The 54,941-nt window shown below is 61.6% G+C and carries 57 protein-coding genes and 2 pseudogenes (2 of these 59 only partly in view); 23 read left to right on the plus strand and 36 right to left on the minus strand.

What is annotated here, in order from left to right; translation table 11 throughout:
- A protein-coding gene (locus HBN98_RS21875) for a monovalent cation/H+ antiporter subunit A (protein ID WP_083368788.1) crosses the window boundary here: on the minus strand, positions 1–1,892 show its 5' portion. Its footprint begins 1,027 nt before the window's first position; the window shows 1,892 of its 2,919 coding nt (coding positions 1–1,892); its start codon is at positions 1,890–1,892; the stop codon falls past the left edge of the window.
- A 213-nt stretch (positions 1,893–2,105) separates the two neighbouring features.
- Complete coding sequence (locus HBN98_RS21880) at positions 2,106–3,044, minus strand: DMT family transporter (RefSeq protein WP_083368789.1); 939 nt, start codon at positions 3,042–3,044, stop codon at positions 2,106–2,108.
- Positions 3,045–3,129: 85 nt separating this feature from the next.
- Here HBN98_RS21880 and HBN98_RS21885 point away from each other — a divergent pair, with 85 nt between their 5' ends.
- Together HBN98_RS21885 and HBN98_RS21890 are read left to right on the plus strand one after the other, a co-directional pair.
- A complete protein-coding gene (locus tag HBN98_RS21885; RefSeq protein ID WP_083368790.1) occupies positions 3,130–3,693 on the plus strand; it encodes a helix-turn-helix domain-containing protein in 564 nt (187 codons plus the stop codon).
- Complete coding sequence (locus HBN98_RS21890) at positions 3,694–5,088, plus strand: FAD/NAD(P)-binding protein (protein WP_083368791.1); 1,395 nt, start codon at positions 3,694–3,696, stop codon at positions 5,086–5,088.
- Positions 5,089–5,221: 133 nt separating this feature from the next.
- Here HBN98_RS21890 and HBN98_RS21895 read toward each other — a convergent pair whose 3' ends face one another.
- Together HBN98_RS21895 and ppnN are read right to left on the minus strand one after the other, a co-directional pair.
- Complete coding sequence (locus HBN98_RS21895; protein ID WP_083368792.1) at positions 5,222–5,956, minus strand: substrate-binding periplasmic protein; 735 nt, start codon at positions 5,954–5,956, stop codon at positions 5,222–5,224.
- Positions 5,957–6,132: 176 nt separating this feature from the next.
- Positions 6,133–7,506: a nucleotide 5'-monophosphate nucleosidase PpnN gene (gene ppnN / locus HBN98_RS21900; protein ID WP_083368793.1), complete on the minus strand. Its 1,374-nt coding sequence runs from the start codon at positions 7,504–7,506 to the stop codon at positions 6,133–6,135.
- A gap of 222 nt (positions 7,507–7,728) precedes the next feature.
- Between ppnN and HBN98_RS21905 the strand changes: the two genes are divergently transcribed.
- Complete coding sequence (locus HBN98_RS21905; RefSeq protein WP_083368794.1) at positions 7,729–8,256, plus strand: DUF3087 domain-containing protein; 528 nt, start codon at positions 7,729–7,731, stop codon at positions 8,254–8,256.
- Here HBN98_RS21905 and HBN98_RS21910 read toward each other — a convergent pair.
- The gene (locus HBN98_RS21910) at positions 8,253–8,639 is read right to left on the minus strand and encodes a DUF2784 domain-containing protein (RefSeq protein ID WP_083368795.1); all 387 of its coding nucleotides are present in this window, start codon (positions 8,637–8,639) and stop codon (positions 8,253–8,255) included. The two genes, HBN98_RS21905 and HBN98_RS21910, sit on opposite strands and share 4 nt — an antisense overlap.
- A gap of 72 nt (positions 8,640–8,711) precedes the next feature.
- Between HBN98_RS21910 and HBN98_RS21915 the strand changes: the two are divergent.
- Together HBN98_RS21915 and HBN98_RS21920 are read left to right on the plus strand one after the other, a co-directional pair.
- A pseudogene (locus HBN98_RS21915) lies at positions 8,712–8,887 on the plus strand (AzlD domain-containing protein); the annotation flags it as partial.
- Positions 8,888–8,953: 66 nt separating this feature from the next.
- Positions 8,954–9,097 (plus strand): hypothetical protein, encoded by a 144-nt coding sequence (locus HBN98_RS21920; protein ID WP_169841381.1) that lies wholly within the window; start codon positions 8,954–8,956, stop codon positions 9,095–9,097.
- 224 nt (positions 9,098–9,321) lie between these two features.
- On the opposite strand, the gene HBN98_RS21925 is transcribed toward HBN98_RS21920, so the two are convergent.
- From HBN98_RS21925 to HBN98_RS21940, 4 genes are all read right to left on the minus strand, one after another.
- A complete protein-coding gene (locus HBN98_RS21925) occupies positions 9,322–9,594 on the minus strand; it encodes a hypothetical protein (protein ID WP_083368796.1) in 273 nt (90 codons plus the stop codon).
- A gap of 253 nt (positions 9,595–9,847) precedes the next feature.
- Positions 9,848–10,528 (minus strand): SOS response-associated peptidase, encoded by a 681-nt coding sequence (locus tag HBN98_RS21930; RefSeq protein WP_083368797.1) that lies wholly within the window; start codon positions 10,526–10,528, stop codon positions 9,848–9,850.
- Between the two features lie 48 nt (positions 10,529–10,576).
- Positions 10,577–11,419 (minus strand): ABC transporter permease, encoded by an 843-nt coding sequence (locus HBN98_RS21935; RefSeq protein WP_083368798.1) that lies wholly within the window; start codon positions 11,417–11,419, stop codon positions 10,577–10,579.
- Between the two features lie 60 nt (positions 11,420–11,479).
- A complete protein-coding gene (locus tag HBN98_RS21940; RefSeq protein ID WP_083368799.1) occupies positions 11,480–12,466 on the minus strand; it encodes an aliphatic sulfonate ABC transporter substrate-binding protein in 987 nt (328 codons plus the stop codon).
- A gap of 289 nt (positions 12,467–12,755) precedes the next feature.
- Here HBN98_RS21940 and HBN98_RS21945 point away from each other — a divergent pair, with 289 nt between their 5' ends.
- From HBN98_RS21945 to HBN98_RS21955, 3 genes are all read left to right on the plus strand, one after another.
- Positions 12,756–13,703 carry an ABC transporter substrate-binding protein gene (locus tag HBN98_RS21945; RefSeq protein WP_083368800.1) on the plus strand — a complete coding sequence of 316 codons (948 nt, stop codon included), beginning with the start codon at positions 12,756–12,758 and terminating at the stop codon, positions 13,701–13,703.
- A 131-nt stretch (positions 13,704–13,834) separates the two neighbouring features.
- Entirely contained in the window at positions 13,835–14,734 is a 900-nt protein-coding gene (locus tag HBN98_RS21950; protein WP_083368801.1) for a polysaccharide deacetylase family protein, read from the plus strand.
- 110 nt (positions 14,735–14,844) lie between these two features.
- Positions 14,845–15,084 carry a DUF1652 domain-containing protein gene (locus tag HBN98_RS21955; protein WP_064587954.1) on the plus strand — a complete coding sequence of 80 codons (240 nt, stop codon included), beginning with the start codon at positions 14,845–14,847 and terminating at the stop codon, positions 15,082–15,084.
- A 4-nt stretch (positions 15,085–15,088) separates the two neighbouring features.
- Here the strand turns inward: HBN98_RS21955 and HBN98_RS21960 are convergent, their stop codons facing one another.
- Positions 15,089–15,451 (minus strand): NUDIX hydrolase, encoded by a 363-nt coding sequence (locus tag HBN98_RS21960; RefSeq protein WP_083368802.1) that lies wholly within the window; start codon positions 15,449–15,451, stop codon positions 15,089–15,091.
- Positions 15,452–15,674: 223 nt separating this feature from the next.
- Here HBN98_RS21960 and HBN98_RS21965 point away from each other — a divergent pair, with 223 nt between their 5' ends.
- Positions 15,675–15,872 (plus strand): hypothetical protein, encoded by a 198-nt coding sequence (locus HBN98_RS21965; RefSeq protein WP_064587952.1) that lies wholly within the window; start codon positions 15,675–15,677, stop codon positions 15,870–15,872.
- A gap of 59 nt (positions 15,873–15,931) precedes the next feature.
- On the opposite strand, the gene HBN98_RS21970 is transcribed toward HBN98_RS21965, so the two are convergent.
- The gene (locus tag HBN98_RS21970) at positions 15,932–16,171 is read right to left on the minus strand and encodes a hypothetical protein (RefSeq protein ID WP_083368803.1); all 240 of its coding nucleotides are present in this window, start codon (positions 16,169–16,171) and stop codon (positions 15,932–15,934) included.
- Between the two features lie 186 nt (positions 16,172–16,357).
- On the opposite strand from HBN98_RS21970, the gene HBN98_RS21975 reads away from it, so the two are divergent.
- Entirely contained in the window at positions 16,358–16,693 is a 336-nt protein-coding gene (locus HBN98_RS21975; RefSeq protein WP_064587950.1) for a hypothetical protein, read from the plus strand.
- Positions 16,694–17,015: 322 nt separating this feature from the next.
- The gene (locus tag HBN98_RS21980; protein WP_083368804.1) at positions 17,016–17,621 is read left to right on the plus strand and encodes a DUF6338 family protein; all 606 of its coding nucleotides are present in this window, start codon (positions 17,016–17,018) and stop codon (positions 17,619–17,621) included.
- 191 nt (positions 17,622–17,812) lie between these two features.
- On the opposite strand, the gene HBN98_RS21985 is transcribed toward HBN98_RS21980, so the two are convergent.
- Complete coding sequence (locus tag HBN98_RS21985) at positions 17,813–18,697, minus strand: LysR substrate-binding domain-containing protein (protein WP_064587948.1); 885 nt, start codon at positions 18,695–18,697, stop codon at positions 17,813–17,815.
- 159 nt (positions 18,698–18,856) lie between these two features.
- Here HBN98_RS21985 and ydiJ point away from each other — a divergent pair, with 159 nt between their 5' ends.
- Positions 18,857–21,883 (plus strand): D-2-hydroxyglutarate dehydrogenase YdiJ, encoded by a 3,027-nt coding sequence (gene ydiJ / locus HBN98_RS21990; RefSeq protein ID WP_083368805.1) that lies wholly within the window; start codon positions 18,857–18,859, stop codon positions 21,881–21,883.
- Here ydiJ and HBN98_RS21995 read toward each other — a convergent pair.
- Together HBN98_RS21995 and HBN98_RS22000 are read right to left on the minus strand one after the other, a co-directional pair.
- Positions 21,816–22,505 (minus strand): paraquat-inducible protein A, encoded by a 690-nt coding sequence (locus HBN98_RS21995; RefSeq protein ID WP_083368806.1) that lies wholly within the window; start codon positions 22,503–22,505, stop codon positions 21,816–21,818. The two genes, ydiJ and HBN98_RS21995, sit on opposite strands and share 68 nt — an antisense overlap.
- Positions 22,502–23,098, minus strand: coding sequence for a paraquat-inducible protein A (locus HBN98_RS22000; RefSeq protein ID WP_083368807.1), 597 nt, complete (start codon positions 23,096–23,098; stop codon positions 22,502–22,504). Before HBN98_RS22000 ends, HBN98_RS21995 begins: the two co-directional genes overlap by 4 nt.
- 181 nt (positions 23,099–23,279) lie before the next feature.
- Between HBN98_RS22000 and HBN98_RS22005 the strand changes: the two genes are divergently transcribed.
- Entirely contained in the window at positions 23,280–24,449 is a 1,170-nt protein-coding gene (locus tag HBN98_RS22005) for an acetyltransferase domain-containing protein (protein WP_083368808.1), read from the plus strand.
- Positions 24,450–24,452: 3 nt separating this feature from the next.
- Here the strand turns inward: HBN98_RS22005 and HBN98_RS22010 are convergent.
- Together HBN98_RS22010 and HBN98_RS22015 are read right to left on the minus strand one after the other, a co-directional pair.
- Positions 24,453–24,587, minus strand: a pseudogene (locus HBN98_RS22010) (LysR family transcriptional regulator); the annotation flags it as partial.
- Positions 24,588–24,894: 307 nt separating this feature from the next.
- Positions 24,895–26,286: an aldehyde dehydrogenase family protein gene (locus HBN98_RS22015; RefSeq protein WP_083368809.1), complete on the minus strand. Its 1,392-nt coding sequence runs from the start codon at positions 26,284–26,286 to the stop codon at positions 24,895–24,897.
- Positions 26,287–26,389: 103 nt separating this feature from the next.
- Between HBN98_RS22015 and ptrR the strand changes: the two genes are divergently transcribed.
- Positions 26,390–27,268 (plus strand): putrescine utilization regulator PtrR, encoded by an 879-nt coding sequence (ptrR, locus tag HBN98_RS22020; protein WP_064590014.1) that lies wholly within the window; start codon positions 26,390–26,392, stop codon positions 27,266–27,268.
- A gap of 41 nt (positions 27,269–27,309) precedes the next feature.
- Here ptrR and HBN98_RS22025 read toward each other — a convergent pair whose 3' ends face one another.
- Together HBN98_RS22025 and HBN98_RS22030 are read right to left on the minus strand one after the other, a co-directional pair.
- A complete protein-coding gene (locus HBN98_RS22025) occupies positions 27,310–27,933 on the minus strand; it encodes a glutathione S-transferase family protein (RefSeq protein WP_083368810.1) in 624 nt (207 codons plus the stop codon).
- A gap of 102 nt (positions 27,934–28,035) precedes the next feature.
- The gene (locus HBN98_RS22030) at positions 28,036–29,451 is read right to left on the minus strand and encodes a purine-cytosine permease family protein (RefSeq protein WP_083368811.1); all 1,416 of its coding nucleotides are present in this window, start codon (positions 29,449–29,451) and stop codon (positions 28,036–28,038) included.
- A gap of 344 nt (positions 29,452–29,795) precedes the next feature.
- Between HBN98_RS22030 and HBN98_RS22035 the strand changes: the two genes are divergently transcribed.
- On the plus strand, positions 29,796–30,707 hold the full coding sequence (locus HBN98_RS22035; protein WP_083368812.1) for a LysR family transcriptional regulator: 912 nt from the start codon (positions 29,796–29,798) through the stop codon (positions 30,705–30,707).
- A gap of 24 nt (positions 30,708–30,731) precedes the next feature.
- Here the strand turns inward: HBN98_RS22035 and argE are convergent, their stop codons facing one another.
- The 14 genes from argE to HBN98_RS22105 all read right to left on the minus strand — a co-directional run bounded on the left by argE (position 30,732) and on the right by HBN98_RS22105 (position 44,815).
- On the minus strand, positions 30,732–31,880 hold the full coding sequence (gene argE, locus HBN98_RS22040) for an acetylornithine deacetylase (RefSeq protein ID WP_083368813.1): 1,149 nt from the start codon (positions 31,878–31,880) through the stop codon (positions 30,732–30,734).
- On the minus strand, positions 31,877–32,554 hold the full coding sequence (locus HBN98_RS22045; protein WP_083368814.1) for a DUF1028 domain-containing protein: 678 nt from the start codon (positions 32,552–32,554) through the stop codon (positions 31,877–31,879). The genes argE and HBN98_RS22045 overlap by 4 nt, the downstream gene beginning before the upstream one ends.
- Positions 32,555–32,618: 64 nt before the next feature.
- Positions 32,619–33,035, minus strand: coding sequence for a RidA family protein (locus HBN98_RS22050; protein WP_003225869.1), 417 nt, complete (start codon positions 33,033–33,035; stop codon positions 32,619–32,621).
- A 58-nt stretch (positions 33,036–33,093) separates the two neighbouring features.
- Positions 33,094–34,413 (minus strand): flavin-containing monooxygenase, encoded by a 1,320-nt coding sequence (locus HBN98_RS22055; RefSeq protein WP_083368815.1) that lies wholly within the window; start codon positions 34,411–34,413, stop codon positions 33,094–33,096.
- 258 nt (positions 34,414–34,671) lie between these two features.
- Positions 34,672–36,135: a GDL motif peptide-associated radical SAM/SPASM maturase gene (locus tag HBN98_RS22060; RefSeq protein ID WP_083368816.1), complete on the minus strand. Its 1,464-nt coding sequence runs from the start codon at positions 36,133–36,135 to the stop codon at positions 34,672–34,674.
- 101 nt (positions 36,136–36,236) lie between these two features.
- Entirely contained in the window at positions 36,237–36,815 is a 579-nt protein-coding gene (locus tag HBN98_RS22065) for a DUF1842 domain-containing protein (RefSeq protein ID WP_064587936.1), read from the minus strand.
- Positions 36,816–36,857: 42 nt separating this feature from the next.
- Entirely contained in the window at positions 36,858–37,475 is a 618-nt protein-coding gene (locus HBN98_RS22070; protein ID WP_083368817.1) for a DUF1842 domain-containing protein, read from the minus strand.
- Between the two features lie 34 nt (positions 37,476–37,509).
- Entirely contained in the window at positions 37,510–37,695 is a 186-nt protein-coding gene (locus tag HBN98_RS22075; protein WP_083368818.1) for a DUF1843 domain-containing protein, read from the minus strand.
- A 663-nt stretch (positions 37,696–38,358) separates the two neighbouring features.
- Positions 38,359–38,589, minus strand: coding sequence for a hypothetical protein (locus tag HBN98_RS22080; RefSeq protein ID WP_083368819.1), 231 nt, complete (start codon positions 38,587–38,589; stop codon positions 38,359–38,361).
- Positions 38,590–38,709: 120 nt separating this feature from the next.
- Positions 38,710–40,839, minus strand: coding sequence for a TonB-dependent receptor family protein (locus HBN98_RS22085; RefSeq protein ID WP_083368820.1), 2,130 nt, complete (start codon positions 40,837–40,839; stop codon positions 38,710–38,712).
- A 192-nt stretch (positions 40,840–41,031) separates the two neighbouring features.
- Positions 41,032–42,576, minus strand: a complete 1,545-nt coding sequence (locus HBN98_RS22090; protein ID WP_083368821.1) for a methyltransferase regulatory domain-containing protein — start codon at positions 42,574–42,576, stop codon at positions 41,032–41,034.
- Between the two features lie 227 nt (positions 42,577–42,803).
- Positions 42,804–43,298: a PaaI family thioesterase gene (locus HBN98_RS22095; RefSeq protein ID WP_083368822.1), complete on the minus strand. Its 495-nt coding sequence runs from the start codon at positions 43,296–43,298 to the stop codon at positions 42,804–42,806.
- Positions 43,299–43,306: 8 nt separating this feature from the next.
- Positions 43,307–44,464 carry a GGDEF domain-containing protein gene (locus tag HBN98_RS22100; protein WP_083368823.1) on the minus strand — a complete coding sequence of 386 codons (1,158 nt, stop codon included), beginning with the start codon at positions 44,462–44,464 and terminating at the stop codon, positions 43,307–43,309.
- A 102-nt stretch (positions 44,465–44,566) separates the two neighbouring features.
- Positions 44,567–44,815 carry a hypothetical protein gene (locus tag HBN98_RS22105; RefSeq protein WP_083368824.1) on the minus strand — a complete coding sequence of 83 codons (249 nt, stop codon included), beginning with the start codon at positions 44,813–44,815 and terminating at the stop codon, positions 44,567–44,569.
- 169 nt (positions 44,816–44,984) lie between these two features.
- Between HBN98_RS22105 and HBN98_RS22110 the strand changes: the two genes are divergently transcribed.
- Together HBN98_RS22110 and HBN98_RS22115 are read left to right on the plus strand one after the other, a co-directional pair.
- Positions 44,985–45,629: a class II glutamine amidotransferase domain-containing protein gene (locus tag HBN98_RS22110; protein ID WP_083368825.1), complete on the plus strand. Its 645-nt coding sequence runs from the start codon at positions 44,985–44,987 to the stop codon at positions 45,627–45,629.
- Between the two features lie 86 nt (positions 45,630–45,715).
- Entirely contained in the window at positions 45,716–46,057 is a 342-nt protein-coding gene (locus HBN98_RS22115; protein ID WP_083368826.1) for a hypothetical protein, read from the plus strand.
- A 113-nt stretch (positions 46,058–46,170) separates the two neighbouring features.
- Here the strand turns inward: HBN98_RS22115 and HBN98_RS22120 are convergent, their stop codons facing one another.
- Positions 46,171–47,169 (minus strand): zinc-dependent alcohol dehydrogenase family protein, encoded by a 999-nt coding sequence (locus tag HBN98_RS22120; protein ID WP_083368827.1) that lies wholly within the window; start codon positions 47,167–47,169, stop codon positions 46,171–46,173.
- 161 nt (positions 47,170–47,330) lie between these two features.
- Here HBN98_RS22120 and HBN98_RS22125 point away from each other — a divergent pair, with 161 nt between their 5' ends.
- Positions 47,331–48,290: a bifunctional helix-turn-helix transcriptional regulator/GNAT family N-acetyltransferase gene (locus tag HBN98_RS22125; protein ID WP_083368828.1), complete on the plus strand. Its 960-nt coding sequence runs from the start codon at positions 47,331–47,333 to the stop codon at positions 48,288–48,290.
- A gap of 151 nt (positions 48,291–48,441) precedes the next feature.
- Entirely contained in the window at positions 48,442–48,897 is a 456-nt protein-coding gene (locus HBN98_RS22130) for a VOC family protein (protein ID WP_083368829.1), read from the plus strand.
- Positions 48,898–49,037: 140 nt separating this feature from the next.
- Here the strand turns inward: HBN98_RS22130 and HBN98_RS22135 are convergent, their stop codons facing one another.
- Positions 49,038–49,400, minus strand: coding sequence for a hypothetical protein (locus tag HBN98_RS22135; protein ID WP_083368830.1), 363 nt, complete (start codon positions 49,398–49,400; stop codon positions 49,038–49,040).
- A gap of 224 nt (positions 49,401–49,624) precedes the next feature.
- Between HBN98_RS22135 and HBN98_RS22140 the strand changes: the two genes are divergently transcribed.
- A complete protein-coding gene (locus HBN98_RS22140; protein ID WP_064587918.1) occupies positions 49,625–50,266 on the plus strand; it encodes a LysE family translocator in 642 nt (213 codons plus the stop codon).
- Between the two features lie 9 nt (positions 50,267–50,275).
- Here HBN98_RS22140 and yghU read toward each other — a convergent pair whose 3' ends face one another.
- Together yghU and HBN98_RS22150 are read right to left on the minus strand one after the other, a co-directional pair.
- Entirely contained in the window at positions 50,276–51,115 is an 840-nt protein-coding gene (gene yghU / locus HBN98_RS22145; protein ID WP_083368831.1) for a glutathione-dependent disulfide-bond oxidoreductase, read from the minus strand.
- A gap of 144 nt (positions 51,116–51,259) precedes the next feature.
- The gene (locus HBN98_RS22150) at positions 51,260–52,207 is read right to left on the minus strand and encodes a LysR family transcriptional regulator (protein ID WP_083368832.1); all 948 of its coding nucleotides are present in this window, start codon (positions 52,205–52,207) and stop codon (positions 51,260–51,262) included.
- Positions 52,208–52,334: 127 nt separating this feature from the next.
- Here HBN98_RS22150 and HBN98_RS22155 point away from each other — a divergent pair, with 127 nt between their 5' ends.
- From HBN98_RS22155 to HBN98_RS22165, 3 genes are all read left to right on the plus strand, one after another.
- Entirely contained in the window at positions 52,335–52,610 is a 276-nt protein-coding gene (locus tag HBN98_RS22155) for a DUF2798 domain-containing protein (RefSeq protein WP_083368833.1), read from the plus strand.
- Positions 52,611–52,791: 181 nt separating this feature from the next.
- Positions 52,792–54,579, plus strand: coding sequence for a thiamine pyrophosphate-requiring protein (locus tag HBN98_RS22160; RefSeq protein WP_083368834.1), 1,788 nt, complete (start codon positions 52,792–52,794; stop codon positions 54,577–54,579).
- 146 nt (positions 54,580–54,725) lie between these two features.
- A protein-coding gene (locus tag HBN98_RS22165; RefSeq protein WP_083368835.1) for an HhH-GDP family DNA glycosylase crosses the window boundary here: on the plus strand, positions 54,726–54,941 show its beginning. Its footprint extends 216 nt past the window's final position; 216 of the gene's 432 nt are visible here — the first part of the coding sequence; it begins with the start codon at positions 54,726–54,728; its stop codon lies off the right edge, out of view.

Raw genomic sequence — 54,941 nt, forward strand, 5'->3', positions numbered from 1 at the left:
AGACGGTGATACTTGGCCTGCCACGCGGCGCCGAGGGCGCAGGCAATCGCCAGCAGCCACAGGGTGACGAACACGATGGAACCCGGAATCTTCGGCCGGTCGCCCCAGCTCAGGCTGCTGTGCAGCATCGGGATCAGCCCGGCGAGCACCGCCGCCAGCACCATCAGGAACAATTGCATCTGCAGGCGCCGGGTGCCGAGTCGGCGTTCTACCCGGCGGGCCAGACGCATCATTACCACCAGACTGCGCTCGAACAGGCGCTTGCCGTTGAAGCGGCCCACCAGCGGCGGGTATTTGAAGCGTCCACGTTTGAGCTGGTTGCGCAGCAGCAGATAGACCACGATGCCGCCGGACATGGCGATCAGGCTCATGATCATCGGTGCGTTGAGACCGTGCCAGATCGCCAGGCTGTACTCCGGCAGCGTGCCACCCACCACCGGCAGCGCGGCGGCTGCGAGCAGCGGGCCGACCACTTGTGCCGGGAAGATCCCGACGACCAGACAGGTGAACACCAGCAGCTCCACCGGCGCACGCATCCAGCGCGGTGGCTCGTGCGGGGTGTGCGGCAGGTCGGTGGCTGTCGGGCCGAAAAACACATCAACCGTGAAGCGCAGCGAGTAAGCCACGCTGAACGTACCGGCGATGGTCGCAACAATCGGCAGCGCCGCTTCGACCCACGCGGTGGCGTTGATGAACACGGTTTCGGCGAAGAACATTTCTTTCGACAGGAAACCGTTGAGCAGCGGCACGCCGGCCATCGAGGCACTGGCCACCATCGCCAGCGTCGCGGTGAACGGTATCAGTTTGATCAGGCCACTGAGCTTGCGGATATCGCGGGTGCCGCTTTCGTGGTCGATGATGCCTGCGGCCATGAACAGCGAGGCTTTGAAGGTTGCGTGGTTGAGGATGTGGAACACTGCTGCGACCGCCGCCAGCGGGCTGTTCAGGCCTAGCAGCAGGGTGATCAGGCCCAGATGGCTGATGGTCGAGTAGGCCAGCAAACCCTTGAGGTCGTTCTGGAACATCGCGCAATACGCGCCGAGCAACAGCGTGCACGCGCCGGCGCCGCTGACGATGTAGAACCATTCTTCACTGCCCGACAGCGACGGCCACAGACGTGCCAAGAGAAAGACCCCGGCCTTGACCATGGTCGCCGAGTGCAGATAAGCCGAAACCGGAGTGGGCGCCGCCATGGCGTGCGGGAGCCAGAAATGGAAAGGGAACTGGGCGCTTTTACTGAGGGCGCCGATGAGAATGAGGGGAAGCAGGATGGGGTAGAGGGCATGTGCACGAATCAGATCGCCGGCGGCCAGGACCTTGTCCAGGTCATAGCTGCCGACGACATGGCCGAGGATCATGACCCCCGCCAGCAGGCACAATCCCCCGGCCCCGGTGACCATCAGCGCCATGTACGCGCCACGCCGGGCATCGGCGCGATGGTGCCAGTAGCCGATCAGCAGGAACGAGAAGAGGCTGGTCAGCTCCCAGAAGAACACGATCTGGATCAGATTGCCGGAGATCACCAGGCCGAGCATCGCGCCCATGAACGCCAGGAAGAAGGCGAAGAAACGCGGCACCGGGTCGTCCGGCGACATGTAGTAACGGGCGTATAAAGAAACCAGGGTGCCGATGCCGAGGACCAGCAACGAGAACAGCCAGGCGAAGCCGTCCATGCGCAGGACGAAGTTCAACCCCAGGCTGGGCAGCCACATGAATTCTTCGCGGATCACGCCGCCATGGGCGATTTGCGGGTACAACAGCGCGACCTGCACGGTGCCGATCAGAGCGACCAGACCTGCCAACAGGGATTCGGTATTACGCGCGTTGTGTGGCAGCACCGCTGCCAGACAGCTGCCAATGAATGGCAGAAGCAGTAGAACTATCAGGGACATAGGCTTCTAATCTGCGGAAGTTTGTGAAGCATCATACGTGCCAGCTCCCTGATTACCAAACCCGAGGATGTCTCAGAATCCTACAAAGTAGTCTGGAATTTTCTGTTTGGCTCTGTTTCCAAAGCGAAAAGATCGCAGCCTTCGGCAGCTCCTACATTGGAATGCATGTCCCTGTAGGAGCTGCCGAAGGCTGCGATCTTTTGATCTTCGCTTTCAATTGCCGCTGTCGTTTTCCAAGGCACCTTCAACTTCGACGTCAACCTTACCCTTGGTCTTCAGCTCGCTGACAATCACCGCCGCCACGATCAACCCGGCGCCAACCAGCGCAATCGCCGGCAGGCGCTCCCCGGCGATCCGCCCGACGATGCCGGCCCACACCGGCTCACCGGCGTAGATCAAGGTCGCACGGGTCGGCGAAACGCTTTTTTGCGCCCAGTTCATCGCCACCTGAATCGCCGCACTCGCCGCGCCCAGGCCCAGCGCCGTCACCAGCAGCGTCCAGGAAAAATCCGGAATCGCCTCGCCGGTCGGCACCACCAGCAGGAACGACAGCACCGACGTCGCCGCCAGTTGCACCACGGTCACCCGGCGTACATCGACCTGGCCGGCGTAGGTGCTGATCAGAATGATTTCGGCGGCAATCGCGATGGCGCTGATCAGCGTGGCAATCTCGCCGGGGCTGAAATTCAGCGACGCGCCGGACGGCCCGGACAGCAGCATCAAACCGGTAAACGCGAGCATGATGCCGATGCTCGGCATCAGCCCCGGTCGACGCCCCAGTACCAGCCATTGCAGCAACGGCACAAAGGGCACGTACAACGCGGTGATGAAGGCCGACTGGCTGCTCGGGATCGTCTGCAGGCCCACCGTCTGCAAGCCGTAACCCAGCATGATCGCCACACCGATGAACGCGCCGGCCTTAAGTTCGAACAGGGTCAGTGCGCGCAAGTGCCGCCAGGAGAACAGCGCGACGATGGCGGCCGCTGCGGCAAAGCGCAAACCGACGAAGAACATCGGGCCGCTGACGGTCATGGCGTGTTGCACCAGCAGGAACGTACCGCCCCAGACCATGGTGATCAGCACCAGCACGCACTCGGCCTTGCTGAAGCGGGAGAAGCGAATAGGGGAGGAGGAGCCGTTTGCTGACGTCATGACCTTGCGCACTATAAAAGGCAGGACGCACAATGCGTCCAACGTTGCGCAGTATACTGCCCAACCCCACCGAGTGAGCAATATAGTGCACAAAGATTCCAGCCAACGGGCGTCCGTCCTGCAACACGTCAGCCTGAACGTTCGGCGCCTGCGCCACGCGGCCGACATGAGCCAGACCGCGCTGGCCGAAAAGTCCGGCGTCAGTCGGCGCATGCTGGTGGCGATCGAGGCCGGGGAAAAGAATGTCAGCCTGACCACCCTCGACCGCGTCGCCGAAGCCCTCGATGTGGCGTTCAGCGACCTGATCCAGGCCCCCGACGCCCGTGACCCGAGCCGCATCAATGAAGTCGCGTGGGCCGGCGCGATCCCCGGCAGCAAAGCGGTGCTGCTGTCCAAGGCCACCGCCACCCGCGAGGTCGAGCAGTGGGAGTGGTGTCTGCAACCGGGCGAGGTTTACCCCTCGCAACCGGACGCCGATGGCTGGAGCGAGCAGATCTACGTATTCGAAGGCTGCCTGACCCTGATGCTCGGTGAGCAACGGCAGCAGATCGCCACCGGCGAGTTTTTCATGTTTGCCAGCAATCAGCCGCACAGCTATCGCAACGACGGCGATGTGGCGACGCGGTTTGTGCGTAACGTGGTGATTTGAATGAGTGAGCGTGCAGACATCCTGATCATCGGCGGTGGCCTCAGCGGCACGATGCTGGCCGTGCAATTGTTGCGGCGCCCCGGCCAGCGCCGGATCCTGATCATCGAACCGCGCGCCGAACTCGGCCGCGGCGAAGCCTACAGCGCGGTCGAACTGGGCCATACGCTGAACGGCAATGCGGCGCGGATGAGTGTCGACCCGGACAACCCCGATGACCTGACCCAATGGCTGACCACGCACATTGCCGACGGTGGCTGGCCCGAGTCTGCCGAGCAGAAGGTGCCGGTCAGTGAGCTGTTTCCGCCGCGCGGCCTGTTTGGCGTGTACGTGCAACAGCGTCTGGCGCAGGCGCGGCTCGTGGGTGCGCAGCAGGGTTCGACGCTCGAGCATGTCTGTGCCGAAGTGGTCGATCTGCAAACCGCTGTCGATTCGGTACAGCTGACCTTGAACGATGGCCGGCGCTTGAGCGCTGCGTACGCGGTGCTCGCCACCGGCATGTTCCCGGCCGCTCGCACGCCGCAGAAAAACTCCAGTGGCCTGAATGCCGCCGCGCTCGATCCGTGGGATGTCGCGGCCATGCGCCAGCTCGATGCGCAATCGACGGTGCTGATCATCGGTTCGGGGCTGACCATGGTCGATGCGGTGGTTTCGCTGGAACAGGCCGGCCATCGCGGGCCGATCGAAGTGTTTTCCCGTCATGGTCTGTTGCCCCACGTGCGCCGGCAACCGCCGACGTGGGTGGATTTTCTCGCCGAAGACCCGAGCATCCGCACGCCCCGGCAATTGCTGGGTGAATTGCGCAGGCAATGCCGGGATGCCATCGCCCAGGGCATTGACTGGCAGGCGCCGCTGGACACCGTGCGCGCACATATCGGACGGCTGTGGAGCCAGGCCACTGACGTGCAGCGGCGACAATTCGTACGGCATGTGCGGCCGTGGTGGGAGAGCCATCATCACCGTTCGCCGCCGCTGAGTGCCGCGTTGGTCGAGCGTCTGCAGCGAGACGGGCGATTGCGCATTCAGGCGGCGTCGTTCAAGGGGCTTGAGCCTGCGTCGGGCGCTGGTGTGAGTATTCGCCTTCGACGCCGTGGTGAAGCCGACACCTGTGTGGTGCACGGGGCGGCGCTGATCAATTCCAGCGGCATCGAGTACGACTGGCGCCGCGTTGCGCGGCCGCTGCCGCAGCAGTTGCTGGCGCGCGGACTGGTGCAGCCGGGGCCGTTGGCGTTGGGGATTGCGGCGGCGGTGGACGGTGCCGTGCTGGATGCCGAAGGGCAGGCCGGCAGCCGATTGTTCGCCATGGGGCCACCGCTGCGCGGGATGTGGTGGGAGAGTACGGCGGTGACGGATGTGGCGTTGCAGGCGAAAGCTTTGGCGGCGCGGCTGGTGGATTGAAAGCAGACCGACTTGCACAGATCCCTGTAGGAGTGAGCCTGCTCGCGATAGCGGTGGGTCAGTCACCTCATTGCTGAAGGGGCTGACGCTATCGCGAGCAGGCTCACTCCTACAGTTGAACGGGGCAGCTCAGTCATCTCGGCAGCGCATTCATCAGCCAGCGCTGGCGGATCTGCTCCAGGCTGCCATCGGCGCGCAAGGTTTCCAGAGCCTTTTGCCAGCGCGCGACCTGCTGCGGATCGGTCTGCAGCGAGAAGGCAATGTAAGTGTCCTGATGCCGCAGCGGGATCTGATACTGCAAGCGCCCCGGTTCCATGCCCTGGGTTCGGGCCAGTGCGGCGGTGGACAGGGTGTCGGAGACCACGAAGTCGGTCCTGCCGAGGCTGAACAGGCGCATCATCTGCTCAGGCGTTTCGACGCCTTCGAGGTTCTTCAGGTTTTGCTCTTGCAGGTAGCTGTAGATCAGCCATTTGCGCGGCACGCTGATGCGACCCGCCTGATCAGCCTCCTGCAGGGAGCGTACGCGTGGTTGGTTATAGGCATGACCGTAGAGGGCCGTTTCGACTTCGATCAGCGGCCCGACCCATTGGAAGCGTTCATCGCGCTCATCGCTCCGCAGGACGGTGAACACGCCGGTATTCGGGGTTTCGCTGGCGGTGCGCAGGGCACGCAGCAACGGCACTTGTTGCAGGCTGATGCGGTCGCCGGCCTGTGCGGCCAGGGCGCGCACCACATCCACGCCGTAACCCACCAGTTGATCGCCTTGCTGAAAATGCAGGGGCGGGTGGTTGTCGGTGAGCAGTTGCAGATCCGCCGCATTGGCCGCCAGGGCCAGGAGTGACAGCAGGCACGCGGCAATCCGTTTCATGAATCGTCCCTGAACAATTGATCGCGAAGCTTAGTACGGGCCGAGGGTGGCTGTCGTGAGGAATGTACGGGGCTTTTGTGTCAGAAACAAAGGCTGTTTGGCAGCGCCGGGATCAGCCAAAACAATTGTGGGAGCCAGCAGGCTGGCTCCCACAGGAGGTGCGTCAGCGGTGCGGGTTACGCCACCACGCGATAGCACGGCACGTACGCCGCGCCGCCCGGGAGTTTCATCCGGTGCTGAGCGACGAAGGCTTTGAGCAGCGCATCGAGCGGTTGCATGATCGCCGCGTCACCGCGGATCTGGTACGGCCCGTGTTCTTCGATCAGGCGGATGCCCTTGTCCTTGACGTTGCCGGCCACGATCCCGGAGAACGCGCGACGCAGGTTGGCCGCCAGTTCGTGGGGCGGCTGGCCGCGGTGCAGCTTGAGATTGGCCATGTTTTCGTGGGTCGGATCGAACGGACGCTGGAAGCTTTCGTCGATCTTCAGCAGCCAGTTGAAGTGGAACGCGTCGTTGCGCTCGCGGCGGAACTGCTTCACCGCTTTGAGGCCGGCGGTCATCTGCCGGGCGACTTCGGCCGGGTCGTCGATGATGATCTTATAATGCTGCTTGGCCGCGTCGCCGAGGGTGGCGATGACGAACGCGTCGAGTTGTTCCAGATACGGCGCGGCATGTTTCGGCCCGGTCAGGATCACCGGGAACGGCAGGCCTTCGTTGTCCGGGTGCATCAGGATGCCCAGCAGGTACAGGAACTCTTCGGCGGTGCCGGCGCCGCCCGGGAAGATAATGATGCCGTGGCCGACACGGACGAACGCTTCCAGACGCTTCTCGATGTCCGGCAGGATCACCAGCTCATTGACGATCGGGTTCGGCGCTTCGGCCGCGATGATGCCCGGCTCGGTCAGGCCGAGGTAGCGCCCACCGTGGATGCGTTGTTTGGCGTGGGCGATGGTCGCGCCTTTCATCGGGCCTTTCATCACGCCGGGGCCGCAACCGGTGCAGATGTCGAGGCTGCGCAAGCCCAGTTCGTGGCCGACTTTCTTGGTGTATTTGTATTCTTCGGTATTGATCGAGTGACCGCCCCAGCACACGACGATTTTCGGCTCGACGCCCGGGCGCAGGGTGCGCGCGTTGCGCAGCAGGTGGAAGACGTAGTCGCTGATGCCTTGCGACGTGCTGAGGTCGATGCGTTGGCTGTCGAGTTCATTTTCGGTGTAGACGATGTCGCGCAGGGCGCTGAACAGCATCTCGCGGGTGCTGGCGATCATTTCACCGTCGACGAAAGCATCGGCCGGAGCGTTCAGCAGTTCCAGGCGCACGCCGCGATCCTGCTGGTGAATGCGGATTTCGAAGTCCTTGTAGGCTTCCAGAATGGTTTTCGCGTTGTCGACATGGGCGCCGGTGTTGAGGATGGCCAGGGCGCACTGGCGGAAGAGGGTGTAGGTGCTGCCGGATCCGGCTTCGCTCAGTTGCTGAACTTCACGTTGAGAAAGGGTTTCCAGGCTGCCTTTCGGGCTGACCGAGGCATTGATTACGTGTCGTTGGGTCATGCAATGATCCTTAAAACGATGTCATCCCCAAACCGGCGGATGGCATCCGAATAGTGTGTATCCATGAATGAAGATGGCACGATCTGCGCTGTACCGCCATGTCCCCGTTGGACGCTGAAAAGATGAAAAGGGCCCCCAGCATAGCTAAATCGCGCACAGAGGCGATAATGCCCAGCGAGTTTTTTCCGTTGCCCTTTTTATCGCTCAAGGAAGTCATGCCCGATGTTCGAGATCCAGCCGATGGACGCAGCAACGTTTCGCCAGCAGACCCGCCGCAGCACGCTGATCATTGCCGTGCTGTTCCTGGTGCTGGCGATGGGTTTTTCCACGGCGGCGGTGGCGCTGTTCGGCGAACCCGGCGGGGATAATCTGCGCTTCAACGTCGGCGGGGTGTTCGTCGCGTTGCTGCTGACGGCGGCGCTGATGCGCGGGCAGTTCTGGCATCAGGCGTGGATGGCGCCGGCGGTCTACAGCTGGCGGCTCAAGCGCAGTCTGATGAGCGTGACCAATGTGATGCATCAGGTGACAGCGGCGGTCGAGCAAAACGATCCGACGGCGATGAAGGTGCTGCGTTTCTACCATCTGGGGCTGACCCAGATGCACGAACTCGACGGCAACTCCAGCGATCATGCGCAGTTGCACCGGGAAGTCGAGGCGCATAAAGAGCGGATGCAGGCGCTGGGTCTGGAGATCGACCAGAAACGCCTGGATCCGGCCTGGCTGACGGCGTTGAAACCGGCTGCGGGTTAAAACGGGATACGGCTGGCGCGGCGCAGTTTCCACGCGCGGATCAGGCGACCATAGACCAGCAGGTTGATCACCAGCACCACGCTGCCCAATGCCAGCTGGATCTGCGGCGTCAGCCCGGCGGGGTAGATGATCGGCCAGATGTAGTGCTCGATGAAGCCGCCGGCGTATTCGGTCTGCCCGGCGGCGTGGCGCATCAGGTTTTCCCAGTAGGTCAGCGGACAGGTCAAGTGCAACACCTCGACCGCCACGCCCCATACCGCCGCCGGCAAATGCAGCCACATCACACGCGGCCACTTGAGCACCAGCAGCCCGCCGAACAGCACGAACAAAATGAAGCACAGATGAAACAGCACCAGCCCGTCGGCTGCGATTCGGTACAGCATGTCGTCTCCCTGACGCGATTGTGAAGGGCTCCATGGTACGCCGACAGCGACCCCGGGGCGCTGCGATTTAATGCCGTACCGGGAATGTTGGCGGCAATCTGTGGGCGCATCGTGTTCAATTTGCAGTGGGACAAACTATATTTGCTTAGTTCGCGGGCGGCGATCGGACGGTGTTGTACACCCGTAATACTTTGCTCAGCCTGCTGTTGAGCAGTGCGTTTTGCTTTTTACTGCGCGGGTGGTTGTAAGTTGCAACGGTAAAATTGTTCTACGCTTAAAGGATTCAGGTGGCTTTTATCCAGAGCGAGGTGGACATGACGACTGAGCAAGAGCGTGTGGATGAAGACGAAGATGTCGATGAACCGACCGAAGAAGAGATCGAGCGTGAAAAGCGCAAGGAGCAGACCTGGAAGCACGATGATGACAAGGAACTCACAGGGCCCGATGTGAAGTTCTAAAGCCGTTTTGCAAAAAAAAGCCCCGCGATTGCGATAATGCTGTTCATTTAAGCCCGACACTGTGACTGTGGCGAGGGAGCTTGCTCCCGCTGGGCTGCGTAGCAGTCCCTCTTTTGGGGCCGCTTCGCGACCCAGCGGGAGCAAGCTCCCTCGCCACGGGTTTCAATTGAACGCAAAATTTCTTAAGTGAACAGCATTACGCGATTGCGGGGCTTTTTCGTTGTTCAGAGGTCTTCCAGCTTCGAGAAGTCCGGGTGTGACGCCCGGTAGCCGAGGGTCCTGTCGATCCACGCATTGAGTTCGTTGACCATCACCGGTGGGTGGCCGGGATAGTTTTCGAGGGTGGTGCGCAGGATGCGTTCGATGTCCGGCACTGAACGCAGGTTTCGGGTCTTGATGTAGTGGCCGATAAAACAGTCGAGTTGAAAGCGTTCTGTCATGGACAGATAGATACACTCCAGGCCGTTGGCCTGTTTGATTGCAAAATCGTCGCGCAACTTAGTTCTCTGCAAGGCTTGTTAAAGTTGTAGGGGATTCCTGGTTTCTTGACTCTTTGGTCAACTGGTATGCCAATTGGAAATGCGGCGCGCATGCTAGCTGTAGCGAATGTAAAAGTATGTATGACGGTTGAAATGTCAGACAGGCGGTTATTTCGCTCAAACGACTGTTTTCTTCCGGTTGTCTCAGCATTGAAACAGCACCTGTAAAGATCTTGCGTCATCTGAAGAAGCGCGTAAGCGCAGGGGATTGTCAGGTGATTGCTTCAATCAGTTGGGCGCCTTGATTACGTGAATTGCCAACCGCCTTGTCGACCTTGTGCCAGGCGAAGGCTTCGCTGCTTTCGCCCTCGAACAGCAGCATTTGTTCAGCACGCTCAACGGGTGTTGCCGGGTCGAGCCATTCGCGCGCCAGTTCGGTGCACAGCACGATCGGTCGTCGATCATGGATATCGAGCAAGCCACCGGCACTGTCGGCGGTGATGATCACGAAACCATCGTCTTCCCGGGCCTGCGTGCCGGGTGTCGGAAACTGGCCGATGGCCGCACAGAAAACCGGCCCGTGGTCGGCCCGTCGGATCAGCCACGGCTGTCGTCCGCTGTCCGGGGTATCGACCCATTCAAACCAGTTGTCGATCGGCACGATCAGCCGCTGGCGCCAGATCGCCCGGAAAAAGGGCCCGTGGGCGACTTTCTCTACGCGGGCGTTGATCGGCGCGGCGCGGTCTTTGGCCCAGTGCGGGCGCCAGCCCCAGCGCAGGTTGTCGGCACAGACCTGTTGCTCGTGTTGATGCAGGACCGCCAGTGCAGTGGTCGGCGCCGCGTTGTAGCGATCCAGCGGCGCGTCGCCGACGTGATTGATCAGCGCATCGGGAATGCTCAGCACCGCGACGAAGTCGTGAATGCCGCGGTACTGCGAGAGTCTTCCGCACATGAGCCGAATCTCCGGTTGGACGCTTTCAGCTTAGTTGGCGCTGGCCAATCAATCCTTCGCCTCCTGACCGGTGAACGTGTCGCGCCAGACCAGCCAGCGGCGTTCCACTACTGCGAGCAAACCGTCGCTGAGTTTACCCAGCAAGGCGAGCACGATGATCGCAGCCAGCACGATGTCCGGCCGTGACGTTTCACGCCCGTCGCTGAGCAGATAGCCCAACCCTTTGGTCGCGGCGATCAGCTCGGCGGCCACCAGAAACATCCACGCCAGGCTCATGCCGCTGCGCAGCCCGGTGAACAGGCCGGGCAGGGCGGCGGGCAGCAGAATCCGCCGCACCAGTTGCCAGCGGCTGAAGCCATAGATGCGTCCGACCTCCACCAGTTTGCGATCGATGTTGCGAATTGCCGCGACCACATTGACGTAAACCGGAAAGAACGCGCCGATGGCGATCAGGACGATTTTCGACGTTTCGTCGATGCCCAGCCACAGCAGCAACAACGGCACCCAGGCCAGGCTCGGAATCGAACGCAGCGCGGCGAACGTCGGCTCCAGATACGCCTCGGCCTCGCGGCTCAGACCGACCCAGGCGGCAAACACCAGGGCCAGGCTGGCGCCAATCGCGAACCCGAGCAACACGCGGATCAGGCTGGCACCCATGTGTTTCCACAGTGCGCCTTGCGCAAGGTCGGTAAGGGTCAGGGCGATTTCACTGGGTGCGGGCATTTGGTAAGACGGCAGCCAGCCGATGCGCACGATGAATTCCAGGGCGACCACGATCAGCAGCGGCAACGCCAGACCTTTCAGGCGCCGTCGCCATGTGGGGTTGAGGGGGGAAGGGCGCGGCCTCGGCAACGTTCGAGGCGCGGGCAGTTCATTACTGCGTGTGGTCATACGAGGGCTCCGCTCACCACGAAACCGCGTCAGGCGCGGGTTCGCGGTGAGTCTGCTGGGTTACTGGCGGGCGACGGCTTGCTGCACACCGCTGTCGAGCAACTGATCGATGACTTGATCGACATTTACCCCGCGCCGCACCAGCTCCTCGGAAACCAGAATCGGCGCCGCCGCCTTGGATGCCTGCACGTCGTTGGCGGTGAGTTGCGGGCTGCTCAGGTCGGTGCGCGACAGTTGCAGTTTGGCCACGTCCAGCGGCAGACCGGATTCCTTGGCGAGCAGGGCGGCGAACTCGTCCGGGTTCTTCAGTGCCCACTGCCGCGCTTGCTCGTAGGCTTTGATCACCGTGTCGATGGTTTGCGGATGTTCCTTGGCGTACTGCTCGGTGACGCTGACCACGCCATAGCTGTTGAACGCCGGGTTGCGATACAGCAGACGCGAACCGGACTGCACCTGACTGGCGGCCATGTGCGGATCGAGCCCGGCCCAGGCATCGACGTCACCCTTTTCCAGCGCAGTACGACCATCCGGGTGTTGCAGGTGCACCAGCTCCACATCGTCTTTCTTCAGCCCGGCCTGTTGCAGGCTGCGCAGGGTGAACAGGTAAGGATCGGTGCCTTTGGTGGCGGCGATTTTCTTGCCCTTGAGATCGGCGATGCTCTGATATGGCGAGTCTTTGCGCACCACCAGAGCCGTCCATTCGGCGCGGCTGTAGACGTAGACCGATTTGATCGGGCTGCCGTTGGCGCGGCTCAGCACGGCGGCGAGGCTGGCGCTGGAGGCGAAATCGACGCCGCCGCTATTCAGGTATTCCAGCGAACGGTTACTGCCCTGGCTGAGTACCCAGCTGACTTTGGTTTGCGGCAGGGCTTTTTCGAGGAAGCCGAAATGCTTGAGCACCAGACTCACCGGGGAGTAATAGGCGTAATCCAGATGCACCTCGGCGGGCGCCGCTTCGGTTGCGTGGGCCAGCGGCTGCAGGCTCAGCGCCATAGCGCTGGCGACCAGCAGCGTTTTGAGACGGGAAAACGGTAAGAACGATGTCATGGGGCGCTCCGGCAAAGGCACTGTTTTTATGTCCAAAAAGATATTTTTATCAGCTGCGTCCTGCATGAATGGAATATTGCAGGCTCTGTGCCATGTGTTCGGAGGCCCGTATTTACGGGAGTTCGTCCCGTTCTGGCGACGTTCAACTGTTGCCGGAACAACAGTGTGCCAAGGGGCTGTTGCCGCGCGAACAGTGAGCATTCAGGGTGCTGAGCTTATGCATTAATCGAATTTAAAATGGTCCATCAAGAGCGTTATGGTCTATGCAACATCTATCGCAGGACCCGCCATGAAGCTCTCCAGATTCCTCCGCATGACACTGATTGCTGGACTGTTCACCACACCGCTTTCCTACGCTGCTGAGCCGTTGGTCCTGCACGTCGGTGATCAGAACTACTACAACATCCGCGCCTCGATCGAGGCTTCCGGGGTATTGAAAGACGCGCCGTACAGCGTCGACTGGAAACATTTCCAGGCCGCTGCGCCATTGGCCGAAGCGTTGCAGACCGGCTCGCTGGATCTGGGCTTTCTCGGGGACTCCGGTTTTCTGTTTCTCGCCGCCAAACAGGCGCCGGTGAAACTGATCGGGGTGTCGCGGCAGAACCCGGACACCATCGCGTTGCTGGTGCCGAAAGATTCACCGGTGAAAACCATCGCCGACCTGAAGGGCAAAAAGGTCGCCTATTGGCCCGGCGCCTGGAGTCAGCAACTGACCTTGCGCGCGCTGGAGCAGGGCGGTTTGCCGGAGAACTACGTCGACTTCGTCAAGTTGATGCCGATCGATGCCGCGGCGGCGTTACCCCAGGGCAGCATCGATGCCTTCCCGGTGTGGGAACCGTACATCTCGCAGCAAATCGTGTTTTCCGGGGCACGGCCGATTCTCACGGCGAAGAACCTCATGCCCGGCCTCAGTGCCATTGCCGCGTCGGCGCCATCAATCGACAGCAAACGTGAAGCGATTGCCGATTTTCTCGGACGTTTGAAACGGGCGCGAGCCTGGGTCGACAGCCATACCGACGAATACGCTGACCTGTGGGCGAAGAAGGCCAACCTCGATCAGCAAGTGTCGCGGCACTGGTTGCGCCAGGCGCACATGAGTGTCGGACCGGTGGATCAACAGGCGGCGGCCGACCTGCAAAGCACTGCGGACTTCCTGTTCAAGGTCAAGGCATTGCCGGCGCCGCTGGCCACCGCCGGGATCATCGACACCTCGTTCCAGCACGCCCTGGCTGACTGAGCGAGCGCTGGAACCAAACCCTGTGTAACCTATCCCACCCGGGCTCGCACAGCCGGGCGCAGGGATGGATCAGGGCGACGGAGTTTTGCCAGACGACAACAGGACCGCAACGGTCAGGTGCCAGGCAAAACATGAAATACGCGTTCAAGCTTCTTTGTGCAGCGGCCATCGCGCTCGGGCTGGCCGGCTGCATTGCCGCGCCCGTCGAGTTGACCGCGCAAACCGAAACCCGCCTCAAGGCCCAGGCGCCGGTGCGCTTCCTGCTGACGTTCGATGACGGTCCCAGTGCTTCGAGCTTGTGGAACCCGTCGGCGACGGTGCTCGACAGTCTCAAGGTCAACCCGGTGCAAGCGGACATCAAAGCGGTGTTCTTCGTACAGACCCGCGCACCCCGGGCCGGCAACAGTGAGATTGGTCGCGGCATCATGCGTCGCGAACACGCCGAAGGGCACATCCTGGGGTTCCACACCGCCACCCATTGGCACACCAATCATCGTTCGCTCGACCCGCAGGAACTGGAACAGTCGTTGACCAACGGCACGGCCGATATCACGGCGATCACCGGGGCCGTGCCGGTCTTGCTGCGTCCACCGTTCTGGAACTACGACAAGCGCACCTTCGCCGCCTATCAGCAACACGGCTTGCATGTGTTGTTGACCGATTTGAGCGCCAACGACGGCAAGATCTGGGGCTTCAACGCCAGCCCGAGGCGTCGGGCGAACATGCTGCGCCAGCTGTCGGAAGTGCGCGAGCGGATTGCCCTCGGCGAATTTCCCACCGTGGACGGGGTAATTCCGGTGGTGGTGACCTTTCATGACCTCAACCGCTACACCGCACGGCACACCCGCGAATACCTGCAAATCTTCCTCGACAGTGCCGCCGCCACGGGCGTGCGACTGGCGGACAAGCCGTTTTACGACGACCACGCGGCGCTGCAGAGAGCGGCGTTGGCGCGCACGGTTCAGCAGAGTTCGGAGGCGGTGCAATTGCCGGGAATCTGGAACTGGATTTGGGACCATGACGCCCACTGAGGCTGCGTCAAATATGTGATCGGGTTGGCAGTTGCCGGGGCGGCAGGTTGTCGAGCGCTCATCTATGCTCAACCGGTCGACCGACTCATCGCCTGCGAGGCGTGCGCCCCATGCTAGCCATTGACGACATCTGCCGGATAGTCGAATCCGGCTTTCCGTCGCTTGAATGCGAATGCACACAAGTGCAGGGACTGTTGCGGATCAAGGTGTACGAGCCTGACTCCGGGCGAGTCGAGTTGTTGCTCAATGGCGTGTCGCCGGAACATCTGGTGACGATCCGCGATATTTCCAACTTCATTGGCGAGTTGCGCACGGAGATGAGCGCCGGGCGCCGGGCATTCGCCGGTTGAAACCCTACAAGCGTCGCTGAAACGCCTGCACGATGCGCAGCGTCGCGTCGCTGGTGGGCAGATTCTGCACCGCATCCAGCGGATGCCAGATGCATTCGGTGATTTCGTTTTGCGGGCGCAATTGCTCAAAGTCCAGCACCGAGGCCTCGTAGACATGATGCTGGGTGCTGCCGCTGTGCAACTCCATCAGGTACAACATCTGCTCCGCATCGAGCGCGGTTTCTTCCTGCAACTCGCGGGTTGCCGCCCCGGCTTTGCTTTCACCGGGCTCGACTTTGCCGCCGGGCAATGTCCAGCGGCATCGGGGTTTGCGCACCAGGAGAATGTGTCGATCCTGTTCGCAAATGACGGTGGCGCGTATTTTCATCTGTTACCTGTTTGCCACTTGTCACAAAAGTGAAATAAATCTGCAATATCCGAGCCGCTTCGCGGATTGAAGGTTCCGTCGAAGTTTGGAGCATCGGGTCGAACGAAAAGTGCCAGCGCTTGGGCGCCTGGCGGTCGCGACACCCGGTCGGCACATTGCTGGCAGCAAGGTGTAAGGTAAAACGGTAGGGCTGAATCAATCGTTGGCAAAAAAGGAGGTGCCCATGAGCATTCCTGTATTGAACAAGATGCACATCAACGGCTACGACGTACTCAGCGTAAACAACGGCCCATGGCGGGTTTGTACCCAGGGCGACCGGCTTGCTTCATTTGGTAGCAGAGAGGAGGCGCTGGCGTACGCCGCCACGTTGCCGGGTTACAAACAACGCTCGGCGCGGGCGCAAAGTCACACCGAGTCTTGAAATCCATCTAACGAAAGAGCCCCGGTCGATGCCGGGGCTTTTTGTGAACGGAGGGGAAGTCAGTGAATTTTGATTCGGCTGATGGAGCGCGTCTTCACTTCCCTGGCGTACAACTGCAACCGTTCTTCATCACTTTGCAGGACCTCGCAAGACCTCAACACCGCCTGGGCATCTGCTTCGTTGCCGCTCTTGCGCAGTTGTTCGGCAATGCGCTTGAGGTCGACCGCCGACCAGCGCAGATCCGATGCAACGGCCTGCAGGTCGCGCTGAAGTTCGTGTTCGTATGGATTGAGCCGCATGATCACCTCCGGAATATTCTCGGTAGAACAGAGTAGTCGCATTTTTCGCCGGCGACGTACAGCTCGTCTGCCACTGGGCTGATCGGATGTAAATGTTTGTCCAAATACCCTTGCGGACGTCGTGCCACGATGGAAGTGCGCCCGGTAACACGGTACATTCGCGTTTTTTCAGATCAGGGAAACACCATGCGGATATGGATCGGGATTTTGGCGTTGGCATTGCTGGCAGGTTGCTCATTACCCGCATCGCTGGTACCGGGCGAGCCAAACCTCAGCAAGACCACCACCAAGGCGCCTAAAGACTATGCCGCGTGCTTGTTGCCGTTGTGGCAGCAGGACATACCGAAGACCACGCAGACGTCGATTTCCAACGGCTATCGCATCACCGCGCCGAGCCTCGTCACCGCTGACGAGATTCTCGACATCATCAAATACAAGGACGGCAGCCGCGTTTCCCTGTATCAGGGACCGCCATGGGCCAAGTCCGGGTCGTTGCGCAAATCGGTGCGTGACTGCCTGTAACGCACGTCTTCAGTTACGACAGCCAGCGACAAAAAAGCAGAAACCGGAGCAACGGTTTCTGCTTTTTTTTGTGTTTTGCGCAAGCCACGTTGTTCATTTGCAAGGCTATGAAAAAAACTCATGGCCCCATGATTTTTAATGGTTACAGCTCTCGCAAACCCTGGTGTTAAAAAGGGGCTGATCTGATTCTGCAGGATGCATAAGTTTTAGCGGCGTGCGTAATGCGCTGTGACAGTTGGGCGGCGGCATTTTTTCAGTCTGCACTAGGCTTGGATTGCCGGTCACTTATCGGGCCGGCAAGTCTTTCAAGGAGCCCTGGATCATGGATGATCTGGTCAAAGAAGTGATTCCGCTGTTGCAATACCTCATCCCCGGGTTTGTCTCGACCTGGATTTTTTATACGCTCACCGCATTCAAGCGACCTGACACGTTTGGGCAGATTGTGCAGGCGTTGATTTTTACGTTTGTGATTCATGGGGTGGTGTTGGGGATCGGGGCTATTGCCTTATGGATAGGCTCGAAGGGCTTTTCTGTAGGGAAATGGGATGGCAAAGCCCAGGCTATGTGGGCGTTTATGGTTTCAACGGGACTCGGCTTGTTATCGTGTGCGCTGGCCTCGAATGACAAGTTGCACAAATGGTTACGAAGTAAAAATGTAACCAATAAAAACTCTTATCCCAGCGAGTGGTACAGCACGTTTGTCCGCCACAATCGGCTGGTAACGCTGCATTTGACCGATGAAAGGCGATTGTTCGGCTGGCCCATCGAGTGGCCTTCCGGCCCCCTGGAGGGACAGTTCATCATGCTTAATCCAGGCTGGTTGGGGGAGGATGGCGTGGCGTTGCCTTTTGGCGCCGAATTATTAGTGATAGATTCATCGAAAGTTCAGTGGGTCGAATTCAGTTCTGTCGAAGAGGTTTCACCATGAGCGCAAAAGAGCCTACTCCCATGCCACCTAGCGTCAGGCGCCTCTTTTATGGCCCGGATGGCAAATTGCTGGCCAAGCCCCTTGTCAAAGGGCCGAGTGCGCCGCCACCGCTAAAACGCCAGTATAAAGATTGACTGAACGCCGCTCATCGAGCGGCGTTTTGTTATGTCATGCATTCATGGGATCTGCGGTCAAAGCGTATCCACCAACCAATCCCGAAACGCCTTCAACGACGGCAACGCCTCATTACGTGGCGGATACACCAGGTAATAGCTGCGCCGGCTGGTGATCGGTTCCCCCAGTTGCAGCAGCTCGCCGTTAAGCAATTCGTCCTCCACCAGAATCCGCGGCACCAGCCCCACACCGATATTCGCTCGCACCGCTTGAATCAGGTGCGAGGTCATTTCAAAGCTCGGCCCGATGCGCATGCTGCGGTGCGGTAAGCCGTGATGGGTGAACCATTCCGCCCAGGCCTGGGCGTTGCTGCTGACATTGAGCAACAGCTGGCCGGCAATCTGTTGTTCAGCGTCCAGCCGTTCGGCTGCCGACAACTGCGCGCTGGCGATCACCACCAGTTCTTCAGTGTGCAGGGGCAGGGCGCTCAGCCCTGGCCAGTCACCGGCGCCGACACAGATCGCAGCGTCGATCTCACTGGTGTCGAAGTCGATCGCTTCGATTCGCGAATGCAAGTGCACGGTCATGCCGGGGTGCGCGGTGTAGAAATCCTTGAGGCGTGGCAGCAGCCATTTCGAGCCGAAGGTCGGCAGCGTCGCCAGACGCAGGCTGTGAATGCCCGAACCAAACGCCATCGCCTGCAACGTCGCACTGCGGATCTGCCCGAGGGCTTCGGCCAGTTCGCGCTGATACATGCGTCCGACATCGGTCAGCACCACTTGCCGGCCTTCACGGCTGAACAGGCGCATGCCGAGCATCTTTTCCAGAATCTGCACCTGGCGGCTGACCGCGCTCTGCGTCAGCGACAGTTCGTGGGCGGCGCGGGTGTAGCTTTCATGGCGCGCGGCGGCCTCGAAAGCCAGCAACAATGACATGGACGGGGTGAGGGTGCGTGGATTCATTCGTTTTAGTCATGGATTGCGGGTCGATTTTACGCTTGTCCCCACGGCGCCAAGCAATGAACATAAGCACCATGAGATGGCGGGAGCGTGACGCAATCATTCGTTGCACACAACTGTTTACCGCCACACGGCCCGATTTTGACCGAGATTTACCGACCGATGATTGCCCAGCTGTCGCCCGCCAGCGCATTGAGCGCCGATTACCAGCAGTTCCTCAACGCGCTGAAAACCAGCGGCTTCCGTGGCGAGATCAGTGCCGATTACGCCAGCCGCGTGGTGCTTGCCACCGACAACTCGATCTATCAGCGCCTGCCGCAAGCGGCGGTGTTCCCGATGGACGCCGAGGATGTGGCGCGGGTTGCACGCCTGATCGCCGAGCCGGCTTACCGGAAAGTGGTGATCACCCCGCGTGGCGGCGGCACCGGCACCAACGGTCAGTCGCTGACCGACGGCATCGTGGTCGACCTGTCGCGGCACATGAACCGCATTCTGCAGATCAACGTCGAAGAGCGCTGGGTGCGCGTGCAGGCCGGGGTGGTCAAGGACCAGCTCAACGCTGCGCTCAAGTCTGCCGGGCTGTTCTTCGCCCCGGAGCTGTCGACCTCCAACCGCGCCACCGTCGGCGGCATGATCAACACCGACGCCAGCGGCCAGGGCAGTTGCACCTATGGCAAGACCCGTGACCATGTGCTGGAGCTCGACATGGTTCTGCGCGGCGGCGAGCGCCTGCACGGCGAAGCGCTGGCCGAAGATGATCTGGCAGCGCTATGCGCCCGCGAAGACCGGATCGGCGAAGTCTATCGCTGCGCGCGGCAGATCATTGATGAGCAGGGCGAACTGATCAAGCAACGCTTTCCTGATCTCAACCGCTGCCTGACCGGCTACGACCTGGCGCACCTGCGCGAGGCCGACAATCGCTTCAACCTCAACAGCGTGCTGTGCGGCGCCGAAGGTTCGCTGGGGTTTGTGGTCGAGGCCAAGCTCAACGTGCTGCCGATTCCCAAACACACCATGCTGGTGAACATCCGCTACGCCGGGTTCATGGATGCGTTGCGCGATGCCCGGGCGCTGATGGCGCTCAAGCCGCTGTCGATTGAAACCGTCGACTCCAAAGTATTGCTGCTGGCCATGCAGGACATCGTCTGGCACGGCGTCGCCGAATACTTCCCGCAGAGTGCCGAACGGCCGACACTGGGGATCAACCTGGTGGAGTTCTGCGGTGATGATCCTGATGATCTGCAGCGCCGGGTCGAAGCCTTCCTCGAACACTTGAGCAGCGACACCACGGTCGAACGCCTCGGGCATACGCTGGCGGTCGGGCAGGCGGCGGTGAACAAGGTCTATGGCATGCGCAAACGCGCGGTGGGCCTGCTTGGCAACGTTGCCGGGGAAGCGCGGCCGCAGCCGTTTGTCGAAGACACGGCGGTGCCGCCGCAGCACCTGGCCGAGTACATCGCCGAGTTGCGCGAGCTGCTCGACAGCCACGGTTTGCAGTACGGCATGTTCGGCCATGTCGATGCCGGCGTGTTGCACGTACGGCCGATCCTCGACATGAAAGATCCGCAGCAAGCGGCGCTGGTGCGTCCGGTGTCCGATGGCGTGGCGGCGCTGACCCAGCGCTACGGTGGTCTGTTGTGGGGTGAACACGGCAAAGGTCTGCGCTCGGAATACGCGCCGGCGTTTTTCGGCGAGTTGTACCCGGCGCTGCAGGCACTGAAAGCCGCGTTCGACCCGTTCAACCAGTTCAACCCGGGCAAGATCGCGACCCCGGCCAACAGCGATGCGCAGCTGTTGAAGATCGACGAGGTGACCCTGCGCGGCGAACTGGATCGGCAGATCGACGAAAAAGTCTGGCAAAGCTACGGCGCTGCCCTGCATTGCAACGGCAACGGCGCCTGCTACAACTTCGATCCCGACGACGCCATGTGCCCGTCGTGGAAGGCCACCCGCGAGCGTGCGCAATCGCCCAAGGGCCGCGCCTCGCTGATCCGCGAATGGCTGCGTTTGCAAGGTGAGGCAGGCGTCGACGTGTTGGCCGATGCGATCCGCCGGCCGGCGTTTTTCAGCAGCGTGTGGACGCGCTGGCGCAACAGCCGCACGCAGGATGCGGACTTTTCCCATGAGGTTTACGACGCCATGGCCGGTTGCCTGGCGTGCAAGTCCTGCGCGGGGCAGTGCCCGGTCAAGGTCAATGTGCCGGAATTCCGCTCGCGGTTTCTCGAGCTGTATCACACCCGTTATCTGCGCCCGGCGCGGGATTATCTGATCGCTTCGCTGGAATACAGCATCCCGTACATGGCGCGGATTCCGGCGCTGTACAACGGTTTGATGGGCGCCTCGTTGGTTCGCAACCTGCTGGAACGTCTTGGCGGCATGGTCGACGTGCCGTTGCTCAGCCGTTTTGATTTCCACGCGACGCTGCGTCGCTGGAATGTGCAGCCGGCGACGGTGGCCAAGCTCTCGGCGCTGACCCAGGCCCAGCGCGAACGCAGTGTGGTGCTGGTGCAGGACGCGTTCACCCGTTATTTCGAGGCGCCGTTGCTGGCGGATCTGCTGGAGCTGATGTCGCGGCTGGGCTATCAGGTGTATCTGGCGCCGTTCAGTGCCAACGGCAAGCCGCTGCACGTGCAGGGCTTCCTCTCGGCGTTCAACCGCGCGGCGTTGCGCAACGCCCGGCAACTGCGCGAACTGGCCGATGTTGGCGTGCCGTTGTTGGGGCTGGACCCGGCGATGACCCTGGTCTATCGCCAGGAATACCTGAAAGTGCCCGGTATGCAGGCGTGCCCGGAAGTGGCGCTGGTTCAGGAGTGGCTGCTCAAGGTGATGCCGGAACGGGCCTGCGCTGACACAGCCCAGTCGTTCCGTTTGCTGGCGCACTGCACCGAGAAAACCAATGCGCCGGCGGCAACCCGGCAGTGGGAGCAGGTGTTCGAACGGGTCGGGTTGAAACTGGCGACCCAGGCCACCGGTTGCTGCGGCATGTCCGGCACTTACGGCCACGAGGCGCGCAACCGCGAAACCTCGGCGGTGATCTACGAGCAATCCTGGGCCAGTCAGGTCGAAGCGCCGGCCGAGCGCGGCGAAGCGCTGGCCACCGGTTACTCATGCCGCAGTCAGGTCAAGCGCCAGTCGGATCGGGCGTTGCGCCATCCGTTGCAGGTGTTGCTTGAGGTGCTGCGTCGCTGAGCGGCTCGTCGTCCGGGGCGTTGTCCCAGATCAGTCGCGGGTCGAAACTCATCGCCGAGAGCATGGTGAACACCACCACCATGCCGAAAAACAGGATGCCCGGGCGAGGTTCGATATCGCCCAGCGCCTGAAACTTCACCAGTGCCGCGACCAGGGCAACCACCAACACGTCGAGCATCGACCAATAGCCGATCAGCTCGACGAACCGGAACAGCTTCGAACGCTCACGGCGCGCCCAGCCGCTGTCGCGCTGCACGGTGACCAGCAGCAGCGTCAGCGCGACGAACTTGATTCCCGGCACCGCGATACTGGCGATAAAGATGATCAGGGCGATGTCCCACGCGCCACCTTCCCAGAACTCCAGCACGCCGCTCATGATCGTGCTGTCGGCGCCGTTGCCGAGCATCACGGTGTTCATCACCGGCAGCAGATTGGCCGGCACATAAAACGCCAGCGCGGCGAACAGGTAGGCCCAGGTGCGCGTCAGCGAGTTGGGCTTGCGTCGATGCAGGGGCGCCTCGCAGCGCGGGCACTCATGCGGCTCGTCGGTCATGTCGCAGGCCAGTCCACAGCTGTGGCACAGGCACAGGTTGAGTTCGCTGGCGGTCGCGGGTCGCTTCATAGAATGTCCCACAGATCCCGAACATCGCGCCCGGCGATGCGGATCATCATCAGGCTCAGCACCGCCAGGGCGAACAGGCCGATACCCGGCAGCACATCGAGCAGCCCGGCCAGTTTGAACACCGCGACCATCGCCCCCAGCAGACACACTTCAAGCATGCTCCACGGGCGCAGAGTTTCCAGCCAGCGCATACACACCCTGAACCCCGGCGCGCGCCGCGAGGACATGGCGAAACACAGCACCCAGATCAACAGCACCAGTTGAAACGCCGGGGCGATGATGATCGAGATCGCCGCGACCATCGCCATGAACGTGATCGGCCCCTGACTCAGCGCCAGCACTGAATCCCACAGCGTCGCGCTGTTTTTCAGGCCCTTCATGCTGATGCTCATCACCGGATAGAAGTTGGCGAACAGCCAGAGCATCGCCGCAGTGAAACTCAAGGCCAGGCGCTGCTCGACGGTCAGGCCGTTATAGCGCTGCAGCACGCCGCCGCAACGCACGCAGAGGGTTTTCTGGTGTTTGGCGAGCGCGACTTTTTCGTACACGCAATCGCAATGCTCGCAGATGATCAGGTGTTCGGTTGAGGTCATGGGCAACGCTCGACAGCAGGCGCAAAGGGCAGGGGGCGCCTGATCACTATAGAAGCCTGACGTGATTGGGCAAATGTCGTTTGGGTTGGGAATCGACTTTTAATGTTATAGAGTAACGCCAATTTTTGGCGGGTCGTGCGGTTGCGATCCCCTGATTCATTTACTTGTTGGCGAAATGTCCATGACCACTGCGTTTGCTCGCTCCACCCCGGCGCCGACCGGCCGCCTGCTGTCCATTGATGCGTTGAGAGGTCTGGTGATCCTGTTCATGTTGCTGGACCACGTGCGTGAGACGTTTCTCCTGCACCGTCAGGTGTCTGACCCGATGGACATCGCCAACACCGAGCCGGCATTGTTTTTCAGTCGCACGCTGGCGCATCTGTGCGCGCCGGTGTTCGTGTTTCTGACCGGACTGTCTGCGTGGCTGTTTGGCGAGAAGTATGCGGGCAAGGCTGACGTGAGTGCCTTCCTGTTCAAGCGTGGGCTGTTTCTGGTGGTGCTGGAATTCACATTGGTGAATTTCGCGTGGACGTTTCAGTTGCCGCCGAGCGTGATCTATCTGCAGGTCATCTGGGCGATTGGTCTGAGCATGATCGCGTTGTCGCTGCTGGTCTGGCTGCCGCGCGGGCTGTTGCTGACGCTGAGTCTGGCGATCATTGCCGGGCATAACCTGCTCGATGGGCTGCATTTCGCAGCGGACTCGGCATTGCATGTGCCATGGGCGATTCTGCATGACCGCGGCTGGATCGACGCCGGCGACAGCTTGCGCTTGCGCACCTCGTATCCGCTGTTGCCGTGGATCGGTGTGATCGGCCTGGGTTATGCGCTGGGCCCGTGGTTCGCCCGGGCGGCCGATGCGGGGATCCGTCAGCACTGCCTGTTGCTGGCGGGTGTCGCCGGTCTGCTGGGCTTCGTCGGGCTGCGGCTGCTCAACGGTTATGGCGAAAAACCTTGGGCACTGCACGACACGACCGTGCAAACGTTGATGGCGTTTTTCAACATCACCAAGTACCCGCCATCGCTGCTGTTCATCACCCTGACGTTGGGTGTGGGACTGCTGTTGTTGCGGCTGTTTGAAAGGTTCCAGACGCGGCGCTGGATCCGCTGGCTGTGCGTGTTCGGTTCGGCACCGATGTTTTTCTACCTGCTGCACCTGTACGTGCTGAAGGTGCTTTATCTGATCGCCGTGGCGCTGTTTGGCCTTAACCACGGAAGCTATTTCGGCTTCGATTCGGTGCCGGCGATATGGCTGATGTCGGTATTGTTGGCGCTGGCGCTGTACCCGGCGGTGCGCTGGTTTTCGTCGCTGAAGGCGCGGCGTCGCGACATTGCCTGGCTGAAATATCTGTAAGCCCTATTGGCCACCGCGCTCGCGCGCGAAGTCGATAAAAGCCTTGAGCGGTGCCGGTACATGGCGCCGGCTCGGGTAATACAAATGCAGGCCCGGATAGTAAGGGCACCAGTCGGCCAACACCTGAATCAGACGTCCCACGGGGCAATCAGTTGGTGGTCGGTCTGCTAAGTGCTTCGGCCGTGTTGCTGGTGTTGTTCGTGATCATTAAAAGGCACGTCAAACACCCGATGCTCAATCTGAGCCTGTACAACGTCGGTGACGTTAGTGCTGGGGCTGTTGAGCAAGAGGCGGATGGTTACTGAGTCGCAACAACAAGCTGCGTAACAACCTGTAGGCGCTGTCGAGTGAAACGAGGCTGCGATCTTTTGATCCTGATCTGCAAAATCAAAATCAAAAGATCGCAGCGTGCCGCAGCTCCTTCAGGTGACGGTGATGTCTCAGGTTATTTGCGATCCAGCCACACCGTCTGCGCGTTGCAGAACTCGCGCACGCCGAAGTGCGACAGTTCGCGGCCGAAACCGCTTTTCTTCACGCCGCCGAAGGTCACGCGCGGGTCGCTGGCGGAGTAACCGTTGATGAACACGCCGCCGGTTTCCAGTTCGCTGGTCAGTTGCTGGGCCAGTTGCACGTTGGCGGTGTAGATCGTCGCGGTCAGGCCGAAATCGCTGTCGTTGGCCAGGGCCACGGCGTGGGCGCAATCGCGGGCGGTGATGATCGACGCCACCGGGCCGAACAATTCCTGTTTGAACGAGGTCATGCGGTCGGTGACGTCGGCCAGCACAGTCGGCTCATAGTAGTTGCCCGCACCTTCGGCCTTGCCGCCGCCGAGCAGCAGCGTGGCGCCTTCTTCGAGGGTGGCGCGCACTTGCTGGTCGAGTTCGTCCCGCAGGTCGAAACGTGCCATCGGGCCGATGTAGGTGTCGTCGGACAACGGATCGCCGACCTTCAGCTTGCGCGTGGCTTCGACGAATTTACGGGTGAATTCCTCGACCACGCCTTCTTCGATGATCAGGCGCTTGGCCGCGGCGCACACCTGGCCGGAGTTCTGGTAACGGCCAATCACGGCAGCCTGCACGGCTTCGTCGAGATCGGCGTCGTTGAGCACGATGAACGGATCAGAGCCGCCCAGTTCCAGCACGCATTTTTTCAGTGCGGCACCGGCCTGGGCACCGATGGCCATGCCGGCGCGTACGCTGCCGGTCAGGGTGACGGCGGCGATGCGCGGGTCTGCAATCGCAGTGGATACGCCTTCTGGGGTGACGTTGATCACTTCAAACACGCCGTCGGCGAAACCGGCATTTTTGAACGCGTCGCGCAGCAGGTAGGCGCTGCCCATCACGTTCGGCGCATGCTTGAGCACGTAGGTGTTGCCGGCGATCAGCGCCGGTACCGCGCCGCGCAGCACTTGCCAGATCGGGAAGTTCCACGGCATCACCGCGAGGATCGGGCCGAGCGGACGGTACTCGATCCGCGCTTTGCCGCCTTCAACCTGGGTCGGCTCGGCGTCGAGCATGGCCGGTCCGTTTTCGGCGTACCACTCGCAGAGCTTGGCGCATTTTTCGATTTCGCCACGGGCCTGGGCGATCGGCTTGCCCATTTCCAGGGTGATCATGGTCGCCATGGTTTCAGCGCTGTCACGCAGGGCACCGGCCAGTGCGGTCAGGGCGCGGGAGCGGTCTTGCAGCGGCTTGCGTTTCCACTTCGAGAAACCGAATGCGGCGCGGGTCAGCGCAGCGTCGAGGGCCTCGGCGGATTCAAACGCGTAGTGGCCGATCTGCTCGCCGGTGGCGGGGTTGATCGAGATGGCGTGGGTCTGGCTGGAAATCGGGCTCATGGCGGGCTCCTGCGAGTTCAGTGGATGGGCCTAGAGTAGGGTGGCGTTTGTTTTCTGGAAACTGAATAATAAAGATCGTTTCTTTCACGATTGGAGAATGACTGTGGATCTGGTGCAGCTGGAAATCTTCAAGGCCGTTGCCGAGCACGGCAGCATCAGTGCCGCCGCGGCGCAGATCCATCGCGTGCCGTCGAACCTGACCACGCGGATCAAACAACTTGAGCAGGATCTGGGCGTCGACCTGTTCATCCGCGAGAAAAGCCGTCTGCGTCTGTCGCCGGCCGGCTGGAGCTTTCTCGAGTACACGCGGCGCATTCTCGATCTGGTGCAGGAAGCTCGCGCCACCGTCGCGGGTGAAGAACCGCAGGGCGCGTTCCCTCTGGGGTCGCTGGAAAGCACGGCGGCGGTGCGTATTCCCGAGTTGCTGGCGGCGTACAACCAGGCGCATCCCAAAGTCGATCTGGACCTGTCGACCGGCCCGTCCGGGACAATGATCGACGGCGTGCTGTCTGGGCGATTGGCAGCGGCGTTCGTCGACGGCCCGGTGCTGCACCCGGCCCTCGAAGGCGTGCCGGCGTTCGAGGAAGAAATGGTCGTCATCGCGCCGCTCAATCACGCCCCGGTGCAGCGCGCGGCGGACGTCAACGGCGAGAATATTTATGCATTCCGCTCCAATTGCTCCTACCGGCACCATTTCGAAAAATGGTTCAGCACCGACGCCGCCGTGCCCGGCAAGATCTTCGAGATGGAGTCGTATCACGGCATGCTCGCCTGCGTCAGCGCCGGAGCCGGGCTGGCGCTGATGCCGCGCAAGATGCTGCAGAGCATGCCCGGCAGCGCGACGGTCAGCGTCTGGCCACTGGCGGCGGATTTTCGTTATTTGACGACGTGGCTGGTGTGGCGCCGGGGCACGGTGTCGCGCAGTCTGAGCATGTTCGTGCGCTTGCTGGAAGAGCGCGGCGTGGTGCGCGCAGAAGAGTAGCCGCGTCGACGGCCTCCCTTATGCCGCAGCACACTTATGCTTCACGGCGTACCGTTTCTGCCGTGAAGACGAAAGCCTGCGCGCTGACTCAGACGCTCGTAATACGCCCCGACGGCCGGATAGTGCGGATGCGCAAGCGGCGTTTCGAACCAGCGATTGACCGACAGCCCGATGGGAATGTCTGCCAGCGAAAACGCCGCGCCGCTGACGTAGGCGCCAGTCTTCTGCAGCTGCTGATCAAGGATGCCCATGGTCTTCGACCATTGCTCGACACCGTTGGCCAACGCGGCACGGTCCTGATGATCCGCTGACTGACGCACCAGCGACATGAACGCATACGACCATGAGCGGTTCAGCTCCGACGCCTGCCAGTCGATCCACTGGTCGACTCGCGCCCTGGCTTGCGGCTCGGAAGGGTAGAGGCCTGCGCCGCCATATTTGGCCGCCAGATAACGAATGATCGTGTTTGATTCCCACAAGGTGAAATCGCCGTCTTGAATCACCGGCACCATCGCGCACGGGTTAAGGGCGAGGAACTGCGGTGTGTCGGTGGGGGTGAAGCCCGAGCCCCAATCCTCGCGTTCGAACGGGATCTGCAGTTCGGCGCAGGTCCACAGCACCTTGCGCACATTGATCGATGACGCCTTGCCCAGAATTCGCAGCATGGGATTCCCTGTCTCGTGGATGTCTGTCGGGCCTCAAGAAATACCACACTGCAACGCAGAAGGCCCGCGCATGGCGGGCCTTCGTTTGTCATCCGGGCGCAGTCACAGACTGCCCACCAGTTTCCCGCCCATCATCCGCCGCCGATAGGCGCTGTCTCGACTGGCCAGCCAGAAGTACAGCGGCGAGGTCACCAGCAGGCCCACCAGCCACGACAGGTCCGCGCCGTTGATGTGCGCCGACACCGGGCCGACGTACAGCGGGGTGTTCATGAACGGGATCTGCACGGCGATGCCGATGGCGTAAGCCAGTAGCGCCTGCGGGTTGTAGCGTCCGTAGATACCGCCGTCGACCTGGAAGATCGACTGAATGTCGTACTTGCCCTTGTGGATGGCGTAGAAGTCGATCAGGTTGATCGCCGTCCACGGCACCAATACCACCAGCAGCACCAGCACCATGTCGACGAAGTGGCCGATGAAGTCCTTCGATGCGCCGACTGCGGCGAAGCAGCAGGCCAGCAGAACGATGATCGAGATCACTGCGCGGCTTTTGGCGGTGGGGATCCAGCGGTAGGCGAAGGTCTGCACCAGGGTGATCAGCGACAACACCGCGCCGTACAGGTTAAGGGCGTTGTGGCTGATCACGCTGAGCAGGAACAGCACCAGCATCAGCGGGCCGATGGAGCCGGTGGCGAGTTTGACCGCGTCCATGGTGTCCATGCCCACCGGTGTCGCCAGCACGGCGACGGCACCGAAGATGAACGCCAGACTCGAGCCCAGTGCCGAGCCCAGGTATGTCGTCCAGAACGTCGACGAAACTTTGACGTCCGCCGGCAAGTAACGCGAATAGTCGGACACGTAAGGGGCAAACGCGATCTGCCACAGCGCGGCCAGCGACACGGTGGCGAGCCAGCCGGACAGGTTGAAGCTGCCGCGGGTGAGGAAGTCATCGGTTTGAATATGGGTGAAGATGTAGCCGAAACCGACGGCGATGCCGATCCCCAGCACCCAGGTGCCCATGCGGTTGAGCACGTGGATGAAGCGGTAGCCGATGATGCCGATGATCCCCGAACCGAGGGCGCCGATCACGATACCGACCGGCACCGGCACGCTGTCGACCACGCCATGCAGCGACTTGCCGGCAAGGACGATGTTGGAAGCGAAAAAGCCGATGTACATGACGCCGGCAATCAGCACCACCAGCAGGGCGCCGAGCGAGCCGAACTGCGCACGACTCTGGATCATCTGCGGAATGCCCATCTGCGGGCCTTGCGCCGAGTGCAGCGCCATCAGCACGCCGCCGACCAGGTGACCGACCAGAATGGCGACGATGCCCCACACCAGGTTCAGGTGGAACAACTGCACGCCCAGCGCGCCGGTCACGATCGGCAATGGCGCGATATTGCCGCCGAACCACAGCGTGAACAGATCCCTGACCTTTCCGTGGCGATCTTCGGGGGGCACATAGCCTATCGTGTGTTTTTCAATGAGCGGGGCGGATGTTGTTGCAGAGGTGGACATGACGAACTCCAAGGCAAGGATGAGTACGTGGACGTACTTCGGTAAGCGCCGACACGGACGGCGCATTTCTTGTTGAAGCGATCATGTGCAAAGGCCCGGGATAGATAAATTAGTAAGTTTGTTGCTTCAGACCTTAAAAAATATATGCCCCGGGTGACGCGTAGCTCCGGTATGTTCAGGCTTCACTCTTTTCTGGATTTACACAGTCCTGTGGTGAGGGGATTCATCCCCGATGGGCTGCGAAGCGGCCCCTCTGTTGACTTTAAAAACAGGGGCTGCTGCGCACCCCATCGGGGATGAATCCCCTCGCCACAAAAGCGTTGTCTCATTTGCAGAGGTTTTATATGGCCGCCTACAACCTGCGCCAGCTCAAATACTTCGTCACCACCGCCGATTGCGGCAGCGTCGCCGAAGCCTCGCGCAAGCTCTATATCGCCCAGCCGTCGGTGTCGACCGCGATCAAGCATCTGGAGGAAAGCTTCGGCGTGCAGCTGTTTATCCGCCATCACGCCCAGGGCGTATCGCTGACGCCCAGCGGTTCGCGGTTCTATCGCAAGGCGCTGGAGTTGCTGCGGGTGGCGCATGAGTTCGAGCAGAACGCGCTGGCTGACAACGACGTGGTCTCGGGGCAGATCGATATCGGCTGTTTCGAAACGGTGGCACCGTTGTATCTGCCGCGCCTGATCGCCGGATTCAAGGAACGTTGGCCGGGGGTGGAAATCCGCATTCGCGATGGCGAACAACAGGAACTGGTGCAGGCGCTGACCGCCGGCAGCATCGATGTGGCGATGCTGTTCGAACATGAGCTCGACACCACTATCGAAACCACGCCGCTGATGCCGCCGCAACAGCCTTACGCCTTGCTGCCAGCCGATCACCGCTTTGCACAACAGGCAAAAGTCTCGCTGCACGATCTGGTGCTGGAACCGATGATCCTGCTCGACGTGGTGCCCAGCCGCACCTACTTCGTGAGCATCTTCGAGGAGCGCGGACTGACGCCGCACATCGTCTTCAGCTCGCCGTCGATCGAGATGGTGCGCGGCATGGTCGGGCGCGGTTTCGGCTTTTCGATTCTGGTGACCCGACCGTTTGGCGAATACACCTACGACGGGCAGAAAGTGGTGTGCGTGCCACTGGCCGAAGACGTCACCGGTTCAGGCTTGTCGGCTGCGTGGCTGCGCCGGGTACAACTGACCAAACCGGTGCAGTTGTTCGTCGATCACTGCCGAGAAGAGCTGGCCCGACTGCACGCCTGAAGGCCGGCAGTCAGGCCGAACGGATCAAGCGCGAATCGAGGTCAGCATCCGTTGCAGCATCGCGTCGCAGGCATCCAGTTGCGCACGACTGACAAACTCATCGGGCTTGTGCCCCTGGTCCATGCTGCCGGGGCCGCAGACCACGGTGGGAATACCCGCCGCATCGAACAGTCCACCCTCGGTGCCGAACGCCACCGTGCCGAATTCCCCTGAACCGCAGAACGCGGCAATCAGCCGCGCTGCCTCACTCCGTGCATCGGTGGCCAGGCCAGGATAGGCCGACAATTCACTGAAGCGAATCGCGCTGTGCGCACTCACCGCCCGCATGCGCGGCAGTATTTGTTGCTCGGCGTAGGCCTGCAACTGCTGCGCGACCTGCGCCGGATCCTGCGAGGGCAGGGCGCGGATCTCGAAGTCGAAGCGGCAATCGGCAGGAACGATGTTCAGCGCCTTGCCGCCGCTGATCACCCCGGTCTGCACCGTGCTGTAGGGTGGGTCGAAACGACTGTCGTGATGCTCGGGCGCTTGCAGTTGCCGGCCGATGCGCCCCAGCTCGCCGATCAGTTCGGCGGCGTACTCGATGGCGTTGACCCCCAGCGGCGCGTACGCCGAATGACACGGATGACCGTGCACGTCGCAGCGCATCGCCAGTTTGCCTTTATGGCCGAGCACCGGTTTCAGTTCGGTGGGTTCACCGATGATGCACAGCAGCGGTTTGACCGGGCGCTGTTGCAGCTCGGCGAGCAACGAGCGCACACCGAGACAGCCGACTTCTTCGTCGTAGGACAGGGCGATGTGCACCGGCCTGCGCAGTTCAGTCGCCACCAGTGCCGGCACCAGCGCCAGCACGCAGGCGATGTAGCCCTTCATGTCCGCCGTGCCGCGTCCGAACAGCTTGCCGTCGTGCTCGCTGAGTTCGAACGGCGCAACGGTCCACGGTTGACCGTCGACCGGCACCACATCGGTGTGGCCCGAGAGCACGATGCCCGGTTGATCGGCCGGGCCAATGGTGGCGAACAGGTTGGCCTTGCTGCGCTCGGCGTTGTAGATCAACTCGCACGGCACGTCGAAACCGGCGAGGTAGTCGCGTACGAACTCGATCAACTGCAAGTTGGATTCGCGGCTGGTGGTGTCGAACCCCACCAGCGTCTTGAGCAACGCGACGCTGTTCATCGATCATCACCGGCAACGCCATAGCCCGGCGCCTTGGCCGGGTCGAGCGCGCGGTCGATGTAGTCCTGCAACTGCGGTTGATAGGCGTCCCAGAGCTTTTGCAACTGACCGATCGGGTCTTCGTCGGCCCAGTCGACGCGCAAATTGACGATAGGCCAGGTCTGTTCGCCAACCACCACCACGGCCGCTGAATGCACCGGTCCGGCTTCGCCGCCGAGGGCTTGCGCGGCGTGCAGAGCCTTGAGCAAGCGGTCGGCCAGTTGGCCTTCGCCGTCTTCAAAAGCACGGACCATCGCCTCGATCACCGCACGTCCGGCGAGCATGTTGCCGGCGGCCACGCATTGTTCGCCGCAGACTGCGTTGTGCACGCCGAGGGTCTGGGCGCCGCTGAAATGCGCGGTCTGGCCGAGGTGGTTGATTGCAGTGATCTGCCGGTACTGGCTGTAGCCGTTGCGGGTCAGGACTTTGTCCAGCGCCGCGTCGGGCGCCAGGCCTTGCTCGATCAGCGCGAGGACTTCGGGGCCGAGGGACGGCAGGGTGATGTTCTGGCTCGATACCGCGCCGACGCCCGGCAGCAGCCACGGACAGCGCGCGCCGACGGCGATGCTGGAGGAACTGATGGCGACCCCGAACTGGCCGGTTTCGGCGCAACGGGCTGCGATTGAAAAGGTCATGGTCTAACTCCTTGTGTGTCTGGGCCGGCCTCTTCGCGAGCAGGCCGCGACTCGGTCTGCCGACTTATTCGGGAATCACCGCCACCACATCAATCTCCATCAGCCACTGCGGTTGCCCCAGCGCCGACACCACCAGCCCGGTGGAGATCGGGAACACGCCTTTGAGCCATTTGCCGACTTCCTGATACACCGGCTCGCGGTAGCGCGGGTCGATCAGGTAGGTGGTGGTCTTGACGATGTGGCTCATGTCGCTGCCGGCTTCTTCAAGCAGTTGCTTGACGTTGCGCATGGCCTGTTCGGCCTGGGCACGCGGATCGCCGAGGCCCACCAGATTGCCGTCGAAATCGGTGCCGACCTGACCACGGACATACACGGTATTGCCGGCGCGCACGGCCTGGCACAGGTCGTTGTCCAGGGTCTGGTTAGGGTAGGTGTCCTTGGTGTTGAACATACGGATGCGGGTGTGGGTTGGCTTGCTCATGTACAGCTCCAGACAGTGGCGGCGACGGTGCGCTGAACACCGCCGCGAAAGAGGGAAATCAGGCGTCGACGGTGTCGGCGGCTTTCATGTTGGCGGTGCAATGCAGGGCCGCTTCACGCTGCTCGGCATCCTGGTAGTCGAGGTATTTGCGCTGGGTGGCGATGTGGTCGGCCACGTGTTTAGCGTCGTGCCACACGCCCCAGATGAACGACGAGCCGCGCCGTGACTGCCATGGCAGCCCGAGGAAATACACCCCCGGCTCACTGGACACGCCGCGCTGGTGCTGCGGTTTGCCCTTGTCATCAAAGGCCGCGACTTGCAGCCAGGAATAATCCACGGCAAACCCGGTGGCCCAGATGATCGAGGTGATACAGGCTTCGGCCAGATCCAGGTCGACCAGCGGATGTTTCACGCACTCCGGGTCCGGATACGTCTCGCGCGCTTCAGGTTCTAGCGGCAGGTCGAGACCGTTGCGCTCGATGTAGGCGTCGGCGGCATCCAGCAGGGCGAGATAGTTGTCATCGCCACGTTTGAGGTTGTCGACCAGGTCCTGCTTGAAGGTCACCACGCCGTGATTGAACGACTCGGTGACGCCGACCAGGGTCATGCCACGATGGGCCAGGCCACGGAAGTCGATGGTGCGCCCGCCATGCGCGCCGCTGACCGCGATGGTCACGTGCTCGCGGCCGGGTTTCATTGCCGCCTGATCCCACTCGCCGAGCACCCCCAGCCACCAGCAGAAATCGCGGTTGCGATAGGCACGTGGCGGACGGTCGTGGGCGCCCACCGAGAGGTAGACCGGCTTGCCGGAACGCTGCAGTTCATCGGCGATCTGCACGCCGGACGAACCGGCACCCACCACCAGCACCGCGCCTGCAGGCAATTGCTGCGGGTTGCGATAGTCAGCGGAGTGGATCTGCAGCAGGCGCGGGTCTTGCGGGGCGATCGGCGGGATCACCGGGCGCTGGAACGGGCCGGTCGCCGCGACCACGCGGCTGGCCTCGATTACCCCCTCGGAGGTCTCGACGGTGAAGCCCGGACGACCGACATTGCGCACCACGCTTTTGACTTCGACGCCGGTGCGGATCGGCGCGTTGAATTTCTTCGCATAGGCTTCGAAGTAGTCCGCTACGCGCTCTTTAGGGGCGAACCCGTCGGGATCGACATCATCGAATTCCAGCCCCGGAAAGCGGTCGTGCCACGCCGGACCGTTGGCGACCAACGAGTCCCAGCGTCCGGTGCGCCAGCGTTCGGCAATGCGGCTGCGTTCCAGCACCAGGTGCGGCACACCAAGTTTGCTCAGGTGCTCGCTCATCGCCACACCCGCCTGTCCGGCGCCCACTACAAGCGTGTCTGTTTTTATTATTTCAGTGGTCATTTCTACATCCTTCCTGGCAAGGCAAGTGGATTCGGATCGCTTCAGGCTTGTCCGTTTTGCTTGCGGTCAGACTAGGCAGGAGGGGGGTATCGGTAAAATATTATTAAGCTGGGATGTGAATACAAATTGCTGAAGCAGAAGGGTGAAGCCCAGTAAAACCGGGGCTTACAGGGCTAGGGAAGGGTTGTCCCGGGCGTGAAAACCCGGGACAGAGAGGGAAAATATTGCCTGCAAGGATGACCAGCGCTGCGTCTGCGCTCAGCTCAAGCGACTCGGCGCGATACCCAGCAGCCCGGTCAGCGTGTTCATGATCGCCTGCTGCCGCGCGCGATTGGCCTGGTGCTCGGCTTCGGCGGTGGCAACATCGGCGGCGCAATGTGGACAGATCACCTCGTGCGGATAGATGTACTGCAAGCAGCTGCGGCACAGGCTCAGTTGCGGGGCGATCCGGCCTTGCTCCGGAGACTGCTGGCCCTGATTGATCCACGCCAGTTTGATCACCTGACCGCTGTCACTGACGCTGCTGACCTTCTCGCCGTTGTCGATGCGTTCGGTGATCAAGTCGAAACGGCCGACTGCAAACGACTTCTGCGCCGCGTCCTCGACCTTGACGATGCGCTCGCGCAGCCCGCGCTTCTGCAGCTCCAGCGTGCGGTAATGGCAGTAGGGGTTGTTGCCGGGTTTGCCGAGCAGCGAATGCGAAGTCCAGGTGCAACCGCCGCGACAGACATCGTTGTAATAACAGCCACGGCAGTAACCCCACATGTCATCCACCGAGCGCAAGCGGCCGAAATGCATGCCTTCGCTGTAGTGCCAGATGTCGTGCAGGCTCATGTTGCGCACGTTGCCCCCGGAGAAGCCGACGGTCGCCAGTGACGGGCAGCCCTTGACGGTGCCGTCGGCTTCCAGCGCGAGGACGGTCTGGCCGGCGGCGCAACCGGTCCAGTGCACACGTTCGTCACCGAAGCCGCGCCACAAGTGTTCATACGGGCCGTAATAACCGATGTTGTTGCCGACGTTCATCAGCAGGCCGCGGTCGACGCCTTCGCGGTACAGCCGCGCCAGCAACGGCATCACTTCCAGCAGTTGATAGGGTTGCAGCAGCAACTCCGGGTGATCCACCGCGTTGCCCATGGCAACGGTGATCTGGATCTGCCAGTGGGTGGCGCCGAGTTCGATGATGGTGTCCATCAGCGCCGGCAAGTCGGGCAATGTGGCGGCACCGATCTGGGTGTTGACGCTCACCGCCAGCCCCGAGGCCTTGGCCCGGCGCAGGGTGTCCACGGCCTTGTCGAACGAGCCGGGTACGTTGCGCACCGCATCGTGCAGCGGGGCGAGGCCGTCCAGGGAAATGCCCACGCCGTCGAGCCCGGCATCCACCGCCGCCTGCATCTTCGCCGGGGTCAGGTTGCGCCCGCCGGTCTGGATCGCGCAGTACATGCCATGGTCGTGAATGGCCTTGATCAGTTGCGTCCAGTCCTTGCGCAGATAGGCTTCGCCGCCGATCAGGGTGATCTCGCGGGTGCCGAGTGCGGCCAGCGAGTCGATGACGTCAAGGCACTCGCGGGTGTTGAGTTCGTCCGGCCGTCGATGCCCCGCGCGGGAGCCGCAATGCAGGCATTTCAAGTCGCAGGCCAAGGTGATCTCCCAGACCACGTGCACCGGCACGTAGCGTTTGAGATCGGTGTCGCTGAGGTAACGGGCAGGGCGCACGTCTGACATGGGACATCCTTGCGCACGGTGCCGTGCGCGCTACGAATGGATTGATCGCGGTTGAAAAGTCTCGGGCGAGATCCGTTGCGATCTCGCCCGGGGCTTGCCGGTTAACGCGCTTCCAGTCGCGCGATTTCCGCTTTCAGATGCTCAAGGGCACTGCGCAAGGCGCCCTCGTGCGCCAGTTGCTGCTCGGCCTGTTGCACCACGGTTTTGAGTTGCGCCAGATCGCCGCTGGTCTGCGCCTGCTGCACGGCCACGGCATACAGTGGCTGCGGATGTGGCCCCGGACGTGGCTGCTCGCTGGGCGCCTGATGCACCGCGACGTGTTTCACTTCGTGCCACTGGCCCTGTTCTTCATAGCGATAATCGACGAAACCGCTGGCCCAGTCGCTGCCCAGAATGCCTCTGAGGTGGAACGTCTGGGCGATCTGGCTGGGCGGGCGGCTCGGGCCGCCGTCGAGGGTGAGGATGATGTGGTTCTCGACGTTGGCCGTCAGCTTGGTTTCGGAAAAACTGCCCCAGACCTGCGCCCGGTAATTGACCGTCGGCCAGGTGGCCTGGAACACACTGGCAATCCCGCTGACACGTTTGTGCGCGGTATCGACAAGCAGATCAAGGGTCAGGACCGGTGCCCCGGGCAGTGCATTGCTGATGCTCAGACGGGTGTGAAAAAGTCCAATCGACATGGTGCTACTCCCTAAAGTGAATGGCGGATCACGTGGCTGAATTCAGCGGCTCTGCAGCCGGCTGACTTCTTTTTTCGCCGCTTCCAGTGCGCTTTGCAGTTGGGGTTTCTGGTCCAGTTGCTGCTGGGCGAGTTCGGCCAGATTCTTCATCTGCGCCAGGTCACCGCTCGCGATCGCGCTCTGAATCGGCGCGGCGTATAGCGGCAGGATCGGTGGGTGCGGGATGATCACCGGGCCAGGATTGAACGGCGACGGCAGCGATTCCTGCAGGTGCGCCGGGGCATTGTTGACCTCGTGCCAGCGCTGACCATCGAAGTAGCGATAGTTGGCGACAACTTCGCGCCAGTCGGTGCCCACCACCAGACGCACATCGAAGTTGATGATCGAGTTGGCCCCCTGGCCGCCGTGATTGCCTTGGGCGGTAATCAGGATTTTGCTGACCCCTGGCGACATCACGGTGAGGTAGGTGTATTCGCCCCAGACGTCGGAATGCACGTCGAGTGGCGGATTGGTCGCCTGGGTGATCGCGGCGGTGCCGTTGACCTTCGTATCGGGTGTCGAGACCAGCAGGTGCAGTGCCAGCGACTGGGCACCGGGCGCGCCGGTGCCGATGCGGTAGCTCACCGGAAACAGGCCGACATTTTCAGTAGAACCGGACATGTTGTTTGCCTCCATTGCAATGTGATTGATGGCTTCAGGACTTTTCGTGCCTGGAAACTTCCTTGGCCAGTTTTTCGTACGCGTCTTTCAGGTCTTGCGCTTCAGGTTTGCTGGTGTCGCGTTGTTGCAACAACGTCTTCATGTGCTGCACATCGCCTTGCTTGATCGCACTTTGAATGGCGACCCCGTAGGGCGGGATGTTGGCCGTTGAACGGGTCATAACGAGGGTTTCCTCATCCGTGCTGCAGAACCGCCCCATGACAAGCAGGGGACGTCTTACCTGACAGACAGGTAGCCTGTGCCTGCTGGAGCACCGGCAAGCGAGCAACCTGATCCGTCGGGATCTGATCAAAGGGTGATTTCAGGGTGCACAGCGCAGGCGCACGTACGCCAAGGCTGCGCGAGGCCTCAGCCGAACCCGCCGGGCGGGACTTCGGGAGCTTTGCAGGTGGCCTGCCGGAGGGGCAGACAAGGGGAATTGACCGGTACGTTGTTCATCTTTCTGTCCTTGAGAGAACACAACGAAACGCAGGGATCAATGGCGCGCTCGGTAGCGCGCAGAACAACCGCAAGCACAAGAAACATCCCTGATTCCTTTTCCAGTGCCGCCACGGGCGAGCGCGTGACCGCCGCTCGCGGGTCGCTGGCATATCGCCAGCCACGCAACCCTAGATCCGATTTTGCGGCCTTGCCAGATAAAGCGCCGAACGGTCGTGCGCGGGAGATTGACGGACAGCAGAACGCGTCCGCTCAAGGCCTTCAAGCCTTTGAGCGGACACGGTTATTGGTAGGGATGAGAGGCACCCGTTGCGGATGGAATGATTGGCAATATGCAATCCACCCTTGGAGCATATTCGAGCGGCGCTACGCGGTTGTTGACGGATCAATTGCCGTCGGCGACCTTGCGTTCGATCGCATCGGTCTTGCGCTTGAGTTCCTCGGCCTCCTGTTCCTTGGTGCGGATCGAGGTCGGTGTAATCACCTCGTCCACGACCCTGGTGTCATCGTCGCTGTCTTGCAGATCGCGGCGAACCACATCCACCGGTTTGCCCGCAGCGTCGAGCGGTGGCGCGTTATGAGGGGTTGCAGGCTTGCTGTCGTCGGTGCTTTTCATTTTTCATACCTCCATTGGCTTACAACGTTGGATACGACGACATGACGCGAGTTCGAGAAATTTCATCGCGGCCGTTTTGACCCGTTGCTTGCTTTGGTGGGTGACGGTCAGCGCATGCCGTCAAAGCAGACTCCACGACACCCCAACATAAACTCCCAGCCCTTCACCCGGCGCAGACCGCGCCGCGTCCAGGCCCTTGTCGTCATACCCCGGCGTGACCGTCGCGGCGTAGTGCTGGTTGGTCAGGTTGCGCAGGTCGAGCCAGGTTTGCCAGTCGTTTTTCGGCGCGTTGTAGCCCACGGTGGCGCCGAACAATGCGTAGGGATCGGCGTAGTAGCTGTTGGCGTAATCCACCGCGACCTTGGACACCAGTTGCGTGTTGATGGCGGCGAAGAAGCCTTGCGGCCAGTCGTGGCGCAGTTCGCCCTGGTAATAGTGCATCGGCAGGCCGGGCAGGCGGTTGTCGCCGAAACGCTGGTCGTCGCGGTAGTGGAAATCGCTGAAGGTGTAGGCCTGGCGCAGGCTCAATTTACGCCCGTCGGCGGCTGACCACAGGGTGCTTTGCAGGCTGGCTTCGAGACCCTGATGCACGGTAGGGCTGGCGTTGAGTTCGTACGGCGTGACGGCGTTGGCGTCCGGCAGCACCGAGAGCAATTCGTGGCGCACCTGCGCGTAGTACCACGCCAGACTCCACTGGCCGATTGCGCTGTCGCCACGCCCGCCGAGTTCGAGGGTGGTGGCGGTCTGGTTTTGCAGTTTGATCGGGTCGCTCTGAGTGCCGGTCGCCGCACCGTTGCCGGCCGGGAAGCGGATGTTCGAGCTGTAGATCAGCGACCACGGGTGCGGCGCCTCGACCGAACGGCTGAGGTTGCCGAACAGTTGCAGGTCCGGCGTGAGCTGATAGCGCAGGCCCAGACGCGGGGCGTAATCCCAGTCGTTCAGGCTGGTCTTGCCGCCGCTTTGCGGGTAAGTGACGGCACTTTCGCGGCGGGTGTAGATGGCGGCGAGGCCGGTGGTCAGCCACAGGTCGTCGGCGATCTCCAGATCGTTGCCGACGTGCAAAACCGTATCCGAACCCTGATAAGTGAAGTTGCGCATGCGAGTGCCCGGCACATAACCGGCGGTGTTGCCACCGGGGATGCGCACGAATTCGCTGGCGCCGTCGTTGGGCAGGTGTTTGGTGGTGCGCAGGCCCACGGTGCTGCGGCTTTCCATGCCGAGAAAGGTGTCGCGGCGCTTGTAGTCGAAGGTGCCGCTGACGTCGGTGTAGGCCACTTTCAGCCGGTTCGAGCCTTCGCGCAGGTCCATCGGGTAGTCGTGATAGACCAGCCCGGTCTGAATGCTCGAATCATCATCGATGTAGTAGGTGGTCTTGTTGCCGATGAAGGTGCTGCCCGGTTGCTTGCGGCTGTCGTCGCGCGACACGTAGGCCGGGTTCGCCGCTCGCGGGTCGTGCTCGATCGAGTGCTTGGTCACGCGCCCGGCGAGGTCGTTGTCGGTCTGCCGGTAGCGGAAATAGAAGCGGGTTTCCAGGTTCGGGTTGAAGCGATAGCCGAAGTTGGCGATCACGCCTTTGCTCTCGCTGGCGGTGTGATCCTGATAGCCGTCGGCGTTCGAATCGGTCAGCGACACGTAGTAATCGAAGTCGCCCAGCACTTGCCCGGAGCTGACTTGCCGCTGCTGATAGCCGTGGCTGCCGGTGGCGTAGCGCACCTGCAATTTCGGCGCGTCGTAACCGGTGTGGCTGACGTAATCGACGGCGCCGCCCAGCGCCAGTGCGCCGCGATCGAAGCCGTTGGCGCCGCGCAGCACCTCCACATGGTCGAGCCACAGCGGTTCGAGCAATTCGTAGGGCGTGCCGCCCGGGCCGGTCAGCGGCAGGCCGTCGAGCATCGTGTACAGCCCCGAAGCGTGGGCACCCGGAGCACGGTTGATCCCCGAGCCCCGGATCGAAATCTTCACCCCTTCGTTGCCCGCCGACTGCGCGTAGACCCCCGGCTGGTACGCCAGCACGTCCTGATTGCTCGCCATACGACCCTGCAATGGTTGGCGCATGTCGACCACGTTGCTGCCGCCGGGCACTTGCGCCAGGCGCGCTTCGGCCTCGGCCACGGAGGCATCGGCGCCGCTTTGTTCCTCAGCCGAAATCAGTACCTGGCCCAACTCCATGCCTTTGGGTTCCTCGGCCATGGCCGGGCAGGCGAGGGCCAGGCCCAGCAGGGCAGTGGGAAGGGATTTGGGCGCGGGCATCGAGAAAACTCCAGACAGACGGGAACGGGCAATGAACAGTTGCGACGCAACAAGGAACGATGGAAACACATGGCAATTTTGCTTTTTTGCCGGGGAGCGGGGGCTGGACGTGGCGGGGACGGCACTCAGGGCTGTAAAGCCCGGACGACTGGGCGCATGGGAGGGCGACCAGTCGTCCGGTTTGCCTGCGCGTCAGGCAATTTTCAATGCCTGCAGAATAACCAGCGATGTCCCGGCAAATGCCTGGGCTTGCTCCGTCAGTTCGGCAAGGTTCTCTTGAGCCGTAAGCAAAGGCTGGTCACCCTTGAGCAGCACTTCGCCCTGATCGCCGATGACGCTCCACGCCAGTTGCGCCCAGTCTTGCGGGTCGGTCATGCCTTGCTTGAGCGCAATCAGGAACAACTGCTGAAAACGGCTGACCGGCACACCGCCGCCGGTGACCGGACTGGCGAGCACCTGAATGTTGCTGTTGAACAACGCGCGTTTGCACAGTTGCAGGTTGAGTGTTTCGCAACGCTCTTGCACTTGCCGTTCGGCGGCTTCGCTCTGGCACGGGGCGGCGACGCCCATGCCGATCAGCACGGTGACCGCCTGCACCAGATCGTCATAAGACACAGCGCCGACAGCCGTCGACAACTGCTGCAAGGTTTTCGGTGCATAGGCGTTCGCGGCAAGCGCGTCGAGCACCGGGCCGTAAATCTCTGCCTGTAGCGAAGCTTCGCCAGCGGGGCCCGTGACCATGCCCGGAATGCTTTCGATGGTTTGCAACAAGGCGAAACGGCTTCGCAGCAGGCCGTCGCGCTGCTCGGCGGCAGACAGCCGATTGGTGCCGCGCACGTACAGATCGCGGCGGAAGTTTTGATTGACGAAATAGTCACGCGCCTGCTCGCGCATGATCGGGTGTTCGATCCCCTCGAGAAAATCCATGCCTTCGGCACTCAAGTTGAGCGGGGTGACCGTGTCCAGTGGCACCGCTGTGGTGGCGTAATCCAGTTTGGCTGCGGTCATGGCATCGACCACGTCAGTGAAATACATGCAGTTCCAGTCGCGGTTGAAGTATTCATGGGCCACGTACTGGCGATGCTGGCCCTTGATGCTGTTCAACTGGGCGCCCAGACTCGGCGCCGCGTGGGCATATTTCGGATTGGCCGCCAGCAGCGCTTCGGAAAATTGCAGCGCGGCATCGATGCGTTTGGCCGGGGTGGTGGCGGCCTGGCTGGCAAAGCGGTTGTGCAGGCTGAACAGATTGCGCAAGGGCGCCGAAGGCGACCAACCTGGGAAGCAGTTGTAGCTGACGTACAACATCCCGCCGGGTTTGAGGTGACGGCGGGCGAATTCGATGATCAGTTTCTGATTGTCCCGGCTGACCCAGGTCCAGATGCCATGCAGGCTGATGCTGTCGAAGGCCGGCAGATCATCACGGGCCAGCAGTTGCTCGAAGCTGTCGTCATACAGCCGCGCCTGGCTGTTCCAGTCGTTCGCCAGCGCAATCGCATGCGCGGCCTGGGACGGCGTGAAGTCGGTGCCGACGAAGTTTCCCGGGTTGGCGGCGGCGTGGATGTTGATCGACACACCCTGGCCGAAGCCCAGTTCGCAGTGATAGCCGCCGGCATTCTCCAGCGTGGCAAAACCACGCAACAACAGACAAAAGCGCTGGAACACCGGGTTGATTTCCCGGCTGTACGAGTAGGTGTAGCCCTCGTCGGTGAAATACCCTTCGTTCCAGGCATTGCTCATGTGTGCACCCATTATGTCGAGAGAGAAAGCCGCTCTTATAAGGGGTTGGGCTGGCGCACCACAAGCGGAAAAACCTGTAAGTGGGTCTTACGATTGCAAAGGCACGCAGACATCGGTCTGCCATGGCTGCTGCGGGCTGCGAATCGTTCATACAGTTTTTCGGGACAAGGCCCGGATTTACTCGAGCGCCATCCCCTGTAGGAGCTGCCGCAGGAGGGACAGGGGATTCAGCGCCCGTGTGCCGCGTCCGCCAGTTGCCCGGTATCGACCCGCACAAACACCGAATCGCCAATCGCTGTCAGCACATCGCCGGCGTATACCTCGCAGATCACCCGCGTCTTGCGCCCGACCTCGCCCTCGACCTTGGCCCGCAAGGACAGGGTGACGCCCATCGGGGTGGGTTTGATGAACTTGATGCCGAGGTTGCCGGTCACGCAATCGATGCGCGGCAGGCTTCCCGGTGCACGCTGTTCGGCGCGGTAGTGGTAAGCCATCGCCGTCCAGTTGGAATGGCAGTCGACCAGCATTGCCAGCAAGCCGCCGTACACCAGATCCGGCCAGCCGCTGTATTTGGCGTCCGGCAGGTGTTCGGCGATGACATGCTCGCCGTCCTCGTGCCAGAAGCTTTTGACGTGCAGCCCCTGAGGGTTGCGGCCGCCGCAGCCGTAGCAGACGCCTTCGGGGGCGGCGAGGTCTTGCAGGGGCGTATCGAAACAGGACATGGGGTTGGTCATCCTGGAGAGGTGAGTTCGGTCAGGCGCAGGCGGTTGCGCCCGCCGCGCTTGGATTCGTAGAGCGCGGCGTCGCCTTGTTCGATCAGCGCCGCGAGGCTGGCCGGCGGTGTGTTGAACAGGCTGGCGCCGATGCTCAGCGTCACCGGCTCCGAGGTCGGGAAGGCCTGGATGGCGATGCGCTGAAACTGATCGCGCAGGGTATCGCCGAGGGTGACGATGCGTTCACTCGGCGCGTTGTTCAGCAAAATCACGAACTCGTCCCCGCCCAGCCGAGCGGCCAGCGCCTGATCGGGCGACTCGGCGCGGATCATCTCGCTCAAGGCCACCAGCAGGCGGTCGCCGGCGGTGTGGCCATGCTGGTCGTTGACCAGTTTGAAGTTGTCGATATCGATCAGCAGCAGGGCGCCGGGATGCGCCGGGGAGACGTCCTGCAGCAGACGCGGGGCGCGCACTTCGAGGGCGCGGCGGTTGTAGAGGGCGGTCAACGGGTCTCGGGCTGCCAGCCGAGCGATCTGTTCTTCGCGCCGGTAGCGTTCGGTGCCGGTCATCGACAGTGCGATCAACATGATCGCCATCGCACCCTCGACCAGCGAGATCTGAATGATTACGCCACGGAACGCCGCCAGATCGATCAGTGTGCCGGGGATCAGCACGGTCATGGCCTTGGCCACATAGAAAATTCCATGGCCCAGCAGCACATAGCGCAGTTGCACTGCGCCGACGCTCAGCGATTTGCCATGCGGGCGCAACAGCAGACTGGCCTTGAGCGTCGAGGCGGCCACCAGCAGCGAGTTGGCGGCCAGCATCACCTTCGACCACAGCGGCCCGTCCGGCAGCAACAGCATCACCAGCCAAGTGACGAAGATCAGGTACCAGGCGCGGGACAGGCGGCTCTGGGTGAAACGTGCCACCCCCAGCAGAAACAGGAAATGCGCGGTCACCAGCAAGCCGTTGGCGAACCAGATACCAATCAGCAATAAGCCGTTGCTGCGCAGCAGGGCCAGGGTGGAACCGACGGTGATGGTGGCGAAACCGGCGCTCCAGAACAGCAGCGAAGGCTCACGGATGCTGCGCCATTCAATCGCCAGGTACAGCGCGGCAGCGGCTGCGAGCGCGATCGAGATGGTCAGCATCGTTGGCGGGTCGAGCGGCATTTCTTCAAGCGCCTGTCTGAAGTCGGTTAGACGGGCGATTGTAAGCGTTCAGACCGGTTTTGGCAGGCGCCGCACGCTATATCAGTGCTGGATGTTCCGCCGTCACGATTGTGGCGCGAGCCAGGTGTCGACGACCCGTCGATCCAGTTCCTCCCAATACGCCATGCCCAGCACCCGCGCGGTGTTCAGCCCGCGCAGGTAACCACGCAACTGGTTGGCGGTGTCGCGTTTGAGCGCCGCATCAGTGATGTCCTTGTCCAGCAACACGCTTTCGTATTGCACCAGGTATTCCGCCACCCGCTCGCGAAAATCGGGCAAGACCGCGTCGCGGATCAGGTCAAAGGTTCTCAAATCGGCTTCCTCACTGTTGTTTTAGTCGTTGTGGATGAGTGTGTACCCGTCTTTATCGTGCGCAACTATCGCTAGAAGTAATAGGGACCATCACGAAACGCAAGTTCAGCTTTACGGGCAATAGGCGGAAAATTGCCCTCATTGAACACGTAGCTCAAGGAAATGCGCGATGAAGACACTGACCCGACTGGCGCTGATCGCCCTGCTGATGGGCGGGGTGATAGCCACGGCACCGTCTTACGCAGACGACGCCTGTGCGTGTCATCTTCAACCGATCGCCGGCAGCGTCGCGACCTTGCAGCATTCGCAGAGCGTGGGCGTGTTGTACAGCGAAAACACCCTGGAAAACCTGCAGTACCTGACGCGTTATCACGACATGGCGCTGCACGGTGCCAAGGATGCGCTGGACTCGCGGATACGTGCAGCGTTTGTCAGCAGCTCCGATCCGGAACTGGCCATCGACTGGTTGCTCAGCTCGCTGCAGCGTCAGTTCATGTCGGTGACCGTTTACGACAACCTCGATGCATTGATTCAGGCACATCCGGACATCATGGTGAAACTCGACACTTTCAACCGCTTGCTGACCCAGCAGAACAGCCTGTTCGAAGCGCACTTCATCGCGCGTTTCTACGACGCCGACCTGCAGTACATCGGCAAGGCCGAAGGCGCCGTCGAGAAACAGATCCCGTCGGTCTGGGTACATGACAAAGCGGCGCACGAGATTGCCGCACAGATCGAGAAACAACGGGACCTGCAACTCAACGCCTTGAAGCAGTTCGATGCCTCGCTCAAGGCGCTGGTGGCGTCTAACTGAACATTCAAAACCAAAAGGGCCGCGGCGGCGCCGTGACGCCGAACCGCTGCCAGTTGAACCGAATCTTTATTTTCAGGATTACACCGATGCGCACTTCATTTGCCCCGTCCATGGCCGTTGCCTCGTTGCTGCTCGCCGGTTGCGCCTCCGCGCCGAACGACCCGACGCTGACCCTGCAGACCCGCAAGACCCCGGCGCAGTTCGCCGATTGCGTGGTGCCGAAGCTGCAGCTCAGTGCGCTGAACCCGACCGTCTCGCAGACCCAGCGCAGCTACCGGATCGTGGTACCGAGCAAGGTCTCGGCCGACAACGTGCTGGAAGCCTACAAGGCCGGCAGCGGCGGCAAGGTGTTCATCTACGAGCGCCACTTGCTGGCCTCGAACCTCCTGCCTTCCAGCTTTGAACGCGCCGCCCAGGATTGCATCTGATCCGGGTCTGCCCACGGTTTTAACCGAGCTCCTTTGGTTGGCCGCAACCAACCAATACTTTGCCCCGCACCTCATTCGGTTGCGGGGCTTTTTTTTTCCTGGATTTTTGCGCTTCAGGCGACGTCGATCACCACCTTGCCAATAGCCGTGCCCTGTTGCACCGCGTCGTGCGCTTGTCGCGCCTGGCTGAGGCTGAAGCGTTCGGCATGCAGCAACGGCTTGACCTTGCCTTCTTCGATCAATCGCGTGGCGTAGCCGAGGATTTGCGCGTGGTGCTTGCGCCCGACGCCGGTGAGCATCGGCAACAGCACGAAAATCCCCGAGAGCGTGGCACTGCGCAGCGAACCGGTAGCCAGGTTGTGGGTGCCGAACGCCGCGCAACTGGTGACGTGGCCGTAGAGCCGGATCGCCGCGAACGAGTCGTCCAGACTTTTGCCGCCGACGGTGTCGTAGACCACGTCGAACCCCTTGCCGTCGGTGAACTGGCTCACGTACTGCTCGACAGGGACGTTCTTGTAGTCAATCGCCGTGGCGCCGTAGCCTTCGACAATCGCGCGCTTGCCCGGCGACACCGTGGCGAACACTTCAGCGCCCAGGGCCGCGGCAATTTGCACCGCCATGTGTCCGACACCGCCCGCGCCGCCGTGCACCAGCACCTTCTGGCCTGCCTGGACGTGCGCACGGTCCACCAGACCCTCCCACGCCGTCAGGAACACCAGTGGCACCGCTGCCGCCTCGCGGAAGCTGAGATTTTTTGGCTTGAGCGCCACCAGGTCAGCATCCACCGCCAGGTATTCGGCCAACGAGCCCGGCAGGCCACGTACGCCGCCGACCATGCCGAACACTTCGTCGCCCACCGCCAGATGGCTGACGTTGGCGCCGACCGCTTCAATCACCCCGGCCATGTCAGTTCCGAGAATCGCCGGCAACTCCGGCATCGCGTACGGTGCATTGCCGGTGCGGATTTTATAGTCGATGGGGTTCACGCCACTGGCGACGATGCGCACCAGCACTTCATTGGCCTTGGGCACCGGGCGCTCGATCTGTGCCTCGCGAAAGGTATTGGCGGCGTAGTCATCAAGGATCAACGCGCGGATGGTGGATGGGCTCATTACAACGCCTCGCTGTCATTTCAAGGAAAGGGGCATGGTGAAACCTGCTGGCGGTTTTGTCGACCGGATACGCGTCGCCGTTAACCAGCGTAGCCGGCGGATTGCGCAGCGGCATGGGAATATGGTTGTATCGTGCAACCATATTTCTGAGGTGCCTGGCCATGACGATTGCCCCAGCCTTGATCGAAGATATTCGCACGGCGTCGCGCACCATGGTGCGTGAGCTGGGCTTCATGCGCGCCACGCTGGCGGCGACCGACTATTCCGCCTCCGGCGTGCATGCGCTGCTGGAAATCGAGGCCGGGGACGGTGTGAGTTCAGCGCAATTGGCGCAAAGCCTGGGGCTGGAAAAGTCCAGTGTCAGCCGCATGGTCGGCAAACTGATCAAGGCCGGGGAGATCGCGGAACGTCCCGCCGAGGACGCCCGGGTCAAGCGCCTGCACCTGACGTCGCAGGGCCGGCAGACCGTTGCCGCCATCCACGCCTTTGGGCAAGACCAAGTCAGCAAGGCGCTGCAGGCGCTCAATCCCTCGCAACAACAGAGCGTGGCGCAAGGCCTTGCCACCTACGCCCATGCCCTCAAGGCAATCCGCCTGGGCACCCAACAGGCACTCACGCCGAACTTGACCATCAGCGCCGGCTACCGCCCGGGCCTGATTGGCCGGGTGACGCAAATGCATGCCGATTATTACTCGCAGCATGCCGGCTTCGGCGCGGTCTTCGAAAGCCGGGTTGCCAGTGGCGTGGCAGAGTTCGTCGGGCGCCTTGATCAGCCGTGCAACCAGATCTGGGTGGCGATGCTCAACGAGCGCATCGTCGGTTCGATCGCGATCGACGGGCAGGACCTGGGCAACCAGCAAGCGCATCTGCGCTGGTTCATCCTTGATGAAGGCTGTCGCGGGAGCGGTGTCGGCCGGCAACTGCTGAACGCGGCCGTCGCGTTTTGTGATCAGCAGGACTTTGACGCGATTCAACTCTGGACTTTCAAGGGCCTCGACGCTGCGCGCCGATTGTATGAGGCGTCCGGTTTCGCGCTGAGCAAAGAAGAGCAGGGCAGCCAGTGGGGCACGCTCGTCACCGAGCAGCAGTTCACCCGACACCGAGCGCGCCCGACGGTTTGACTCTGATGGCTGATGCAATGGCTCCGGGTGTCCGCGAGCCCGTTGACGATGCAGTGATGTCTGGATTGCCCCAGAGGAAACTTTCAGTCGATGACGACATAAACAACCGTGTCGTGGTTACCATGAGCATCGTTTCGACAGGAGTCACACCATGGATCTGAAGTTCAGCCACGTCGATGTACTGGTCACTGATCTCGAAGAAGCCTGTGCTTATTACGCACGCATCCTCAACGCCAGGATCTCCAAAACGCTGATCTGGGAGCGGGGCGGGCTGCATGTCCGGTATGCGATCGCGCTGATTGGCCAGGAGCGTTTCATGTTGGTGCAACCGTTGGCCGGCAACCTGAAAGAGCTTCTGGATTCTGCAGGTGAGGGCATGATTTACCGTCACTGCTACTCGACACCGGATATCGAAAAAGCCTACGACGAATTGATCGCCGCCGGTGTTCAGCCTGAGGACGAAAACGGTCAGCCATTGGCTCGCGCGAATCTGCAGTCACCGTCCGGGGGACGCATCATCTGGTTGCCAAAGCGCTTCGGGCATTTTTCCATCGAGATACTGGAAGAGAAGACGCTGGAGGCCTTTGTCGAGGCTGCGTTTACCTGAGATTTGGCTGATTGAATAGGACGACGCTAGCGCTTTGGCGTCGGCCTTCGAGCCTTGTTCCGCTGCGGCCAGACATTGAAGTGGCGGCGCAAGCATCCGCGAGAACTTCCTGTACTCCTATAGCTCGACAAATGGCATTGTTAGTGCTGGTAATACCGCGCCAGTCGATCACGCCAGTTGCCACCCTGCGTGCGCAGGCACTCTTGCTCGGAGTCGAAGCGCACCCAACGGTCTGAAGGGGGCAGGTCGATGTCGGCCTCTCGCAGCGCGGTGGCAGTCAATTCAAAGATGCGTGCTTTGGCGTGCGTCAGGGCGAGGGTTTTGTCAGCTTCGGTTTCGAACACCCAGATGACTTTCAAGGTGGCCGGCAACGCGTTCAGGTCAGCGGTGTGGGTTAGCCAGGTGAAGCCTTTGATTTCTGCTTTTGCGGTTTCACACGCCTGCGTGAGCGTGGCAATCAAGCGCCGTTCGATTCGCGCCAGTTCACGTTTTCCAGGGGGCATTTCGGGTTCCTTTACTGACAATGGCGAGCGATCAAAGACGCTCATCATATATCGCCGGCAACGGAAGTTCCTTGTCCAGGACAGATCCGTACGCCATACCCGATCCGCACTTTTTCCTTCGGGTCTGGTGCAATCAACCTTCAGCATCCCTGCAATTAACGCGCAGGCACAGTGACGTGAAGCTGCGGTACCATGCCTCACCTCATCACCCACGAGCATTGAAAATGGATTCTCACTCGATTCTGGCCTTTACCCTCGTCGCGGCGATTGCCATCGCCAGCCCCGGGCCTGCGACGCTGATGGCGATCAACAACAGTCTGGCGCACGGACAACGCAGTGCAATCTGGTCGTCGCTGGGCAATGCCAGTGGCCTGTTCTGCCTGTCGGCGGCGGCCATGCTGGGGTTGGGCGCGTTGCTGGCGAGTTCCGAGTGGCTGTTCAATGCGGTGAAAATTCTCGGTGCCGGCTATCTGTTCTATCTCGGGATCAAGCAGTTGTTCAAGAAGGGCTCGATGCTGCCCGACGGCATCGCCGATGACGTGAGCAAGAGCAAGCCGACCCGAATGAAACTGTACAAGTCGGCATTTCTCACGGCGGTGACAAACCCCAAGGCGACGATGTTTTTCACCGCGCTGTTCCCGCAGTTCATCGATCAGGGCGCGGCACTGCTGCCGCAGTTCCTGATCCTGACGTCGATCTTCATGGCGTTGTCGGTGTCGTCGCTGAGCCTGTATGCCGCGCTGGCTTCACGGGCCAAGGGCGTGCTGACCCGGCCCGCGTTGTCGCGTTGGGTCAGCCGGGTAGTGGGCACTACATTCATCGGTTTTGGTGCGGCGATTTTGACCATGCGCCGGCAAACCGTTTAAGCCCTGGGCTTAATCCAGATCGCTGGGCTGATGCCGTTCCGCAACCTGGCTTGCCTCGTCACCCCAGGTGCGGTTGACGCGCTGGCCACGCATCACCGCAGGGCGTTGGGCGATCTCTTCTGCCCAGCGCTGCACGTGGGTGTATTCCTGAGCCGCTAGGAACTCGGCAGCCGAATACACGTTGTTGCGCACCAGTTGCCCGTACCACGGCCAGACCGCGATGTCGGCGATGGTGTAGCTGTCGCCGGCCAGATAGCGTTTTTCAGCGAGGCGTCGGTCGAGCACGTCGAGCTGACGCTTGGTTTCCATGGTGAAGCGGTTGATCGGGTATTCGAGCTTCTCCGGCGCATACGCGTAAAAGTGCCCGAACCCGCCGCCCAGATAAGGCGCCGCGCCCATCTGCCAGAACAGCCAGTTCAGGGTTTCGGTGCGGCCGGCCGGATCTTTTGGCAGGAAGGCGCCGAATTTCTCCGCGAGGTACAGCAGGATCGAACCGGACTCGAACACGCGAATCGGCGGCTGCGCACTATGGTCGAGCAGTGCCGGAATTTTCGAGTTCGGGTTGATCTCGACAAAGCCGCTGGAGAACTGGTCGCCTTCGCTGATGCGAATCAGCCATGCATCGTATTCGGCACCGCTATGCCCCAGCGCAAGCAACTCTTCCAGGAGGATGGTCACCTTCACGCCGTTGGGCGTCGCCAGCGAATACAGCTGCAGCGGATGCTTGCCCACGGGCAGCGTCTTGTCATGCGTCGGCCCGGCAATCGGCCGGTTGATGCTGGCGAACTGGCCGCCGGACGGTGCTTCGTGCTTCCAGACTTTGGGCGGAACGTAGGGCGCTTTACTCATGAATTGGGCCTCATCCTTAACTTGCCAAAAAAGAACCTGACGGGTATCAGACGCAACAGCATAAACGCTCTGGCGCAAGACTGCGCAACCCCTGGGATCATCAGCCACGCCAATCAAGCAGGGTGCCATTGTGCGTGCCAGTGCTTAACCCGCGATTGTGCTGAGCGGGTGTTCCAGCGGCCAGCGCTTCTTCAGGTGTTCCGTCAGATAATCCATAAAAGCCCTGACCTTCGGCGTCAGCGCCGCTCGCTCCTGCACGCAGGCATAGATGTCCATCGGCTCGACATAAGCGTGGGTTTCACCTGGGCGATGTTCAAACAGCGGCACCAGTTGACCGCTTTCGAGGTAGGGCGCGGCGACGAATTCGGCCAGGCGCGTGATGCCCGCGCCGTTGATTGCCATTTGCGCCAGCGCGTCGATGTCGTCGCTGATGGCGGTGGCGTTGATCGGCGCGTCGTAGCGCTGGCCGTCGCGGATCAAACCCCAACGCAGAAAACGTCCGTCCAGTGGATAGCGGAACGCCAGGCAGGCGTGGTGCTGCAGGTCTTGCGGTGATTGCGGCACGCCGGCGCGCTCGAGGTAGGCGGGGGCGGCGCAGAAGATGAAGGGCAGGGACACGATGCGGCGCGCGACGATCCCATCTTCCAGTTGCGGCTTGATCCGCAGGCTCAGGTCGATGTTGTCCTGGATGTGATTGATCTTGCCATTGGTGGTCGACAGTTCCAGCAGCAGACCCGGGTGCAGCGCGGCGAAACCGGCGATCAGCGGTGCCAGCACGTGGCGGCCGAATGCGGAGGTGGAGGCGATGCTCAAGCGGCCTTGCAGTTCGCCTTGACCGCTGAGGATCGAGCTTTGCGCCGCCTCCAGGTCCGCCGCGATGCGTTTGACCTTTTCGTAATACAGCGCGCCGTTTTCGGTCAGGGCCATGCGGCGGGTGGTGCGTTGCAACAAGCGCACGCCAAGGTGCGTTTCGAGGCGATTGAGGGTCTGGCTCACAGCGGCGGCACTGACGCCCAGGGTCTTGGCGGCGCCGACGATGGAGCCGGCTTCAACCACCTTGATAAAACTGGCAATCGCCGCCAACAGGTTCATCCGTGCTCCGCCAAGGGGGTTCGATTCGTAAGTTCTGCTTTATAAAGTACCTGTGGCGGGCCGTCTAGTTGGGGGCAGGGGGGCTTTGCTAAGGTGCCGGCTCCCTGTCAATGGATGGAAAAGCCATATGAATCAAAGAACCAACACCGATGCCCTGTATCCCTCGCGTCGCAAGCTGACACCGCGGGCGACACCCTATGTGTTTGCGTTGTACATGGCGACGATCATGGCGTTCCTGATGTCGCTGGTGATCACCGCCGCCAATTCCGGCATTGATAACGACTACCTGAGTAATACGCTGCACGCCTACAAACTGGCGATGCCCGTGGCGTTTCTGTGCATCCTCGTGGTGCGCCCGATCGTGGTCAAACTGGTGTCGATGACGGTGCATCCGCCTCGTTGATTCACCCCTCGGAAAACCTTGTCCGGCATCCAGCGCCGGGTAATGACCGATGCCCGGCGTAACCGGCCAGCGGCTAAAACAATCGAAACTTCACGCGCGCCTCGACTGTCCAGACCCTTGTACCGCCCGGCGGATATCTCGCCGGGCGGGCTTCATGCATCGGTGACAGGCGAGGAACGAGATGACGACGACAGTGGGAGATTTTCTGGTTGAGCGGCTCAGCCAATGGGGCGTCACGCGGATTTTTGGTTATCCGGGAGACGGCATCAATGGCGTGTTCGGCGCGCTCGCCCGAGCCAATGGCAAGATCGAATTCGTTCAGGCGCGGCATGAAGAAATGGCCGCGTTCATGGCCTCGGCGCATGCCAAATTCACCGGCGAGCTGGGCGTGTGCATTGCCACCTCAGGGCCAGGGGCTTCGCACTTGATCACCGGGCTGTACGACGCCCGCATGGATCACCAACCGGTGCTGGCGATTGTCGGCCAGCAGGCGCGTACCGCGCTCGGCAGCCATTACCAGCAGGAGCTGGACCTGGTGTCGATGTTCAAGGATGTGGCTGGCGCCTTTGTGCAGCAAGCGTCGGCGCCGTCACAGGTGCGCCATCTGCTCGACCGCGCCGTGCGCACGGCAGTTGGCGAGCGGCGGGTGACGGCGATCATCCTGCCCAATGACCTGCAGGACCTTGAGTACGAGGCGCCGGCCCGGGCGCATGGCACCGCGCATTCCGGCGTCGGTTACACCAAGCCGAAAGTGCTGCCCTACGAGGCGGATCTGCAGCGCGCCGCCGACGTTTTGAACAGCGGCGAAAAAGTCGCGATTCTGGTGGGCGCGGGTGCATTGCAGGCAACGGATGAAGTGATTGCCATCGCGGAAAAACTCGGTGCCGGTGTCGCCAAAGCCTTGCTCGGCAAGGCCGCGCTGCCAGACGACTTGCCTTGGGTCACCGGCAGCATCGGCCTGCTCGGCACCGAACCGAGCTACAAGTTGATGAACGAGTGCGACACCTTGCTGATGATCGGCTCGGGTTTCCCCTATGCCGAATTTCTGCCCAAGGAAGGCCAGGCGCGGGGCGTGCAGATCGACCTGCAACCGGACATGCTCAGCCTGCGTTATCCGATGGAGGTCAATCTGGTCGGCGACTCCGCCGAAACCCTTGCGGCGCTGCTGCCGTTGCTCGAACAGAAGACCTCGCGCAAGTGGCGCAAAAAGATCGAAGGCTGGCGCGGCAGTTGGGAGAAAACCCTGGAAAAACGCGCCATGGCCAAAGCCGATCCGATCAATCCGCAGCGGGTGGTGTATGAATTGTCACCACGCTTGCCGGAGCAGGCGATCATCACCAGCGACTCGGGTTCCTGCGCCAACTGGTTCGCCCGTGACCTGAAGATTCGCCGGGGCATGCAATGTTCGCTGTCCGGTGGGCTGGCCTCGATGGGCGCTGCCGTGCCCTACGCGATTGCTGCCAAGTTTGCGCATCCTGAGCGTGCGGTGATCGCGCTGGTGGGCGACGGCGCGATGCAGATGAACAACATGGCCGAGCTGATTACGGTCGCCAAATACTGGCGCCAGTGGGAGAGTCCGAAGTGGATCTGCGCGGTGTTCAACAACGAGGACCTGAACCAGGTCACCTGGGAGCAGCGAGTGATGGAGGGCGATCCGAAGTTCGAAGCCTCGCAGAGCATTCCCGACGTGCCGTATCACCTGTTCGCCATTTCCATCGGCTTGAAAGGCATTTTCGTCGACCGCGATGAGGACGTCGCCGCCGCCTGGGAGCAGGCGCTGGCCTCGGACGTGCCTGTGCTGATCGAGTTCAAGACCGACCCCAACGTGCCGCCGTTGCCGCCACATATCACGTTCCAACAGGCGAAAAAATTTGCCACCACCTTGCTCAAGGGCGACCCGGATGAAGCGGGCGTGATCGTGCAAGCCGCCAAACAAGTGTTGGCGAGCGTCCTCCCCGGCAAAAAATAATCCGAGTAGGCGCTGCTGCAGGCTGCGATCTTTTAAAAGGATCGCAGCCTGCCGCCATTGAGTAGTTACCACGCAAAAAAAAGGAGCGCCCGGCGCTCTCCATCGGCCTCAAGCAAAAGCCCCCTCAAGCCGCGAGCGATCACCCGATGAGCAAAACCGTCAGCGCCCACGACCTGCACATCAGCCTTGATCCGTTAAGCGAGGAGGGGTTGTTCAAATGGCTGCTCGCCAGTTTTCTGATGGGCAAGCGCATTCAGGCCGGCATTGCCGCCGAGGCCTATCGAGTGATTGCCGAGCGGCATCAGCGCGACACACCGCGCAAACTCGCGAACTGCACGCATCGGCAATTGGTCGGCATGCTC

This window comes from Pseudomonas koreensis, from assembly GCF_012986595.1.
Lineage (GTDB): Bacteria > Pseudomonadota > Gammaproteobacteria > Pseudomonadales > Pseudomonadaceae > Aquipseudomonas > Aquipseudomonas koreensis.

Excerpts from the sequence above, each read along its gene's own strand:
- HBN98_RS21945 (WP_083368800.1), top strand. The coding sequence starts at position 12,756 with ATGAAGCTCTCCAGATTCCTCCGCATGACACTGATTGCTGGACTGTTC.
- HBN98_RS22120 (WP_083368827.1), bottom strand. The coding sequence starts at position 47,169 with ATGAGCCCATCCACCATCCGCGCGTTGATCCTTGATGACTACGCCGCC.
- HBN98_RS22035 (WP_083368812.1), top strand. The coding sequence starts at position 29,796 with ATGGCCGCCTACAACCTGCGCCAGCTCAAATACTTCGTCACCACCGCC.
- HBN98_RS22150 (WP_083368832.1), bottom strand. The coding sequence starts at position 52,207 with ATGAACCTGTTGGCGGCGATTGCCAGTTTTATCAAGGTGGTTGAAGCC.
- HBN98_RS22160 (WP_083368834.1), top strand. The coding sequence starts at position 52,792 with ATGACGACGACAGTGGGAGATTTTCTGGTTGAGCGGCTCAGCCAATGG.
- HBN98_RS22125 (WP_083368828.1), top strand. The coding sequence starts at position 47,331 with ATGACGATTGCCCCAGCCTTGATCGAAGATATTCGCACGGCGTCGCGC.
- HBN98_RS21965 (WP_064587952.1), top strand. The coding sequence starts at position 15,675 with ATGAGCATTCCTGTATTGAACAAGATGCACATCAACGGCTACGACGTA.
- HBN98_RS22115 (WP_083368826.1), top strand. The coding sequence starts at position 45,716 with ATGCGCACTTCATTTGCCCCGTCCATGGCCGTTGCCTCGTTGCTGCTC.
- HBN98_RS22045 (WP_083368814.1), bottom strand. The coding sequence starts at position 32,554 with ATGACCTTTTCAATCGCAGCCCGTTGCGCCGAAACCGGCCAGTTCGGG.
- HBN98_RS22110 (WP_083368825.1), top strand. The coding sequence starts at position 44,985 with ATGAAGACACTGACCCGACTGGCGCTGATCGCCCTGCTGATGGGCGGG.
- HBN98_RS21935 (WP_083368798.1), bottom strand. The coding sequence starts at position 11,419 with ATGACCACACGCAGTAATGAACTGCCCGCGCCTCGAACGTTGCCGAGG.
- HBN98_RS22060 (WP_083368816.1), bottom strand. The coding sequence starts at position 36,135 with ATGTCAGACGTGCGCCCTGCCCGTTACCTCAGCGACACCGATCTCAAA.
- HBN98_RS22015 (WP_083368809.1), bottom strand. The coding sequence starts at position 26,286 with ATGAGCCCGATTTCCAGCCAGACCCACGCCATCTCGATCAACCCCGCC.
- HBN98_RS21890 (WP_083368791.1), top strand. The coding sequence starts at position 3,694 with ATGAGTGAGCGTGCAGACATCCTGATCATCGGCGGTGGCCTCAGCGGC.
- HBN98_RS22135 (WP_083368830.1), bottom strand. The coding sequence starts at position 49,400 with ATGCCCCCTGGAAAACGTGAACTGGCGCGAATCGAACGGCGCTTGATT.
- HBN98_RS21905 (WP_083368794.1), top strand. The coding sequence starts at position 7,729 with ATGTTCGAGATCCAGCCGATGGACGCAGCAACGTTTCGCCAGCAGACC.
- HBN98_RS21970 (WP_083368803.1), bottom strand. The coding sequence starts at position 16,171 with ATGCGGCTCAATCCATACGAACACGAACTTCAGCGCGACCTGCAGGCC.
- HBN98_RS22070 (WP_083368817.1), bottom strand. The coding sequence starts at position 37,475 with ATGTCCGGTTCTACTGAAAATGTCGGCCTGTTTCCGGTGAGCTACCGC.
- HBN98_RS22000 (WP_083368807.1), bottom strand. The coding sequence starts at position 23,098 with ATGACCTCAACCGAACACCTGATCATCTGCGAGCATTGCGATTGCGTG.
- HBN98_RS21940 (WP_083368799.1), bottom strand. The coding sequence starts at position 12,466 with ATGACATCGTTCTTACCGTTTTCCCGTCTCAAAACGCTGCTGGTCGCC.
- HBN98_RS21955 (WP_064587954.1), top strand. The coding sequence starts at position 14,845 with ATGCTAGCCATTGACGACATCTGCCGGATAGTCGAATCCGGCTTTCCG.
- HBN98_RS22130 (WP_083368829.1), top strand. The coding sequence starts at position 48,442 with ATGGATCTGAAGTTCAGCCACGTCGATGTACTGGTCACTGATCTCGAA.
- HBN98_RS22065 (WP_064587936.1), bottom strand. The coding sequence starts at position 36,815 with ATGTCGATTGGACTTTTTCACACCCGTCTGAGCATCAGCAATGCACTG.
- HBN98_RS21995 (WP_083368806.1), bottom strand. The coding sequence starts at position 22,505 with ATGAAGCGACCCGCGACCGCCAGCGAACTCAACCTGTGCCTGTGCCAC.
- ppnN (WP_083368793.1), bottom strand. The coding sequence starts at position 7,506 with ATGACCCAACGACACGTAATCAATGCCTCGGTCAGCCCGAAAGGCAGC.
- HBN98_RS21880 (WP_083368789.1), bottom strand. The coding sequence starts at position 3,044 with ATGACGTCAGCAAACGGCTCCTCCTCCCCTATTCGCTTCTCCCGCTTC.
- HBN98_RS21930 (WP_083368797.1), bottom strand. The coding sequence starts at position 10,528 with ATGTGCGGAAGACTCTCGCAGTACCGCGGCATTCACGACTTCGTCGCG.
- HBN98_RS22095 (WP_083368822.1), bottom strand. The coding sequence starts at position 43,298 with ATGTCCTGTTTCGATACGCCCCTGCAAGACCTCGCCGCCCCCGAAGGC.
- HBN98_RS21910 (WP_083368795.1), bottom strand. The coding sequence starts at position 8,639 with ATGCTGTACCGAATCGCAGCCGACGGGCTGGTGCTGTTTCATCTGTGC.
- HBN98_RS22090 (WP_083368821.1), bottom strand. The coding sequence starts at position 42,576 with ATGAGCAATGCCTGGAACGAAGGGTATTTCACCGACGAGGGCTACACC.
- HBN98_RS22155 (WP_083368833.1), top strand. The coding sequence starts at position 52,335 with ATGAATCAAAGAACCAACACCGATGCCCTGTATCCCTCGCGTCGCAAG.
- yghU (WP_083368831.1), bottom strand. The coding sequence starts at position 51,115 with ATGAGTAAAGCGCCCTACGTTCCGCCCAAAGTCTGGAAGCACGAAGCA.
- HBN98_RS21895 (WP_083368792.1), bottom strand. The coding sequence starts at position 5,956 with ATGAAACGGATTGCCGCGTGCCTGCTGTCACTCCTGGCCCTGGCGGCC.
- HBN98_RS21980 (WP_083368804.1), top strand. The coding sequence starts at position 17,016 with ATGGATGATCTGGTCAAAGAAGTGATTCCGCTGTTGCAATACCTCATC.
- HBN98_RS22100 (WP_083368823.1), bottom strand. The coding sequence starts at position 44,464 with ATGCCGCTCGACCCGCCAACGATGCTGACCATCTCGATCGCGCTCGCA.
- HBN98_RS21975 (WP_064587950.1), top strand. The coding sequence starts at position 16,358 with ATGCGGATATGGATCGGGATTTTGGCGTTGGCATTGCTGGCAGGTTGC.
- HBN98_RS22030 (WP_083368811.1), bottom strand. The coding sequence starts at position 29,451 with ATGTCCACCTCTGCAACAACATCCGCCCCGCTCATTGAAAAACACACG.
- HBN98_RS21950 (WP_083368801.1), top strand. The coding sequence starts at position 13,835 with ATGAAATACGCGTTCAAGCTTCTTTGTGCAGCGGCCATCGCGCTCGGG.
- HBN98_RS22055 (WP_083368815.1), bottom strand. The coding sequence starts at position 34,413 with ATGACCACTGAAATAATAAAAACAGACACGCTTGTAGTGGGCGCCGGA.
- HBN98_RS21985 (WP_064587948.1), bottom strand. The coding sequence starts at position 18,697 with ATGAATCCACGCACCCTCACCCCGTCCATGTCATTGTTGCTGGCTTTC.
- HBN98_RS22005 (WP_083368808.1), top strand. The coding sequence starts at position 23,280 with ATGACCACTGCGTTTGCTCGCTCCACCCCGGCGCCGACCGGCCGCCTG.
- HBN98_RS22085 (WP_083368820.1), bottom strand. The coding sequence starts at position 40,839 with ATGCCCGCGCCCAAATCCCTTCCCACTGCCCTGCTGGGCCTGGCCCTC.
- HBN98_RS22080 (WP_083368819.1), bottom strand. The coding sequence starts at position 38,589 with ATGAAAAGCACCGACGACAGCAAGCCTGCAACCCCTCATAACGCGCCA.
- HBN98_RS21920 (WP_169841381.1), top strand. The coding sequence starts at position 8,954 with ATGACGACTGAGCAAGAGCGTGTGGATGAAGACGAAGATGTCGATGAA.
- ydiJ (WP_083368805.1), top strand. The coding sequence starts at position 18,857 with ATGATTGCCCAGCTGTCGCCCGCCAGCGCATTGAGCGCCGATTACCAG.
- HBN98_RS22140 (WP_064587918.1), top strand. The coding sequence starts at position 49,625 with ATGGATTCTCACTCGATTCTGGCCTTTACCCTCGTCGCGGCGATTGCC.
- HBN98_RS22025 (WP_083368810.1), bottom strand. The coding sequence starts at position 27,933 with ATGCTGCGAATTCTGGGCAAGGCGTCATCGATCAATGTGCGCAAGGTG.
- argE (WP_083368813.1), bottom strand. The coding sequence starts at position 31,880 with ATGAACAGCGTCGCGTTGCTCAAGACGCTGGTGGGGTTCGACACCACC.
- HBN98_RS22075 (WP_083368818.1), bottom strand. The coding sequence starts at position 37,695 with ATGACCCGTTCAACGGCCAACATCCCGCCCTACGGGGTCGCCATTCAA.
- HBN98_RS22050 (WP_003225869.1), bottom strand. The coding sequence starts at position 33,035 with ATGAGCAAGCCAACCCACACCCGCATCCGTATGTTCAACACCAAGGAC.
- HBN98_RS21960 (WP_083368802.1), bottom strand. The coding sequence starts at position 15,451 with ATGAAAATACGCGCCACCGTCATTTGCGAACAGGATCGACACATTCTC.